58 protein-coding genes, 2 tRNA genes and 2 pseudogenes (2 of these 62 running past the window's edge) are annotated in these 56292 nt (G+C 56.3%); 29 read left to right on the forward strand and 33 right to left on the reverse strand.

Annotation, left to right across the window (positions count from 1 at the left end; genetic code table 11):
• From Poly51_RS18335 to Poly51_RS30545, 3 genes are all read left to right on the forward strand, one after another.
• Positions 1-246, forward strand: the final stretch of a protein-coding gene (locus tag Poly51_RS18335) for a ClpP family protease (RefSeq protein WP_146459259.1). It extends 393 nt beyond the left edge of the window; the window shows 246 of its 639 coding nt (coding positions 394-639); its start codon lies off the left edge, out of view; its stop codon occupies positions 244-246.
• 104 nt (positions 247-350) lie between these two features.
• On the forward strand, positions 351-941 hold the full coding sequence (gene clpP / locus Poly51_RS18340; RefSeq protein ID WP_146459260.1) for an ATP-dependent Clp endopeptidase proteolytic subunit ClpP: 591 nt from the start codon (positions 351-353) through the stop codon (positions 939-941).
• A gap of 104 nt (positions 942-1045) precedes the next feature.
• A tRNA-Glu gene (locus Poly51_RS30545) sits at positions 1046-1118 on the forward strand.
• Between the two features lie 90 nt (positions 1119-1208).
• Here Poly51_RS30545 and Poly51_RS18345 read toward each other — a convergent pair.
• Entirely contained in the window at positions 1209-1907 is a 699-nt protein-coding gene (locus Poly51_RS18345) for an RsmE family RNA methyltransferase (RefSeq protein WP_146459261.1), read from the reverse strand.
• A 114-nt stretch (positions 1908-2021) separates the two neighbouring features.
• On the opposite strand from Poly51_RS18345, the gene Poly51_RS18350 reads away from it, so the two are divergent.
• Positions 2022-2822 (forward strand): hypothetical protein, encoded by an 801-nt coding sequence (locus Poly51_RS18350; protein ID WP_146459262.1) that lies wholly within the window; start codon positions 2022-2024, stop codon positions 2820-2822.
• 20 nt (positions 2823-2842) lie between these two features.
• Here Poly51_RS18350 and Poly51_RS18355 read toward each other — a convergent pair whose 3' ends face one another.
• Entirely contained in the window at positions 2843-4192 is a 1350-nt protein-coding gene (locus Poly51_RS18355) for an outer membrane protein assembly factor BamB family protein (RefSeq protein WP_146459263.1), read from the reverse strand.
• Between the two features lie 244 nt (positions 4193-4436).
• Here Poly51_RS18355 and Poly51_RS18360 point away from each other — a divergent pair.
• The 4 genes from Poly51_RS18360 (at position 4437) to Poly51_RS18375 (ending at position 7407) form a co-directional block, all read left to right on the forward strand.
• Positions 4437-4510: transfer RNA gene (locus tag Poly51_RS18360), tRNA-Arg, on the forward strand.
• 415 nt (positions 4511-4925) lie between these two features.
• Complete coding sequence (locus Poly51_RS18365; RefSeq protein WP_146459264.1) at positions 4926-5357, forward strand: DUF7713 domain-containing protein; 432 nt, start codon at positions 4926-4928, stop codon at positions 5355-5357.
• Positions 5358-5490: 133 nt separating this feature from the next.
• Positions 5491-6630: a DUF6398 domain-containing protein gene (locus Poly51_RS31045; protein WP_222435893.1), complete on the forward strand. Its 1140-nt coding sequence runs from the start codon at positions 5491-5493 to the stop codon at positions 6628-6630.
• Positions 6631-7407, forward strand: coding sequence for a hypothetical protein (locus tag Poly51_RS18375; protein WP_146459265.1), 777 nt, complete (start codon positions 6631-6633; stop codon positions 7405-7407).
• 143 nt (positions 7408-7550) lie between these two features.
• On the opposite strand, the gene Poly51_RS30550 is transcribed toward Poly51_RS18375, so the two are convergent.
• On the reverse strand, positions 7551-7799 hold the full coding sequence (locus Poly51_RS30550) for an ATP-binding protein (RefSeq protein ID WP_186775650.1): 249 nt from the start codon (positions 7797-7799) through the stop codon (positions 7551-7553).
• Between the two features lie 131 nt (positions 7800-7930).
• On the opposite strand from Poly51_RS30550, the pseudogene Poly51_RS18390 reads away from it, so the two are divergent.
• Positions 7931-8158 (forward strand): annotated as a pseudogene (locus Poly51_RS18390) (transposase); the annotation flags it as partial.
• A 94-nt stretch (positions 8159-8252) separates the two neighbouring features.
• On the opposite strand, the gene Poly51_RS18395 reads toward Poly51_RS18390, so the two are convergent.
• Positions 8253-8744, reverse strand: a complete 492-nt coding sequence (locus Poly51_RS18395) for a putative PEP-binding protein (protein WP_146459268.1) — start codon at positions 8742-8744, stop codon at positions 8253-8255.
• A gap of 513 nt (positions 8745-9257) precedes the next feature.
• Between Poly51_RS18395 and Poly51_RS31845 the strand changes: the two genes are divergently transcribed.
• Positions 9258-9452 carry a hypothetical protein gene (locus Poly51_RS31845; RefSeq protein ID WP_390621796.1) on the forward strand — a complete coding sequence of 65 codons (195 nt, stop codon included), beginning with the start codon at positions 9258-9260 and terminating at the stop codon, positions 9450-9452.
• On the opposite strand, the gene Poly51_RS18400 is transcribed toward Poly51_RS31845, so the two are convergent.
• Positions 9392-9823: a hypothetical protein gene (locus Poly51_RS18400; protein WP_146459269.1), complete on the reverse strand. Its 432-nt coding sequence runs from the start codon at positions 9821-9823 to the stop codon at positions 9392-9394. The genes Poly51_RS31845 and Poly51_RS18400 overlap by 61 nt on opposite strands.
• Before the next feature lie 221 nt (positions 9824-10044).
• Between Poly51_RS18400 and Poly51_RS18405 the strand changes: the two genes are divergently transcribed.
• The 7 genes from Poly51_RS18405 to Poly51_RS18435 all read left to right on the forward strand — a co-directional run bounded on the left by Poly51_RS18405 (position 10045) and on the right by Poly51_RS18435 (position 19724).
• A complete protein-coding gene (locus tag Poly51_RS18405; RefSeq protein WP_146459270.1) occupies positions 10045-10533 on the forward strand; it encodes a Crp/Fnr family transcriptional regulator in 489 nt (162 codons plus the stop codon).
• A complete protein-coding gene (locus Poly51_RS18410) occupies positions 10530-11636 on the forward strand; it encodes a 4Fe-4S dicluster domain-containing protein (protein WP_146459271.1) in 1107 nt (368 codons plus the stop codon). Before Poly51_RS18405 ends, Poly51_RS18410 begins: the two co-directional genes overlap by 4 nt.
• Positions 11633-14359 (forward strand): cation-translocating P-type ATPase, encoded by a 2727-nt coding sequence (locus Poly51_RS18415; protein WP_146459272.1) that lies wholly within the window; start codon positions 11633-11635, stop codon positions 14357-14359. The genes Poly51_RS18410 and Poly51_RS18415 overlap by 4 nt, the downstream gene beginning before the upstream one ends.
• Positions 14360-14483: 124 nt before the next feature.
• Complete coding sequence (locus Poly51_RS18420) at positions 14484-15536, forward strand: class I fructose-bisphosphate aldolase (RefSeq protein WP_146459273.1); 1053 nt, start codon at positions 14484-14486, stop codon at positions 15534-15536.
• A gap of 92 nt (positions 15537-15628) precedes the next feature.
• The gene (locus tag Poly51_RS18425) at positions 15629-16078 is read left to right on the forward strand and encodes an endonuclease domain-containing protein (protein WP_146459274.1); all 450 of its coding nucleotides are present in this window, start codon (positions 15629-15631) and stop codon (positions 16076-16078) included.
• Positions 16068-18146, forward strand: coding sequence for a glycogen debranching protein (locus Poly51_RS18430; protein ID WP_186775652.1), 2079 nt, complete (start codon positions 16068-16070; stop codon positions 18144-18146). The genes Poly51_RS18425 and Poly51_RS18430 overlap by 11 nt, the downstream gene beginning before the upstream one ends.
• Before the next feature lie 180 nt (positions 18147-18326).
• Complete coding sequence (locus Poly51_RS18435) at positions 18327-19724, forward strand: MBL fold metallo-hydrolase (RefSeq protein WP_146459276.1); 1398 nt, start codon at positions 18327-18329, stop codon at positions 19722-19724.
• Between the two features lie 118 nt (positions 19725-19842).
• Here Poly51_RS18435 and Poly51_RS18440 read toward each other — a convergent pair whose 3' ends face one another.
• The 5 genes from Poly51_RS18440 to Poly51_RS18460 all read right to left on the reverse strand — a co-directional run bounded on the left by Poly51_RS18440 (position 19843) and on the right by Poly51_RS18460 (position 24904).
• The gene (locus Poly51_RS18440) at positions 19843-20892 is read right to left on the reverse strand and encodes a dihydroorotate dehydrogenase-like protein (protein ID WP_146459277.1); all 1050 of its coding nucleotides are present in this window, start codon (positions 20890-20892) and stop codon (positions 19843-19845) included.
• A gap of 34 nt (positions 20893-20926) precedes the next feature.
• Positions 20927-22450, reverse strand: a complete 1524-nt coding sequence (locus Poly51_RS18445) for a bifunctional aminoglycoside phosphotransferase/ATP-binding protein (RefSeq protein WP_146459278.1) — start codon at positions 22448-22450, stop codon at positions 20927-20929.
• 151 nt (positions 22451-22601) lie between these two features.
• Positions 22602-23012, reverse strand: coding sequence for a hypothetical protein (locus Poly51_RS18450; protein WP_146459279.1), 411 nt, complete (start codon positions 23010-23012; stop codon positions 22602-22604).
• A 3-nt stretch (positions 23013-23015) separates the two neighbouring features.
• Positions 23016-23990, reverse strand: coding sequence for a universal stress protein (locus Poly51_RS18455; RefSeq protein WP_146459280.1), 975 nt, complete (start codon positions 23988-23990; stop codon positions 23016-23018).
• A 14-nt stretch (positions 23991-24004) separates the two neighbouring features.
• The gene (locus Poly51_RS18460; protein WP_146459281.1) at positions 24005-24904 is read right to left on the reverse strand and encodes a universal stress protein; all 900 of its coding nucleotides are present in this window, start codon (positions 24902-24904) and stop codon (positions 24005-24007) included.
• Between the two features lie 241 nt (positions 24905-25145).
• Here Poly51_RS18460 and Poly51_RS18465 point away from each other — a divergent pair, with 241 nt between their 5' ends.
• Positions 25146-25727 carry a hypothetical protein gene (locus tag Poly51_RS18465; RefSeq protein WP_146459282.1) on the forward strand — a complete coding sequence of 194 codons (582 nt, stop codon included), beginning with the start codon at positions 25146-25148 and terminating at the stop codon, positions 25725-25727.
• Positions 25728-25845: 118 nt separating this feature from the next.
• Here Poly51_RS18465 and Poly51_RS18470 read toward each other — a convergent pair whose 3' ends face one another.
• Together Poly51_RS18470 and Poly51_RS18475 are read right to left on the reverse strand one after the other, a co-directional pair.
• The gene (locus Poly51_RS18470) at positions 25846-26838 is read right to left on the reverse strand and encodes a helix-hairpin-helix domain-containing protein (RefSeq protein ID WP_146459283.1); all 993 of its coding nucleotides are present in this window, start codon (positions 26836-26838) and stop codon (positions 25846-25848) included.
• A 12-nt stretch (positions 26839-26850) separates the two neighbouring features.
• Positions 26851-27894 carry a dihydroorotate dehydrogenase-like protein gene (locus Poly51_RS18475; RefSeq protein ID WP_146459284.1) on the reverse strand — a complete coding sequence of 348 codons (1044 nt, stop codon included), beginning with the start codon at positions 27892-27894 and terminating at the stop codon, positions 26851-26853.
• A gap of 296 nt (positions 27895-28190) precedes the next feature.
• Here Poly51_RS18475 and Poly51_RS18480 point away from each other — a divergent pair, with 296 nt between their 5' ends.
• A complete protein-coding gene (locus Poly51_RS18480) occupies positions 28191-28457 on the forward strand; it encodes a hypothetical protein (RefSeq protein WP_146459285.1) in 267 nt (88 codons plus the stop codon).
• Between the two features lie 153 nt (positions 28458-28610).
• Complete coding sequence (locus tag Poly51_RS18485) at positions 28611-28991, forward strand: GxxExxY protein (protein ID WP_146459286.1); 381 nt, start codon at positions 28611-28613, stop codon at positions 28989-28991.
• Between the two features lie 93 nt (positions 28992-29084).
• On the opposite strand, the gene Poly51_RS18490 is transcribed toward Poly51_RS18485, so the two are convergent.
• Positions 29085-30533 (reverse strand): sigma-54-dependent transcriptional regulator, encoded by a 1449-nt coding sequence (locus Poly51_RS18490; RefSeq protein WP_146459287.1) that lies wholly within the window; start codon positions 30531-30533, stop codon positions 29085-29087.
• A 126-nt stretch (positions 30534-30659) separates the two neighbouring features.
• Entirely contained in the window at positions 30660-31148 is a 489-nt protein-coding gene (locus Poly51_RS18495; protein ID WP_146459288.1) for a hemerythrin domain-containing protein, read from the reverse strand.
• Between the two features lie 106 nt (positions 31149-31254).
• Between Poly51_RS18495 and Poly51_RS18500 the strand changes: the two genes are divergently transcribed.
• Entirely contained in the window at positions 31255-32124 is an 870-nt protein-coding gene (locus Poly51_RS18500) for a class II glutamine amidotransferase (protein WP_186775653.1), read from the forward strand.
• The gene (locus Poly51_RS18505) at positions 32121-33623 is read left to right on the forward strand and encodes a hypothetical protein (protein WP_146459290.1); all 1503 of its coding nucleotides are present in this window, start codon (positions 32121-32123) and stop codon (positions 33621-33623) included. Before Poly51_RS18500 ends, Poly51_RS18505 begins: the two co-directional genes overlap by 4 nt.
• 24 nt (positions 33624-33647) lie before the next feature.
• On the opposite strand, the gene hypE is transcribed toward Poly51_RS18505, so the two are convergent.
• From hypE to Poly51_RS31615, 12 genes are all read right to left on the reverse strand, one after another.
• Positions 33648-34706 carry a hydrogenase expression/formation protein HypE gene (gene hypE / locus Poly51_RS18510; RefSeq protein WP_146459291.1) on the reverse strand — a complete coding sequence of 353 codons (1059 nt, stop codon included), beginning with the start codon at positions 34704-34706 and terminating at the stop codon, positions 33648-33650.
• Positions 34703-35806 carry a hydrogenase formation protein HypD gene (gene hypD, locus Poly51_RS18515; protein ID WP_146459292.1) on the reverse strand — a complete coding sequence of 368 codons (1104 nt, stop codon included), beginning with the start codon at positions 35804-35806 and terminating at the stop codon, positions 34703-34705. Before hypD ends, hypE begins: the two co-directional genes overlap by 4 nt.
• Positions 35790-36047, reverse strand: a complete 258-nt coding sequence (locus tag Poly51_RS18520; protein ID WP_146459293.1) for a HypC/HybG/HupF family hydrogenase formation chaperone — start codon at positions 36045-36047, stop codon at positions 35790-35792. The genes hypD and Poly51_RS18520 overlap by 17 nt, the downstream gene beginning before the upstream one ends.
• The gene (hypF, locus tag Poly51_RS18525) at positions 36038-38389 is read right to left on the reverse strand and encodes a carbamoyltransferase HypF (protein ID WP_146459294.1); all 2352 of its coding nucleotides are present in this window, start codon (positions 38387-38389) and stop codon (positions 36038-36040) included. The genes Poly51_RS18520 and hypF overlap by 10 nt, the downstream gene beginning before the upstream one ends.
• Positions 38386-39063, reverse strand: coding sequence for a hydrogenase nickel incorporation protein HypB (gene hypB, locus Poly51_RS18530; protein ID WP_146459295.1), 678 nt, complete (start codon positions 39061-39063; stop codon positions 38386-38388). Before hypB ends, hypF begins: the two co-directional genes overlap by 4 nt.
• Positions 39053-39460 carry a hydrogenase maturation nickel metallochaperone HypA/HybF gene (locus Poly51_RS18535; RefSeq protein ID WP_146459296.1) on the reverse strand — a complete coding sequence of 136 codons (408 nt, stop codon included), beginning with the start codon at positions 39458-39460 and terminating at the stop codon, positions 39053-39055. Before Poly51_RS18535 ends, hypB begins: the two co-directional genes overlap by 11 nt.
• The gene (locus Poly51_RS18540) at positions 39438-39962 is read right to left on the reverse strand and encodes a hypothetical protein (protein ID WP_146459297.1); all 525 of its coding nucleotides are present in this window, start codon (positions 39960-39962) and stop codon (positions 39438-39440) included. Before Poly51_RS18540 ends, Poly51_RS18535 begins: the two co-directional genes overlap by 23 nt.
• A complete protein-coding gene (locus Poly51_RS18545) occupies positions 39959-41254 on the reverse strand; it encodes a Ni/Fe hydrogenase subunit alpha (protein WP_146459298.1) in 1296 nt (431 codons plus the stop codon). The genes Poly51_RS18540 and Poly51_RS18545 overlap by 4 nt, the downstream gene beginning before the upstream one ends.
• Positions 41255-41310: 56 nt before the next feature.
• The gene (locus tag Poly51_RS18550) at positions 41311-42090 is read right to left on the reverse strand and encodes an NADH-quinone oxidoreductase subunit B family protein (RefSeq protein WP_146459299.1); all 780 of its coding nucleotides are present in this window, start codon (positions 42088-42090) and stop codon (positions 41311-41313) included.
• The gene (locus Poly51_RS18555; RefSeq protein WP_246114596.1) at positions 42087-42932 is read right to left on the reverse strand and encodes an FAD/NAD(P)-binding protein; all 846 of its coding nucleotides are present in this window, start codon (positions 42930-42932) and stop codon (positions 42087-42089) included. The genes Poly51_RS18550 and Poly51_RS18555 overlap by 4 nt, the downstream gene beginning before the upstream one ends.
• Entirely contained in the window at positions 42913-43833 is a 921-nt protein-coding gene (locus tag Poly51_RS18560; protein WP_146459300.1) for a universal stress protein, read from the reverse strand. The genes Poly51_RS18555 and Poly51_RS18560 overlap by 20 nt, the downstream gene beginning before the upstream one ends.
• Before the next feature lie 456 nt (positions 43834-44289).
• Positions 44290-44586 (reverse strand): ATP-binding cassette domain-containing protein, encoded by a 297-nt coding sequence (locus Poly51_RS31615; RefSeq protein WP_186775654.1) that lies wholly within the window; start codon positions 44584-44586, stop codon positions 44290-44292.
• Positions 44587-44923: 337 nt separating this feature from the next.
• Here Poly51_RS31615 and Poly51_RS18570 point away from each other — a divergent pair, with 337 nt between their 5' ends.
• Positions 44924-45181 (forward strand): DUF4404 family protein, encoded by a 258-nt coding sequence (locus tag Poly51_RS18570; protein WP_146459301.1) that lies wholly within the window; start codon positions 44924-44926, stop codon positions 45179-45181.
• Between the two features lie 31 nt (positions 45182-45212).
• The gene (locus Poly51_RS18575) at positions 45213-45899 is read left to right on the forward strand and encodes a dienelactone hydrolase family protein (protein ID WP_146459302.1); all 687 of its coding nucleotides are present in this window, start codon (positions 45213-45215) and stop codon (positions 45897-45899) included.
• A 74-nt stretch (positions 45900-45973) separates the two neighbouring features.
• On the opposite strand, the gene Poly51_RS18580 is transcribed toward Poly51_RS18575, so the two are convergent.
• Positions 45974-46333: a hypothetical protein gene (locus tag Poly51_RS18580; RefSeq protein WP_146459303.1), complete on the reverse strand. Its 360-nt coding sequence runs from the start codon at positions 46331-46333 to the stop codon at positions 45974-45976.
• Between the two features lie 105 nt (positions 46334-46438).
• On the opposite strand from Poly51_RS18580, the gene Poly51_RS18585 reads away from it, so the two are divergent.
• On the forward strand, positions 46439-47878 hold the full coding sequence (locus Poly51_RS18585; RefSeq protein ID WP_146459304.1) for a hybrid sensor histidine kinase/response regulator: 1440 nt from the start codon (positions 46439-46441) through the stop codon (positions 47876-47878).
• Here Poly51_RS18585 and Poly51_RS18590 read toward each other — a convergent pair.
• A complete protein-coding gene (locus Poly51_RS18590) occupies positions 47870-48499 on the reverse strand; it encodes a flavodoxin domain-containing protein (protein WP_146459305.1) in 630 nt (209 codons plus the stop codon). The genes Poly51_RS18585 and Poly51_RS18590 overlap by 9 nt on opposite strands.
• 29 nt (positions 48500-48528) lie before the next feature.
• Complete coding sequence (locus tag Poly51_RS18595; RefSeq protein ID WP_146459306.1) at positions 48529-48813, reverse strand: BON domain-containing protein; 285 nt, start codon at positions 48811-48813, stop codon at positions 48529-48531.
• Between the two features lie 180 nt (positions 48814-48993).
• Between Poly51_RS18595 and Poly51_RS18600 the strand changes: the two genes are divergently transcribed.
• Positions 48994-49599, forward strand: coding sequence for a PAS domain S-box protein (locus Poly51_RS18600; protein WP_146459307.1), 606 nt, complete (start codon positions 48994-48996; stop codon positions 49597-49599).
• Here the strand turns inward: Poly51_RS18600 and Poly51_RS31850 are convergent.
• The 3 genes and pseudogenes from Poly51_RS31850 to Poly51_RS18615 form a co-directional block, all read right to left on the reverse strand.
• Positions 49537-49839: pseudogene (locus Poly51_RS31850) on the reverse strand (ATPase, T2SS/T4P/T4SS family); the annotation flags it as partial. The gene Poly51_RS18600 and the pseudogene Poly51_RS31850 sit on opposite strands and share 63 nt — an antisense overlap.
• Before the next feature lie 45 nt (positions 49840-49884).
• On the reverse strand, positions 49885-50763 hold the full coding sequence (locus Poly51_RS18610; RefSeq protein WP_186775655.1) for an IS3 family transposase: 879 nt from the start codon (positions 50761-50763) through the stop codon (positions 49885-49887).
• Complete coding sequence (locus tag Poly51_RS18615; RefSeq protein WP_246114597.1) at positions 50760-51059, reverse strand: transposase; 300 nt, start codon at positions 51057-51059, stop codon at positions 50760-50762. The genes Poly51_RS18610 and Poly51_RS18615 overlap by 4 nt, the downstream gene beginning before the upstream one ends.
• A 100-nt stretch (positions 51060-51159) precedes the next feature.
• Here Poly51_RS18615 and Poly51_RS18620 point away from each other — a divergent pair, with 100 nt between their 5' ends.
• Together Poly51_RS18620 and Poly51_RS18625 are read left to right on the forward strand one after the other, a co-directional pair.
• Entirely contained in the window at positions 51160-52674 is a 1515-nt protein-coding gene (locus Poly51_RS18620) for a recombinase family protein (RefSeq protein WP_146459309.1), read from the forward strand.
• Complete coding sequence (locus tag Poly51_RS18625; RefSeq protein WP_146459310.1) at positions 52671-53108, forward strand: hypothetical protein; 438 nt, start codon at positions 52671-52673, stop codon at positions 53106-53108. The genes Poly51_RS18620 and Poly51_RS18625 overlap by 4 nt, the downstream gene beginning before the upstream one ends.
• On the opposite strand, the gene Poly51_RS18630 is transcribed toward Poly51_RS18625, so the two are convergent.
• Complete coding sequence (locus Poly51_RS18630; RefSeq protein ID WP_146459311.1) at positions 53078-55432, reverse strand: 2OG-Fe(II) oxygenase; 2355 nt, start codon at positions 55430-55432, stop codon at positions 53078-53080. The genes Poly51_RS18625 and Poly51_RS18630 overlap by 31 nt on opposite strands.
• Before the next feature lie 163 nt (positions 55433-55595).
• Here Poly51_RS18630 and Poly51_RS18635 point away from each other — a divergent pair, with 163 nt between their 5' ends.
• Positions 55596-56292, forward strand: the 5' portion of a protein-coding gene (locus Poly51_RS18635; protein ID WP_146459312.1) for a plasmid pRiA4b ORF-3 family protein. The gene runs 506 nt beyond the window's last position; the window shows 697 of its 1203 coding nt (coding positions 1-697); the start codon lies at positions 55596-55598; the stop codon falls past the right edge of the window.

The following is a 56292-nucleotide window of genomic DNA, read 5'->3' on the forward strand; positions in this document are numbered from 1 at the left end:
ATGCACCAACCCATGGGTGGCGTTGGTGGCCAAGTCAGTGACATCGAGATTCAAGCGGCCGAAATGTTCCGCTATCGCGACGTGCTAAACGAAATCATCAGCAAGCACAGCGGTAAGTCGGTCGACCAAATCGCGAAAGACACCGATCGCGACTTTTTCCTTGGTGCTCAAGAAGCCAAGGAATACGGCTTGGTCGACGACATTCTGACCAAGCCACCGGGCTCGGAAGAAGACGAAGACAAGTAATCTTTGACGGTTCGTCATTGGCCGACCGAACTTGATGCCGCAACCATCGTTGCGGCATTCCGACTTCATCACTGCACACCCACATTCAACCGAAATAACACAACATGCCTGTCATTCCCTACGTCGTCGAAAAGAGCGGTCGCGAAGAACGTGTCTACGACATTTACAGCCGATTGCTCAAAGACCGCATCATTTTTCTCGGCCAACAAGTCGACGATCAGATCTCCAATGCTCTGGTCGCTCAGATGTTGTTTCTGCAGTCGGACGACCCGAAAGCCGACATTCACTTGTACATCAACAGCCCCGGTGGATCGATCACTGCGGGCATGGCGATCTACGACACGATGCAATTCGTTTCCTGCGACGTCGCAACCTATTGCATCGGCCAAGCCGCTTCGATGGGCGCCGTGTTGTTGACCGCCGGCGCGAAGGGCAAACGGTTCTCGTTGCCCAATTCGCGAATCATGATCCACCAACCGCTCGCCGGGATGCAGGGCACCGCCCGTGAAGTCGAAATTCACGTGGGCGAACTGCGTCGCATCAAACAGCGAATGAACGAGATCATGATCGAGCACACCGGACATTCGCTCGAAAAGATCGAAAGCGATACCGACCGCGACCGCTTCATGTCGGCCGTCGAAGCTCAAGAATACGGTCTGATCGACAAGGTCGTCACGAAGATCGACGAAAAGTGAAGATCGACGAGAAGTAGAGAGTAGGTAACAGGCGACAGGTATCAGGCGACCGCGGTAAGCATTGATTGCTGTCACCTGTAGCCTGTTCGCTGTTACCTCTTCCCGCCCCCTTCGTCTAGTGGCCCAGGACACCGGGCTTTCCGCTCGGAAACGCTCGTTCGAATCGGGCAGGGGGTATCGCCGGTTTCGGGCCACCCAACGTGAACCCGCGACTCCGCTTGCGGGACGTGAACTGCAAAGCAGTTGAAAGAAATCCGGGCCAACCATTCAGCTAACCAGTGCTGCCGCCACCACCACGGCCGCGGTTTCGATCCGATAGATCCGTGGCCCCAAATCCACGCACTCGAATCCCGCCCCGATCGCAAGCTCCACCTCTTCATTGGACCATCCGCCTTCCGGTCCGATCGCAACCGTGACGCGAGACTGTCCAACGAAGCGAGAAACTTTTGCGGCACCGGTTTCCGGGTGAGCAATCAGGCTGACACCTCCATCGACCGAAGCAAAAAAATCGCTCGCAGACATCGTATCGCGAATCTCCATCAAGTGATTCCGACCGCTTTGCTTGCATGCTTCGACCACGCCACGACGCAATTTGTCGACGAACGCCCCTTTCGGCGGACGCTGCGACCGCTGACCCACGATCGGCGTGACCGCTGCCACTCCAAGCTCCGTCAAACGTTCGATCAGCTCCTTCGCGCGATCCGGCTTCGGCAGCGCGACACCAAAATGAATGCAACACTCAGGCTCACGATCGATCAGTTGAACGTCACCGACTTCGCACTGACACTCGTTGCGTCCGAGCGAAACGACGCGAGCATCGCATTGAAACCCGCGTCCGTCGAAAAGGGTGACCACGTCGTCCGGCTGAATTCGCATCACCCGGATCGCATGCTGGGCCTCTTCGGGCGGCAGAGCCACCAAACTTCCAGGTTGGCTCAAGTCGGGAACAAAATATCGTCGAGTCATTGGGGCTGGGGGTTTGTCGCTTGAGGCTAAAGAACGGTCACCGCGGACGCCGATCATATCGAAGTTGACCCGATTGCTGGGGGTCTGTACCTCATTCTTTGCGGACAAATCCCAATGGATTACCTCACCTATTGGGGACTCGCACGCCGGCCCTTCGCCCGTGACGTGCATCCGTTCTTCTTTTCCGGCAACTCCCAGCGCGAAGCCATCGCGGGTCTGGGCTACTTCGTCGCCGGATCATGGAATTCCGCCCTCTTGGTCGCCCCGCCCCGCAGCGGCACCACGTTCCTGCTCGAGCAATTGACGCAAGCCCGCGGATTTGGCGACTGCGCCGCCGAAGTCGTTTTGACTTCCGGAACCCATTGCCGAAGCGACAAGAACCGAGTCACTCGCGAATTGGCCAAAGCCGTCGGTGCTGAAATCGTAGACGGGTCCGACCCCGTTCACGCCATCAACCGGGCGATCGACGCTACATCCCGAGCGGGAATCCGAACCGTTTGGCTGGTCGACAAATGTGACGCCGCGACCGCGACGCTAGCACGCGATCTGGTCATGGCGGACGGCGACCTGTCCGTCGTCATGGCTACCGAGCCAGGATTCGTGGGCAATCTGTCCAGCGCCTTCGGACGATGCTGCATGCAGATCGAGGTCGAGCCCATCGATGTCGCTGAAACGTTCGACTACATCGCATCAGCGCTCGAGCACGCTGGGCTGACCGCGAAGCCTTCGCAACCGGGCACCTTCACCGACACGTCCGTCGTCCGAATGCACGAAATCGCCGAAGGCAGAATGGCCGCCCTCGCGCACGTCGCCGAGTTAGCGTTGCAGCATGCCGCAGCGATCCGATCCCATCGCATCACGACCGGAATCGTCGAGTCCGCGATCACCGAAATGCAATCTTCGGCCGCAGCCTAGCGAGCCCGCGAAAACGCCAATCACTTTTCTTCGATGCGGTACAGCGCCGCGTCAGTACGAACGATCAACGCGCCATCGATCACCGCGGGCGAAGCCATGATCTTTCCATCAAGCTCGTTCACCGCAACGATCTCGGGTTCGTCGCCAGGCTTCACGATCGTGACCTTGCCGTCGTGGGATCCAAAATAGATCAGCCCACCGATCAGCGTCGGCGATGCCGAATAGTCGCCACCGAGTCGCTCCTTCCAAAACTCTTCACCGTCGACGGCACTCTTACTACTGGCCACGCCATTGTCCGATACCATGTAAAGTCGGTTATCGTGCAACACCATCGACGGTCGCGCGGGAATCCCCTGAGCCGTCGTCCACTCGACGTGCGAATCGGTCACGTCCCCCGATCCGTCGACACGAACCGCCCAAAGTTCAGGTTTACCGAAACCAGTCGAAAAGAAAACAACGTCGTCCTGAAACAACGGACGAGGGACGACCGAAAAACCTTTGCCGTGACGCAGTCGCCAAATCTCGTTGCCCGTTTTCGCTTCGTAAGCAACGATCCACTGAGCTCCCATGCAAATCAGTTGCTCGCGGCCGGCCGAGTCCGTGATCACGATCGGGGTACAGTAAGACTTCGAAGTATCCGGCGTCGCGTTCTCGAACGGCGGCCGGTCAGCTTCCCAGATCGTTTCGCCCGTGCGTTTATTCAATCCCGTGACGTACTGACGATCCATACCGTCTTGGATCAGCACTAAGACGTCACCATGCACAAGCGGTGAACTGCCCGGACCGACACCATGCTCCAGAGGCAACCGTCGCTGCCAAACAACTTCGCCCGACTTCCGATCAACGCGAAACGTTCCGTAAGTACCGAAGTGGCAATACAGTGAATCGCCATCGATCACCGGCGTTGGCGACGCGTAGCTGTTGAGTGAATGGATGGCATCCGGCTTTTCGATGACCGCCAAATCGGTTGACGACACAACGCTGCCGCTTTCCAAGTCGACCGAGATCAGTTTCAGCTCGATCGCCTTGGCAATCGCCAACTGTTTCATCTTCTTCTCTTCGATACCCGACGCCCGCATCATTTCCAGCCGCTCTTCGTCGGTCGCCGCTCGCTCCACCGCCGTCGTGACCCAAATGGTCCCATCGGCAATCACCGGCGACGACCAAGCTCGGCCGGGCAGCCCCGTCTTCCAAGTAACATTTTGATCTTCGCCAAACGCCGTCGGCACCGACTGGCTAGCGACAATGCCGTCGCCCGACGCGCCACGAAACTGGGGCCAAGATCCATCCGCCAGAGCACAGGAGGTCCAACAAGCGAAACAGATCGAAGCAATCGCGGAAACACGCAAGGAAAAACCGAAAGACAACATCGCGGGGTAATCCCAATGTTAGGCGGACAGAAGATCTGGGGCGGGACGCAGGCAGGCAAGTTCAAGATTCTAACCCAATTGCTGCCTGCGAACGGGCAAAACGAATGTGAATGGACAGTCAAAATTGGCGTGATCCCCAATACTCAGCAAAAAAATCAAAACCGACGACCGTGAACCCCCATCACAGCCCTGGCGTCCGAAAGAAGATATTGCTAAATTCCGATCCCGCGAGCAAAACTCGCCCGCACCCCTAGCTCAATTGGATAGAGCATCGGTCTACGGAACCGAAGGTTACTGGTTCGAATCCAGTGGGGTGTACTCTTTTCAATCTGCGAACCAAGGCGACCACGCCGGTTCGTTCAGAGTGCCCAAGCTCGTGGCGTCACTTTCGCCGCGAAAAACGCACGTCTTTTGCAGTGCTTCCGCAATCGAAAGAGTCTCGGCTATCTCGATCTCGCCGGCACGGCTGAGCCCTCGAAACCCAAAATGGGCGAATCTCCGCCGAGACTATCGCGCTCTCTCGGTTTCGCCGCGCTCGAAGGTCATTCGCCGGATGCTTCCGACCCACCAAGTAAGACGCGAAACTCGGTGCCTGGGTTAACAGCTTTTCACTAACGCAACTGGGACGACGAGTCGCTCCCTTTGGCGAGTCGCAATTGCTACCATGCGGACGGAAGAGTGGATGCAGGATTGACCACATCCAGAGATTGTGAACATTGCCGAGGAGGGATAGATGTCCGATATCGAAAAAGCTCACGGCGAAAGTGATTTTCCCAAAGACGAGGTCTTCACAGACTTTGCTGGGCGGAAACGACGGTTCCTGCTCATGCAATACCCAACTCCGTTGGGGCATGCTGTACGTGCGTCCGAAGACATAGACGGCGAAGATGGCTATGTCTTTGACGCGTTCTCGACAACGGATCCGTATCAAGCACTCGGCGATCTTCGCAGAAAGATTCGAAAACTACTTTCGGTGCGTCATCTCATCGAGGAAGCCGGAACGTTATCGCTGACTCACGATCGACTGCGAGGGCGAGTTGAGAGCGATGGCGTCGTGGTTGACGGGCGTTTTCTATGCTTCGATCAGTTAGTCGAACTCATTCCGTCCTACGAAGGATTCCAATTTAACTTAAGGTTCATCGATCCATCGGATGAGATCGAGTAGTACCCGTTTTGCGTTCACAATCGACGAGAGGTAACAAGCTCATGGAACCAAGATGGTCGCAAAAGGGAGCGACGCTGGGCGATAGGTCCGCTCGGAAAGAATGCGGATTGACTCAGCGAAAGGATCAATTGAAATGAATCTGTCACTTGACGAAGGGAAGCTGTTCTACGACCTGTCTGCAGCCATACTATCGTTCGTGAACCGAAAGCTGAACGTGGCACCGGAGCAGTTCTCAAGCTCAGCTGAATACATGTCGGTTTCGCCCGAAGAAAGGCTCGCGATTCGAGACGCACTCTTTGACAAACGTGAATTGATCGACGAGTTCGTTGCCGAGAATCCGGCACAATTGTCGGCCGAGCAATTGAGGATCGTCAGCACGTGGAAAGACGCCTTGCTCGGTAAATTCTATGTCTTTCGCTATTTGAAGAAACACGCGGTCTTCCTGACCAGTGACAATTCGCCAACGAAAGCTTACGGGGTCGTCGGTCTAGCAGAACCAATGGAGTTTGTTGTCGGCCCCTCACTGCCCCGGTTGGTGACAACCGTCCTTTTGCCGTTCCAGGGAAAAATCATCTACGACGGATTGGTTTCGGGATACAACATCACCTTTGGTGGTGGAATCAAGCGAATGCTTAACGAGGAATACAATCGAGCCAAAGAATCCTCTGGCGTCATCACTTCGCTTGGGACTCAGTCTGGGACGCTAAAGACGAGTGGACTAAAGAAACGGTCAGCGAAAAGGAAAAAAACGTCTGCTGCTGCCGCTTCGCCTGCCAACGAGGCCAAGTCAGTTGCTGCAGAAATAACTGAATTGACGGATGGCTTTTGCGAGAAATTCCTCAACGAAGAGTACGCCAAGCTTTGCCGAGAACTAGCGTCGGCACTGGCCAGAAAGCGACCTTCGCCTCTTTTACGAGGTAAGCGAGAAACTTGGGCCTGTGGGATCGTAAGAACGATCGGCTGGGTGAACTACCTCGATAATCCAGCTCAGAAACCCCACATGAAACTTCCTGTGATCGACCGGGCTTTCGGCGTCGCGGAGAGCACAGGGCAGGGCAAATCAAAATCGATCCGCACCATGCTAAAGATCGGAAGCTTCGATCCACGCTGGACACTGCCCAGCAAGAAGGAAAGTAACCCGAGAACGTGGATCGTGCAGGTCAACGGGTTCGCGATCGACGCGCGGTACGCTCCAAGAGACATCCAGGAGGCGGCGTTCAAAAAAGGGCTCATTCCTTACATTCCGACAAATCAAACCACGGAGGAGACGTGAATGGGATGGCGACGAAGATGGCCCGAGCAGACACGAACGCGTCGGCCGGCTGTACGCAAACTGACCGAATCCGAAAAGACGCAGATTGTCGAGACACTCAACAAAGGCATCGCGAAATCTCCCGTGTTGACCGCGCTGGGCATCCAGGTGCGAGTTGCTCGTGGTCGTTTCTACCTGGAACGGCAAAGTCAGGAGGAAGGTTCCGAAACGAACACATCGGTTTGGGCGAGGATCACCCCCTTGGACGGCACCAAGCCCGAATTGCTGTTGGAGGTCGGCGATCGCCGAGCTAGCTGGTCGGAAATCGCCAGAGGCCAGGCCGCGAAACTGATCAAGATCGTAGCAAGTGACAGCCGGGGAACTTTCCATGGTCTAGGCAGGTTGGACGCGAGCCTCCGGCAATTGAAGAAAGGACAAGATCGGTTGCCGATGAAGATGGATCGCAATCGCGGTTTCAAATACGAGGACGCCGCCGAGAAGGCCAGCGTTCAAGAAGCACTGTTTCACTTCTTCGGGTTGCCAATTGACGTGATTGCCGAGCCCTCGGCTTGGTACTCGTATCAGCGGACGCCAATGATCGTCGAAGTAAGCGACGATCAAACGAGGGTCTTGGTACGATTTATTGCAACGAGCCTGTCCGGTGAGAGCTTTGGCGGTACGTGTTTATACATCCACAAAGATGACGGCTGGGCGGCTTGCACCGTCAAGCCCAGCGAAAGCGAAACCATCGCCACGGCTGTGGCTTGGTTGGTCAAGAGGAAGTGGCGGGCTTGGTGACATCAACCTGCGATTGTAGCTTCGTCCACATCTCGCGCTGCTCTCTCCAGTCGTGCGTCTTGGCGATCGGGCGAACATGTTTTTCCAGAATCACGTCTCGGCCTTGGACGGTTCGCGGCAGTTCGAGAATCGCTTCTTGGATGTCAGGGGCGAGGTGATCGAGCCACATGATTTGGGTCGATGCTTCGGTTGAACGAGAAGTCAAAGTCTTCCAGTCGGCGTACATCGCGAAAGCCTGCCCGACGGACACCGCGGTCGATCTTGCGATCGTTTCTAACCAGCGATTCATCGGCCAGCACCAGTTCCAAGAACTCCAGGTGAGTTAGCTTGCTTGCGATGGCTTCTTGAAGGCGAACCTCGAGGGTTTCGGCCATGCCGCCCATTGATTTCATTTAATTCCTTGGCGAGCTCCAATGCTCGAGCACGATTCTTGGGTGAAATGGCCATCCTAGCCTGGAATGCTCCCCAAAACCTGATCCAGGGGTTATGAAAGTCTAGAGCCAATTCCGGCGAAGGATTTTCCATGAGCAAGAAACGACGACGACATTCACCCGAACAGATCATCAAGAAGCTACGTGATGCGGATGCCATGCTGGCGGCCGGCAAGAGCGTTGGCGAAGTCCTCCAAACGCTCGAGGTCAGTGAAGCCACGCTGAGCCGCTGGCGGAGCCAGTACGGCGGCATGAAGAGCGAAGAGGCCAAGCGGCTCAAGGCACTCGAAGAAGAGAACAACCGACTCAAGAAGATCGTGGTTTTTGTTTTGCAACATCAGTGTGACGCGGGACGCCCTTGTTCTGAAACACCAATCCGAGGTTACGCAATGCCGCGAAACCGACGCACCTCAATCAACCGTCAAACTGCGCCCTGAAGAGACCACACCCATCATGCTTGGCCATTTCCTCCTGGACACGTTGGCCCTCTTCGATGGTTCGGCAGAACGGTATCATCAGTTTTAACTTTCGCAGGCCCATGTCCGGTCGCACTTTTTGGACGGCTTTGCACTCCAGTCCGAACGCTTCTTGAAAGCTGGGGTGATAGAAGCGTGACGCATCGCGGAAGCCGATCATTGGGTTTGCTTCGACCGGTTCGTAGGCTTCGCCACCGATCACGTTGGCGTATTCGTTCGTCTCGAACTCGCTGAGCCGAACGATGACGTCCTTGGGGTAAAACGCGGCACAGATCATTGCGATGCCTGCGGCCAATTTGTCGACGAAGTAGCTTGGTTCGTCGTCGTAGGTTTTGGTCACTGATTCGATGGCGGCTTGGGACGCATCATCCAGTTTGCCGAAGTCCAACAGCGCCTGCGGGTGGATTTTGACGTAGTTGCGTTGCCACACTCATCATCAATACTCCGGTGAAAGGTTGGTTGTCGTAGGAATGGGTTACCAAAGGCCAACGACGCTTTGCAGCATCGTGAAGAGGAACACTACCGCGAGAATGCAAGCGATGATCCAGAAGGCGGTTTCCGAGCGGGTTCGCGGCACGCGTTGATCGGACATGATTGGGCTCCGGTTTTGATGGTGATGTCGATGATAGATCCACCAAGCGATTGACGTACCGCGTGCCATTTCAACCCGATCAAGCTGATGAACGGTCGCACCGTGACGACACGGATCACTTCAGCGTGCAAATGGTCACGGTCGAGACAATTGGCAAGGACATTTGGCGCGGCATGCAGAATGCCATCCTCCGTCGTGGAAGATATCGCCCGAACCGAAAGCGCAACAATGATGCTGGTCCGTCAATAACTTTCCGACGAACACTCGGCTGATCTGATTCGCGATCGTTTGCAGATTGAAAACAAGCTGGACTACCTCGCCGATTTTGTCTGTGTCGCGATCGACGGCACCGTGACGACGTTCGCGGTCGCGTCAGTCTTGGCGGGTGCCGATTTGTCGTCGAGTATCGTGATCATTCGTGGAGCCGCCGCGTTGTTGGCGTTTTTGGTCGGCATGGCTTGGGGAAGTGTTGTCGGGCAGTCGATCTATTCTGCTTCACGCAGCGATTGGTGGCATCGCACGCAACTGACGGTCAACTGGTGGTAGGCCAGGGTAACGCCATCAATGTTCTCTTGTTTTGCTTGGCGAATCACTTCGTCCGTCACGCGTTCAAATGCGTGCACGTGTCCTCGATACTCCGGATTGCGATTTCGCACGAAGCCTTCGATCTTGTTGAGCATTCGCATTTGATTGGCATTGGTCTCAATCAAGTCAAAATCGCTGAATGCAAGGCCTCGCAGTATTGCGGTTGAATAGTCGAGCTTCTTTTGCATCCAAAAATCGAGCGGTTGCGTGCTCGTTTCGGATGGAACCACATCTTGGGTTGCGTCGGCAATCTTGGATTGCGTGGTGGGGTCTTGGGAGATCGCAAAGGGTGAGAACGCGAGTGCCAGTGTGATCATGGAAAGTAAACGCATCTTTCAAGCTCCTGTGGAATCGACATGAATTGAAACGTAGTTCGGTGAGCGTAGGCAACCCTCGTGCCGATGCCGAATTTCGTCGAATCGGTCCGCCATGCCCGTGCATCAACGCGCGGCGTGCACATTCGCACTGTTTCGTGGGCGAACCTGCGTCCCGAACGCGAGTTTTCCCGGTGGTCCAGCGATTGCGATGGATTGGGTCGGAGGACATTGCTTCGATGAAACCAGATGACACAGACCCATTGAATTCGATTGGCATCGGTGACGGCCTTTGCGGAACCGATCGAACCAGGCTACGTCGTTTGGCGGTTACGGTGGATTGCGATGCCGCCGATACTATCTTTCGCGAAGGAGAACGGCATCCGTTTGTCTATTGGGTCGTCGAGGGTCAGGTTTCCCTCGAAATGGCTACCAGCGGAACGAACATGCAACCACTGATCACGCTCGCCACCGGTGATCTGCTGGCTTGGTCGGCGTTGCTGACGAACCGACGCATGAGCGCGACGGCCAACACGACCGAGCCGACGCGGTTGCTGCGTTTCCAAACCGATGAACTGCTGGCGTTGTGTTCCGTCAACCATGAGATCGGATACCACGTGATGCAGCACATCGCCGCTCAGTTGGCCCAGCGACTGTTGGCGACTCGATTGCAAATGCTGGATCTATTTCGGCATCCGACCACTACCAGTGCGGAGCCAATCCAGTGAACGTGTCCGCTGTCCGCTTTCTCGCTCGTGACGACTTGCAGTCGTTGATCGAATGCTTAGTCGACAGCGGGTACGACGTCATTGGCCCCACCATCGCTCAACAGGCCATCGTCTATCGCAGTGTTCGCAATGTCACCGAACTGCCGCTTGGCTGGACGGACCATCAAGAACCGGCGGTCTACCGGTTGAACGAAGACCCTTCCGAGCGAATGTTTCGATTCAATTCGAGCCCTGATTCATGGAAGCGATTTTTCTTTCCGGCATCATCGGAGATCGGCACCGCAACTTTAACCGATGACGGTTGGCAATTTGAAACCCCCACGGCATCAACGCCGCGATACGCATTGCTTGGCGTACGGGCTTGCGATCTGGCGGCGATCGCGGTGCAAGATCGCATTTTTCGTGACAATGACTATGTCGACACGGCCTACCGCCGACGGCAAGAAGCCGCCTTCATCGTTGCGGTCAATTGCGGAACGGCCGCAAGCACTTGTTTCTGCACTTCGATGGGCACCGGCCCGCAGTGCAATGCTGGATACGACCTTTTAATGACCGAGATCAACGACGGCTTTTCGATCGAATCGGGCTCTGATCGCGGGGCGGAAGTTCTTGAAGGGCTCAACACGATTGAATTGAAGACATCGCAAGCCGAAGAAGCCGCTGCTGAAATCCAGAACGCTCGCGACAGCATCACCAAACGATTCGATACCGAGGGCGTCCATGATTTGTTGCTCAACAATTTGGAACATGCGAACTGGGCGGCGGTGGCCGAGCGTTGTTTATCGTGTGCGAATTGCACGATGGTTTGTCCGACGTGTTTTTGTTCGACCGTGGATGAAGTCGCGAACCTTTCGAACACGGAAGTCACCCGCGTTCGGCAATGGGACAGTTGTTTCAACATCGACTTCAGCCGCACCGCGGGCGGCGTCGTTCGCGACGACACACGTAGTCGATATCGACAATGGCTGACGCACAAGCTGGCGACCTGGAAAGACCAATTTGACGTCTCCGGGTGCGTGGGCTGCGGTCGCTGCATCACTTGGTGCCCGGTCGGAATTGATCTGACCGCTGAAGTTGCGGCATTGCGGGAATCCAAATCATGAGTGCAATAACGGATGCCCTATCGAAACCGAAAGCGGATGATCCAGCGGCCGCGCACGCTCAAACCGTTTCGTCGACGCTTGCGAAGTGGGAGACCTCAGCCGAGACCGGTTTAAGTAGCAACGAGGTCACGCGACGCCGCGAAACGCATGGTGTTAACACGATTCAAACCAGTGAGACCGTGCGTTGGCATCAGGTGCTGATGAGGCAGTTCGCCGACGTCTTGATCATCATCTTGGTGGTCGCCGGGTTGGTTTCCGCAGCCGTGGGTGAGGCGACCGATGCGATCGCGATCTTTGCGATCGTGGTCTTGAACGGGCTGTTGGGGTTTGCCCAGGAATGGAAGGCCGAACGATCGCTCGCTGCTCTGCGCCAAATGCTTGCACCGCGATGTCGTGTGATTCGTGAGGGCGACGAACGCGAGATCGACGCTGCGGACTTAGTACCCGGTGACCTTGTTCAGATTGAAACCGGCGATCGAGTTCCGGCAGACTTGCGAATCACGCGTTGCATGAATTTGAAGATGGACGAGTCCGCGTTGACGGGCGAATCAGTCTCGGCGGAAAAATCGAACGAGCCGGTCGACGAAGCAACGGACCTCGCCGAGCGAACCTGCATGGCTTGGACGGGCACCGCCGCGACGGCTGGCCGCGGGATGGGCGTTGTTATTGCGACGGCATCGAATACGGAGTTCGGCCGCATCGCCAAGCTGACCGAAACGATTGACCGCGATACCACGCCGCTGCAACAAAAGCTGAGCGTTCTCGGCAAGCAACTTGGCACCGCCGCCGTGGTCATTTCGATTCTCGTCGCGTTGACCGGTTGGTGGATGGGCAAGCCGCTCATGGAAATGTTCTTCACGGCGGTCTCGTTGGCGGTTGCCGTGGTGCCCGAAGGCTTACCGGCCGTGGTCACCTTGACGCTGGCATTAGGCGTTCGGGAGATGGTGCGACGCAAAGCACTTCTGCGTCGATTGCGAGCGGCGGAAGGCTTGGGCTCAGCAACAGTCATCTGCACCGACAAAACCGGAACATTGACGCAGAACCAAATGACGGTCCAGCGAATCTGGTTGGTCGCCGGCGAAGTGACGGTCACGGGCGTGGGTTGCGATCCCGCAGGCCATTTTGAAGTCGCGGGCGAAAAGATTGACTACCGCAAGCGTGAAGACCTGCTGGCGTTGCTGCGTTCGGGTTTGCAGTGCAATCATGCGCGACTGAAGAAGGATGCCGATGGCTGGCAACCGATCGGCGAGCCGACCGAATCGGCGATCGTCGTCGCGGCTCACAAAGCATGGATTGATCCAAGCGAGCAACCCCAACCGGACCACGAATTTTCGTTCACGTCGAATCGAAAACGGATGACCGTGATCGCCGATCAAGATGGCGCTTCGATCGCGCATACGAAGGGTGCCCCCGAGGTTCTGCTGCTACTATGCAACGACATCTTCGATGGCGACGTGGTGCGTCCGCTGACATCCGAAGATCGACAAAACGTCGCCACGGCGATCGAAGACATGGCTGGTCGAGGATTGCGAACGCTGGCGATCGCGCGTCGTGAAGTGTGTGTCGGCGAGGCCTGTGATGAGCAAAGCGTCGAATCGAGTCTGACATTGCTGGGCATCATCGGCATGATGGACCCGCCTCGCGTCGAAGTTCCCGAAGCTATCGCGTTGGCCAAGGCGGCGGGCATTCGCGTCTTCATGATCACGGGTGATTCACCAGTGACGGCCACCGCGATCGCTCGGCAGATCGGGCTGAAGGTGGATCAAGCTATCGTTGGCGCTCAACTTGAAGCGATGGATGACAAGACGCTGGAAGACGCACTGGACGGCGATGTTGTTTTCGCACGCACGACGCCCGAGCACAAACTGAGGATTGTCAAACTACTACAGTCTCAAGGTCACATCGTTGGCATGACCGGCGACGGCGTGAACGATGCACCGGCACTGAAAAAAGCCGACATTGGCATTGCGATGGGCAAACGCGGAACCGATGTCGCCAAAGGTGCCGCCGACATTGTGCTGACGGATGATAATTTCAGCTCGATCATTGGTGCGGTCGAAGAGGGTCGCCGGCAATACGACAACATTCAAAAATTCGTTCGCTATCTTTTGTCGTCCAACACCGGCGAAGTGGTGGCGATCTTCCTGAACATTTTGATGGGCGGACCGCTGCTGTTTTTGCCGGTGCAGATCCTGTGGATGAACTTGGTCACCGACGGATTGACCGCCGTCGCCCTCGGACTAGAACCTGCTGAAAAGAACACGATGCACCGACCACCTCGACGTCCCGACGAACCGGTGTTGACCAAGTCGGGCATGGCGGTGATTGCGGCACTGGGAACTTACGTGGGACTGGCCTCGTTGTGGTTGTTTCACCACTACCTTGACGACGCTGACCCTGGATCCATCGCGATCGCTCAAACGGTGGCGTTCACGGGAATCATTGTGGTCGAAAAGATCAATGTGTTGAACTTTCGTTCGCTCGCCGCACCCATTTGGACGATCGGATTTTGGTCCAATCCGTGGGTATTGTTGGCGATCGCTTCGACAATTTCATTGCAAGTCGCCGCTGTCTATGTGCCCGCGCTGCAGTCTGTCCTGCACACCGTTCCGCTATCGCTGACAGACTGGATGTTGATCGTCGCAGTCGCGCTTCCGGTCTTTGTTTTGGTGGAGATCATCAAGGCGATCGCGTGGATTCGACCGCGTCGTGAGACAGCCTGAACCATCCAATGGATTCGATCGTGCACCGGTGCACGGTGATGTCAGCATTTTGTTGCCTTGCAGAAGTGGATCGCAAGTTGCATGGAATGCTTGCTGACAACTATCGCCACCCAGGAATACCAGTATGTCTGCCTCCATCACAGAACTGCTCGGCAATGACGCCGACTATCTACTCAATCACCAAAGTCAAACCATCCCTCAAGATCGGCTGCACGTTCCCGGTGCAAATTACTTGGAACGTGTTGTCTGTGGAAGCGACCGCAATCAACGCGTCATCAACAGCCTGTCGAGAATCTTTGGCCATGGGCGATTAGCTGGCACCGGCTATGTTTCCATCCTGCCGGTTGACCAAGGCATCGAACACTCCGCGGGTGCATCGTTCGCTCCCAACCCCGACTACTTCGATCCAGAAGGCATTGTTCGGTTGGCTATCGAAGGCGGTTGCAACGCGGTTGCATCAACGATCGGAGTGCTGGGGGCGGTCTCACGGAAGTTCGCTCATCGAATCCCGTTCTTGGTAAAGATCAATCACAACGAACTGCTTAGCTATCCCAATTCGTACGACCAAGTGATGTTCACCAGCGTCGATCGGGCGTACGACCTGGGTGCCGTTGCGATTGGAGCGACCATCTACTTCGGATCCGAGGAATCACGGCGACAGATCGTCGAAGTTGCTGCGGCGTTTGAGCGTGCTCACGAGTTGGGCATGGCGACGGTGCTGTGGTGCTACCTTCGCAATCCCGCTTTCAAAAAAGATCAAGACTATCATACGTCCGCCGACTTGACCGGCCAAGCGAATCACCTGGGCGTCACGCTGCAAGCCGACATCATCAAGCAGAAACTGCCGACGAACAACGGCGGCTACAACGCGGTCCAGTTCGGCAAGACATCAACATTGGTTTACGACAGACTCACGACGGATCATCCGATCGACCTGTGTCGCTACCAAGTGGCGAACTGCTACATGGGTCGCGCGGGACTGATCAATTCCGGCGGCGCGTCGTCAGGTGCGTCGGATCTGGCCGAGGCCGTCAAGACAGCGGTCATCAACAAACGCGCCGGCGGCACCGGCTTGATCTCCGGTCGCAAGGCATTCCAACGTCCGGTGGCCGAGGGCATCGAACTGCTCAATCGAATCCAGGATGTTTATCTGGATGAGACGATCACGGTGGCCTAGCATCTGTGATCGAAATCCATGCTCGTCCTGGCTCCCCTCTCCCCTCTCCCCGCTTCGGGGAGAGGGGTGAGGGGCCGTCCTACGGAGACATCATGACAAACGAACACCCCCGGTCGAAACGCAATCCCGAACGCACGAAGTTCGCACGCGATCAGCGACAACAAGCGAATGAGTTTGCTCGAGACGTTTGGGAACTTGTCCGAGGTCGTCGTATCCAGAACGCCAAGTTCCGTCGGGAGCATCCGGTTGGTCCGTATACGCTCGACTTTGTCTGCTTGGAGTTGAAATTGAACCTGGAGATTGACGGCAAGGATCACTTTACCGAAGAGGGGCGCTCACGTGATGCGAAACGCGATGCGTACTTGAAGCGACTCGGGTTCGAGGTGCTACGGATTAACGGGTATCGCGTCACTCAGGATCGCGGTGCGGTGAGGAACGAGATCGAACAAGTAGTGCTGAGGTTGCGCTCGAGTGCCCCTCACCCCCAGCCCCTCTCCCCGAAACGGGGAGAGGGGAGCCAGGATGCTGAAAATGACCGCTGACTCGCCATCTTGGGCCTCCAAGGAAGGTTCGCCGTTCCCGCTGGGCGTATCGTTTGTCGAGTCGCAAGGGGCATTGAACTTTGCGATCTATTCCAAACATGCACACCGGGTCACGTTGCTGCTGTTTCGCGAGTCAAACCAGGACGAACCGTCGCTGTGTGTTGAACTCGACTACCTGACCAACAAATCGGGTGCAATTTGGCATTGCCGGGTGGAGGCGGATCGTCTCGCAGACGCTTGCTACTACGGCTATCAGATCGACGGGCCTCCGCCGGGGGCGGCGTTTGCATTTCACTGCTTTGATCATGAGAAGTTGCTTCTCGATCCTTACGCCCATTCAGTGCACTTTCCCGATCGCTTCACCCGTGACGCAGCGCGGCAACCGGGATCCAACATTGGCCGTGCCCCCGTCGGTGTGCTACCACGTACTGAGTGTCAATTCGATTGGGGAGAAGATGTTCGGCCGCGTTATGATTCGGATCTGGTGATCTATGAATTGCATGTCCGTGGATTCACCCGGCACGAAAGTTCGGCAGTCGGTCCCATGCGTCGGGGAACGTTCTTGGGGGTTTGCGACAAGATCCCGTACCTGCAACGCCTGGGCGTGACGGCGGTCGAGCTAATGCCGGTCTTTCAGTTTGATCCGGACGACGGCAACTACTGGGGATACATGCCGCTTGCTTTATTCGCACCGCATCATGACTACGCCAGCGACAAGCATGGCTGCAAGCAGCGTGACGAATTTCGTACGATGGTCCGGCAACTGCACGCCGCTGGCATCGAAGTGTTGTTGGATGTGGTTTACAACCATACGTGCGAAGGAGACCACGCCGGCCCGGTCTACAGCTTCAAAGGCATTGACAACAGCACGTACTATGTCGCGTCACAAGATTCGCAACGGCCGTATGCCAACTTCAGCGGCACCGGCAACACGTTGCACACTGCCAACCGATCCGTCCGGCGATTGATCGTCGACAGCATGCGGTACTGGGTGCAAGAGATGCACGTCGACGGATTTCGATTTGACCTCGCCTCGATCTTCACGCGTGGATCCGATGGTGCGATCAACACAGACGATCCTCCAATCGTCGGGCAAATCGGGGCTGAAGACGATCTGGCGGACATCCGCCTGATTGCCGAACCATGGGACGCGTCGGGAGCGTTCCAACTCGGGCGAGGTTTTCCTGGCATGAGGTGGATGCAGTGGAACGCAAGTTTTCGTGATTGCGTTCAGTGTTTCGTGCGTGGCGACGCCGGCATGATTGGCGAGCTGATGACGCGACTGTATGGCAGCTGTGATCTGTTTCCCGACGAGAGGTTCTACGCCTATCGGCCGTTTCAAAGCGTCAACTACGTCTCGTCGCACGATGGGCTGACGATGGCGGATCTGATGTCGTTTACCGGCAAGAATAACTGGGCCAACGGGCACGACAACACCGACGGTCCTTCGGATGCGAGTTGCAACTGCGGATGGGAAGGCATCGAAGAGGTGCCGGCCGAGGTAATTCAGCGGCGTAAGCAACGTGTGAAAAACTTCTTCGCGCTGCTGATGCTCGCGGCGGGGACGCCGATGTTTCGGATGGGCGACGAATTCATGAACACCCAATCCGGCAACAGCAATCCGTACAACCAAGACAACGAAACCAGTTGGCTGGATTGGTCCCAGGCGAAAACGAACGCCGATGTGTTGCGGTTTGTGAGGATGATGATCGCGTTTCGCCAGCAGCATCCTTCGATCGGTCGCTCGCGTTTCTGGCGAGACGACGTTGTTTGGTATGGCACCGACCATTTGGTGGATCTGTCGCCCACTTCGACACGTTTGGCCTATTGCCTGCACGGCGTATCGCAGGGAGACCAAGACCTCTACGTGATGATCAACAACGCAAATGCGCCGGCAAGGTTTGGAATTCAAGAGGGCACGATCGGCGACTGGACACGCATCGTCGATACGTCGCAGCAGAGTCCAAATGACATTCTCGATGAATCGTCGGGTCACTTGGTTCCCGATGTGTTTTACGAAGTCGCCGCGTCCAGTATTGTCGTCCTGATTCGCAATTTAAAGTCATAAATGGCATCCGATGTGCATGTAATTCAATGGTGAGAAAACGTGACGCAGAGGCGGGGAGACGCAGGGCCGCAGAGAAGACAACGACGACGAAAATAAACACACGCACATCCTCTCTGCGGCCCCGCGTCTCCCGCGACTCTGCGTCAAATTCCCTCGCTCCCAACTCAAAGGAACTCGCCCATGTTTATCCAACGTTACTACCTCGAATGTCTTTCGCATGCGTCCTATATGGTCGCCGACGAAACTACTCAGCAAGCGGTGATCATCGACCCGCAACGAGACATTGATCACTACGTCCAAGATGCTCAGGATAAAGGCTACACCATCAAGTACGTCATCTTGACTCATTTTCACGCCGACTTCGTTGCCGGCCACATCGAACTGCGAGATCGCGTTGGTGCCGAGATTGTGATGGGGCGACGTGCCGAAGCCGAGTTTGCTCACAAGGCGATGCGTGATGGTGATGCCATCGAACTAGGACGCGTGCGTTTGCAAGCGATGGAGACACCAGGACACACACCAGAAGGGATCACCATCCTCGCGTTCGATCTTGACGAAAGCGATTGCGAACCCAAGGCGGCATTCACCGGCGACACGTTGTTCATCGGCGATGTCGGGCGGCCTGACCTGCTGGCGTCTATTGGCGTGACGGCGGATGAACTTGCGGTGATGCTCTATGACTCAACGCATCACAAACTGATGAACTTGCCCGACGAAACGCTGGTCTATCCCGCTCATGGTGCGGGCAGCATGTGCGGAAAAGCACTCAGCGACGAAGCCGTTTCGACGATCGGGGAACAGAAAAAATACAACTACGCCCTGCAGCCGATGTCGCAGTCGGAGTTCGTCAAGCTGGTGGAAGTGGATCAACCCGAAGCCCCCGGCTACTTCGTTCATGACGCGGTTTTGAACCGCAAGGAACGGGAGAGTCTGGACCAAACGATGGCGGGGAACTTGACGGCACTGCCGCTGGCGAAGGTATTGGAGATGCAGTCCAGCGGTGCCCAGGTTGTCGACACCCGCGACTCGATCGACTTTGCCGGTGCCCACTTGAGCGGCGCGATCAACGTTGGCATCGACGGCAAGTACGCGACTTGGGCCGGCACCGTGCTGAAACAGGATTCGCCAATCATTGTCATCGCCAAAGATGATCGTTTGGCAGAGTCCGTCATGCGTCTCGGCCGGATCGGATTCGATCATGTCGCCGGATATCTCGATGGGGGAATGACATCGCTCGCCGAGTACCCCGAACATCTCGCTACCGTTCATCGGATCACCGCCCCGGCCGTTTATGCACTCTACGCTTCACCCACGGTGTTAGATGTTCGCAGTGAAAAGGAATTCGCAACTGGTCACATCCCCCGCAGCGTCAACATTCCGCTGAATCAACTGCAAGATCGAATTGACGAGGTGCCTACTCAAGGCCCTTTGGTCGTTCATTGCCAGGGCGGATACCGATCGTCGATCGCGTGCAGTTTATTGCTACGTCATGGTGCGGAAGACGTCCGAGATTTGGTCGGCGGCTACAAGGCGTGGGTGCAATCCAAGTTGCCGGTTGTTGAGCCAGCTCAGATTTAAAAAGAAGTTGACGCAGAGGCGTAGAGACGCAGGGTCGCAGAGACTCGCGATTTATCTGAATCTCTACTCTGCGTCTCCCCGTCTCCCGCGACTCTGTGTCACCTTCTTCTTGCATCGTTCAATCCACCGGATGGCCCCAGCGGTCGGCGTGGAGGGTGGGGGTAGTGACTCGGGTTTCGGTGGCGTCCAGATGAGCGGTGAGGGCCGTGATGTAGGCGGCTCGTTCTTCATCACTGTTGAACTGTAGCGGCCGGCGAGTTTGCAAGTCGGCGATGGATTGCATGTGATGCGACTCCATGAATCGGGTCAGCCCGTCCAGCAAGTTACGAATCACGTCCGGGCCTTCGCGGTAGATCGCCGAGGTGACCATCGCGACGTCCGCGCCCACCATCAGGGCTTTGATCAAGTGGTCAGCATGGCCGATTCCGCCACTGGCCGCCAACGGCATCGCGGGACAGTAGCCGTGAACCTGCATCAGCATGTCCAACGAATCAGGCTCTTCATCGGCTCGCGTCAATCGCCAACGACTGGCCAGCTTCAATGTGTCCAAGCAAAGGTCAACGCTGGGGGCGCGGCTGTGCAGCACCATGCCCGACGCACCGGACAATAACTGCCGGGCGACGTGAGGGATGCTTGTGAAGTTGCGTCCGAGTTTAACGAACAATGGGATCTGGATCGCCGCGTTGATGTCGCGTACCGCATCCAAGATCGTGGTTTCGATCTCGGCGGAGCTTTCGAAATCGGTTGCTCTGCCTTGATGAGCGTTCAATTCGATCGCCGCCGCACCAGCCTCTTGCAATTCACCGGCGAAATCCATCCAGCCTCCGGCGGTAAACCCGTTCAGGCTGGCGATGATCGGAATGCCCTGCAACGTGCTCGACCGATTGACCAGTGCAAGATACGACTCGGCGGTTGGGCACGCCCAGTTGTGTTTGGTTCGTTGCGACTGAGCCAGGATAGATCGTTCACGGCCAGTGATCGGCCTGCCAGTCTTCAGGCTCCGCTCGATCACTTGTTCTTCAAACAACGATGGCAGCACAATTGCTCCGGCGCCCGCATTTTGCATCGCCGATCGCGTGTGCTCGTTCATTGACATCGGGCACGCGCCCACGATGACGGGCGAGGCCAGACGAAGGCCTCCGAAATTCGTGACCAATTGAAAAGACATGACCAGGTTCCTCGATCGTATAGAGAAGGGGTGACTAGAGGTGCTCGGCGATTTGAACCGTGTCGGGAACGTCAACGACGTGCTCGCGTTCGGCATCCGACAACGGGTCTTGGTGTGCGAGTTGGTGTTGCAGCACCGCCAGGTCCGCGTCCGATGCGTCGTCGCCATGGGCATCCCGATCGGCAACGCGTTGACGCAGCGTTTGTGGGTCGCTGTGGCAATCCAGGATCGCAAACGAAACGCCGTGGTCCTTAGCGAGTTCATGAAATTGCTGCCGATCGGATCGTTTCAGAAACGTCGCGTCGATGATCACGCTGTAACCGGCTCGCAGAATACCGGCCGCCAGATCACTCAATCTCCGGTATGTCTTTTCATTGGCATCGTCGCAGTACATCGACGCCACCAGGTCCGCATCCGGCCGGTCGGTGGGCGACAAACCGAACAGACGCTTGCGTTCGACGTCGCTGCGAAGTCGGATCGCTTCGTGCCGCTGAACAACGGCTTCGCTGAGCGTGGTCTTGCCGCTGCCACTGACACCATGGGTGATCCAAAGCTGCGGTGTTTCTCGCAGCGTGAACCGATAGGCCAAATCAACGTGCGCACGCACGTCGTTCTCGTCCGATCGCATCGACGCCGTCAGTGCCCGCACCAACGCCCGATAGAACAAAAACAACCGCAGCAAATCCATCGAATCATAATCGCCGGTGTGTTGCAAATATAGGTTCATGAACGAACGAGACAAATCGAGATGCCCGCGTGCGGCCAGATCCATTGCCAAGAACGCGGCGTCGCTGAGCACGTCGATCCAACGCAAATGATCGTTGAACTCGATGCCATCGAACGGCACCAGCTTGTCGCCCCAATGCACAACATTCGCCAGATGCAGGTCACCATGACATTCCCGCACATAGCCCGCGTCGATTCGGCGGGTGAGTGTATCTAGATGCTGACCAAAGAAGTCGCTCGACCAGACGCGCAGGACTTTCAACGTCACCGCCACGTTCGGCGATGTCGATTGCTGCAGCGTTTCGATGATCTGATGAACGTTGCTGACCAAAAAACCGGGCCACTGGCGGGCAATCTCATCGTTACCCCTCGTGGCCGATTGATGAAACATCGCGACCGTTTTAGCCAGCAAGAACACTTCGTCGGACGTCAACTTTCCTGCGTCGACACGTTCGCTTAAAAGCGTTCCGGCTGGAAACCGCCGCATCTTGACGGCGTACTCAATCGGTTCGCCGTCGCCTTGAATTGCGACGTTTGCACCCGAAAGCGTGACCGGTACGACGTCGAGATAGAGATCGTCCGCGTATCGACGATCCAGACGCAGTTCTTCGTGGCAGCAATACTCGCGAAGTCCAAGCGTGCTGTAGTCGAGGAAATCAGTTTTGATCGGCTTCTTGACTTTGTAGGCATACTCACCGGCCAGGAAAACCAGCGAGATATGCGTTTGGTGAACGACCACGGGTTTGTTGACAGGGTGCGGGTAAGCATCGCGACGTTGAAGACCGGCAATCAGTGTTTCGGTGCAGACGCTTTCGTCGGTGGGTGTGGCCATCGTTCATTCAACGCAAAGAGAAAATGACGCCAGCGGACACGATCGAAATCAAAGGGGCACTTAGATTTCATCGACCGGCCCGCTGGCGTCGGGGCACGGGTTCCGCAAACCGCTACTCGGCCTGCGATTTCATTAACGCGTTCCGGCGCTTTCACATGTACGAATGGCATTCCACGCATCGAACCGTCAACGCCACGTAGCCCATCGTGGCTCGATGAATGTCTTTCGCCTCGGCGGCTTCGGCGATCAGGTCGGCTGCACGCTGAAAGTCACGACTCTGCGATGCATATTCCGCCGTCTGGATTGCGTTCCATCCCGACTCGGTGCTCAACAACCGCAACGACCGAGCGTCTGCGGCGATCTTGCCAAACTCCTCCAGCGTCAAGCCCTCCAAGATCGCTCTCGACTTGTCCAATTTCATCCGCATAAGCGGGGTCAATTTGGTGGGCGGGTTTTCGACGATCGGCTGTGCGGGAGTCTGGGCAAACGCAGTAAACGAGACGGCTGCAATGCCGATCGCGGCGAGTAAGATCACGGCGGCAAGGAATTTTTTCCATGGCATTCATCAAATCAAGGGAAGCGGCTGGTCGTCTTCGATCAAAACCGTGCGTGACATCTCGACGGGCGAAACGAAGCCGTCTGGCTTCAACGCTAACAGCGAACACGTCACGTCGGGGATCACCGTTTCGGCTGTGTTGCCGATCAAGAAACCCGCGACGCCGGTGCGGCACACGGTTCCCATCACCATCAAGTCGGCTTCGACTTCATCGGCGACGCTGCGAATGACCGCGGCGGGTGAACCCTGACGCAGATGCAAGTGAACGTCCGTCGCATCGGCGTAAGGTGCTTGCAACAGCTCGTCGAGAGTCCTGTGGACCTTGGCGTGATGATCTTGCCGGATCGAATCCACCGCATCATCACCGGCGTGGCGTCGCATCGAATCTTCCATCCACACTTGCCATGCGGCGACGACATGAAGTTGAGCCTTGTCGCGTTGGGCGATCGAATAGGCCAGTTCAAGAATCTTTCGGTTTAAATCAGCGTGCTTTTTGTCGTCCGACTCGACATCAATCGCGGCGACGACTTGATCGAATTTGCCGTGGATCTCCGGTTTGAGCAACCACACCGGGCATGGGCAAAGACGCAGCAACGACTTCGCGACGCTGCCAAACAATCGTCCGGCGGCAGAGAAACCGTCGGCCGTCTTGACGACCAAATCATGCTGATCGTTGACCACTTGCCGCGTGATCTCGGTCGCCGGATCACCGATCGCGACCACCACATCCAGCGGCACGCCGGTGTCGGACAAGTCGCCGGCGATGTCCAGCAATCGACGCCGGCGATCAGCGGCCACAAGCCGTTCGAGTTCCTCGGGTTTGGCCACATCAGTCATCATACCCAAGGCTTTCGGGATGGGCTTAACGACATCCATCAGTGTCAATTGAGCATGGTTTTCCATCGCCAATTCAGTCGCCCGAGCCACCGCGAATTCGGGATGCTGCGTTCCCGCGTAAACGAGAATGTGTTTGAACTTTTTCATAATGTTTTCTTTCGCTAAGAAGTGGCCGTTTGAGTTTGCGAGACGCTCTTATCGACACCGTGAATCATTCGATTGCGAGTGATCCAAACGCTGCAACGAGCGTGACGCAAGACAAATCGCGTCATGCTGCCCATCAAGACACGGCCCAGTCGGGTGCGAGGTGTTTCGCCGACGACAATCAGGTCGATGTCATTGGACTTGATGTAGCGAATCAGCCCCTCGCCGATGTGATCGCTGTGAATCAGTTCGCCGGTCGCACGTGGAGCCGACGATTGCAATTGCTCGACGGCCGTTTCAATGAACTCCGATGACGGTCCTTCGTAGGGCAAGTCACAGAAATCGGGTTGGCACGTCACCGAGACGACTCGCACGTCGGTTTGCCCCGCCCAACCGAACTCGGCAAACTCTTCCAATGCGGCTTGGGCTGGACCGCTTTCTTCGTATCCGATCGCCACTCGCAACGAGTGCGATTGTTGCAAAGCCTCGGTGGGACGAACGACCAGGACACTGCAAGGTGCGTGCGTGGCAACGTAGTCGCTGGTGCTGCCCAGTAGGACTCGAGCGACAGCTGAATGCCCCGTGGCCCCGACGACCAGCAGTTCGGGTTGCAATTCGCGAGCGATCGCGACGATTGTTTCACTGGGATGGCCTTCGCGAATGACATGCTTCAGCGAAACGTTGGCCCCCTCAAACAGCCTTTGAATGTTGGCGAAGGATTTGTCGGCGGCCTTTCGTTCCTGAGCCATGCAGGTCTCGATCCAGTCGCCGGCGAGGTACGTCTGATCAGTCCCGGGAACGTACAATACCGAAACGATGGTCAGTTCAATGATTTCGTCATGAGGCAGATGAGCGAGAAAGCGAGCGGCGTCTTCGGCCACGGTCGAACCGTCGGTGGCGAGTAGAATCTTTTTCATGTTTGGTCTCCCGGGTTGGTCTCCTTGCGTGGACCAACAACCAACGCAGCTACGATGCCAAGACGAAAACACCATCAAATCGTCTGACACGTCGCCAACAACCGTGCTTCCATGCACAGGTGCGCGATCAGGATCGCTTTGGATGGTTGTCGGCGATCACGGTGTCGCGAAATGTCAGCCGGTACATCCTTTGCGAAACTCGGTGGCAAACATCCGCACCCGTTCTTGAAGACCCACCGCGATGAACACTACGAAAAAAGGATCCCCATTGGATCGTAAAGCTCAAACCGACAAATTCTTCCAAGACTTGGAAGAACAGATCCTGCAACGATTGCGAAGCGAAGCCAGCAGCCCGACCGGACGCGAAGAGCTGTTACGTGAGACAGGCATCCGCGATGCACATTTGCTTGACGAACTGGGCAAGCTAGGCATCACCGCCGATGGCTTGATGGCACTGCGGTTGTTCCCGCTGGTGTTGGTCGCTTGGGCGGAAGAGAACGCCGACGCCCGCGAACGAGATGCGGTCATGACGCAGGCGGTGCGATTGGCGATTCGCGAGGACACGACCGCGTGGGTGTTGTTGGATCAATGGCTGACTCGGCGGCCGCCGGGATTGGGCGTCGATGCGTGGAAACGATACATCCATGAATTGTTTTCGAAGACGTCCGACGTCGCTCAAAAGCGATTGATTGAGTTGACGGAAAAACAGATGACCGAAGTCGCGAAGGCGTCAGGGGGTCATTTGGGTTTCGGCAAGGTCTCCAAAAAAGAACAAGCGATGATCCATCAAGTGGTCACGTCAATGCGGAATCAGGCCGAATGAATTTGACACAGAGGCGGGGAGCCGCAGTGACGCAGAGAAGTCAGTCTGTACAAGAAAAAGCAACGATTTCTTTCCTCTGCGGCTCCCCGCCTCTCGCGGCTCTGCGTGACTTCAATTCTCACCCATGCACGCCACGTCGTCCTTCATCCTCATCCCACGAGGATGGAAGTTCCGGATGCGGTGCGTGTCCGGCTTCGCGAACACGCACCGCATTGTGTTGTCGATAATAGCTCTGGCATTCGTCTTCCCGACTGCGGACGATGCGGAGTCCTTTGAGTTTGCCGAACTGTGAGGTGATGATCGTCCAACGTCCGTGCGCATTGGCATCATCGCGGAAAACGATCACCCAATCATGCGTCGCGTGTTGCTCTTGAGCGTGGACGGTCGTTGAAAACATCGCCGTATAATGACGTCCCTGACGATCGGTGTGCATGACGGGCAGCCAATCCGTTTGGCTGGCACTGCCTTGCGATGGCTTGATCTTTTCCAGGTCACCTGCCTCCGCACGTCGTCGATACTCACGGTCGATGTCCAATAATTCGTCGACGGAGATCGCTTCCGTCGTCACGCGATTTTGGCTGTCATCGTGCGGCGAGACACCGTGTCGTTCCAAACAGCCTTGAATGGCTTCGATTCGCCGGCGTCCCAGGCCCGGAACTTGTAACAACCGACCGTCGCTGGCGGCCTGCTTCAATTCCGCCATCGTTTCGATGTGAAGCTGTTCGTAGATCCGATGCGATAATTGCGGCCCGATGCCCGGCAAGGTGGCAAAGTAATGCTCGGCGTTGGATTGGCCACGCAAGCGATCCAACAACGGTATCCGCCCAACACGAATGGCCGATTCCAACAAACTTGCGATCGAATGTCCGATCTTCGGGAGTCGGATCAAACCATCCGCTCCCTCGCGATCGAAGACGTCGCGGACGGGCACCGATAGATGGTCCAGCGTCTCGGCCGCCGAACGATAAGCACGAACGCGAAATTCATTCGCTTTCTGTTCTTCGAGCAGGTCAGCGATCGCACGCAATTGCATTGCAAAGGCTTTGTTTTCATGCACCCCTTCGATCTGCTCGCTGGCATGAATCGGATCGGATGATTGGATGACTACCATGCTCGTCTCCTGTTAGTTGCGGTGCCCGAAGGCATCACCGGTTTGTGGACTGACTGTCGGCGTCGGGTCAAAGTACGTGTCGCCGCGAGTCAGCGGATCGACGTGTTCCAGACGCAGCAAGCGTTCTTCATCAAAATGCTCCTTCGGGCACGCCGCTCGGAACTGTTTCAACGTGGGATAGTGCGTCCGTCCCAGATGCCGCTCGATGCCGTCGACTATGTTGCGAATGGCGTCGGGGCCTTCGCGGTACACCGCCGACGTGACCATGACCACATCCGCCCCGGCGATCATCGCTTTGATCGCATCTTCCGCGGTGGATACGCCGCCGCTGGCCGCGATGGACAATCCTTGATCGGCGGACGATGCACGGACAACGCCTTCCAAAATGCCACCGAGTGATCCAACCGGTGACAGTTCCCAATGAATCATCCAGTGCATCCGGTCGGTGCTGACGTCCCAGGCCGGCACATGCGTGAACACTACCAAGCCAGCGGCACCGGCCTCGTGAAGCTGCCGAGCCATTGACGACACATTGGTGTAACGCTGGCTGATTTTGGCCGCGACGGGAATGCTTAGTCTCGCTTGGACGTCATGAACTAATTGGCAAAGCCTCGCCTCGACATCATTGGAGGTTTCCCGGGTATCGAAGATGGCTTGCTGCAAGTTGATTTCCAGGGCGTCCGCGCCGGCCGATTCAATCTCCATCGCATAGGCCAGCCATGGCCCCGTCGATGAACCACTCAGCGACGCGATGACGGGCACCGGACAGGTTTTCTTCAGCGTCGCGATCGTTTTCAAATACGCTTCCGTGCCTCCGTTGTACTTGTCTTGCTGAGGTTGGTAGCCACTCTTTTCGATCGCCCCGAGTGGATCATGGGGTTTCATCAATCGATGAACGATCTGTTCTTGCATCATGGACGGCAACACCACCGCCCCGACGCCCGCACCCACGAACTGTCGCACGGTTTCCGGTTCCAAGGTCAGCGGACACGCACCCACAATGACGGGCGATACCAACTCGATCCCTAGATATTTCGTGGCAAGTTCACCGGACATGGTGTGGATCCAAAAAGAGAAGACAAGAAACGTTCCACATGACCAACATGGCAAACGCTGTTCCCCAATGATTTGTCGAGCGAAATGGCCCTGATCGCGCGCCGGTGTGACAATCAGGACCAACCGGGTGCGCCAATGGTGATGCGTCCAACCCAAGTTCGCGGCAAACGGTCACCGGTACGCGGCTTGCCATGTTGCTTTGCGGTGCGACGAGAAAAAACGTTTCACGGTATGACCACAGCGTCTCGCCATCACCTTGCTGTTCGTCTCAAAGTTTTTGTTCAAGGAACCCCACCATGCCTGCTTCCGCAAGTCGACTGATCTCCAACTTGATCGACGATCTCAAAGAGGAACGTGACGAACTGACGCTGCAAATGCATCTCGGAAAGCAGGAAGCCAAGAGCGAACTAAAGCGACTTGGGAAGAAACTCGACGAACTGAATACACGCTATAAACCGCTGAAACACGCGATGGAAGAAACCGGCGAAGACGTTTGGGATGCGTTGCAACTTGTCGGTGACGAGATCAAAGACGGATTCCATCGGATTCGGAAATCGCTGTGAAGATTGGAAAGTGGTTGAGCGTGGATAATCGACTCGCCATGAATTGAAGTTGACGCAGAGGCGGGGAGACGCAGGGACGCAGAGTTGTGGGTTAGGCTTGGGCCCGTTGTTTTGGCCCTAGAGTCCGCAAACGTGTTAAAGTGAGGATCTCCCATGCATGAGAACGATGTCAGTAAAGTTGTCTTGAACGCTTCGATTGAAGTGCATCGAACATTGGGTGGTCCGGGACTACTTGAGAGCGTCTATGAAGAGGCACTCGCTTGGGAACTGAAAGAAGCGGGCTTGAACGTCCAGCGGCAGAAAATTGTTCCGATACGATACAAAAACATCGAGCTATCGAGTCCGTTGAAGTTGGACCAACTTGTTGCCGATTTGGTGATCGTCGAATGCAAAGCAACATCGAAGTACAACGACATCTTTGCCGCACAGGTGCTGACCTATTTACGGTTGATGAATCTCAAATTGGGTCTGGTCATCAATTTCGGTGAACGGATGGTCAAGGACGGTTTTCATCGCGTCGTCAATGGCTTGTGAAAATTTGGACGCAGAGGTGGGGAGACGGAGAGTCGCAGAGATTTCGCCTCTTCAACTCTGCGTCCCCGCGTCTCCCCGACTCTGCGTCACCTTTCAAAGCACCGATTCGCAGGCCGATTCGTCGTCGCTGGATTCCGTGTCGGCCTTTCCGTTGAAACGATCGAGCAACCGGTACAGTTTGCGACGATGGATTCCCAGCTTGCGAGCCGCACCGGCTTTGTTGCCTTTTTCTTTTTCGAGCACTTCCAAAACATGAACGCGGGCGATGTCGTCTAGCTTGTACTGAGTATCCCCAAGCATGTCTCGCGGATGCGATGGCTCAGGAACCACAACGGGCGTACCAACCGGGAGGGCCTCACTTGTCGTCTTGGACGGCACCTGTCCGTAGTCCACGATCTCGGCCGGTAAATCGTCCGGCGTGATGTCGAACTCATCCGCCAAGATCGTGGCCCGCTCAATCACGTTGATCAGTTGACGAATGTTGCCCGGCCACGGGTACGCGTTCAACGCTTCTCGAGCGGCATCGTCGATGTGATAAGACCGGGGCAGGAAGTGATCAATCAACCGGTCAATGTCGCCTTCTCGTTCGCGAAGCGGTGGCAGGGTAATCGACAGGACGTTGATCCGATAAAATAAATCCTCGCGGAAGTTGCCGTTGTCGACTTCGGTTTGCAGGTCACGATTGGTCGCCGCAATGATTCGGACTTTGACCTTCCGTTGCCGGTGACAACCGACGCGGCGAAGCGAGCCGTCTTCTAAAACACGCAACAACTTCGGCTGCAGGGAAGGCGGCAGCTCGCCGATTTCATCAATGAACAGGGTTCCGCCGTCGGCGATCTCGAATAGTCCTGGCTTTTCCGCCGTTGCCCCCGTGAAGGATCCTTTCTGGTGCCCGAACAATTCGCTTTCGACAAGGTTCTCGGGCAGTGCGGCGCAGTTGACCGTCACAAACGGTTTGTCGGCGACCCGACTGGCTTGTTGGATCGCTTGAGCGACGACCTCTTTGCCGGTACCGCTCTCGCCCTGAATCAGAACGGGTTTCGTCGTCGGCGCGACCTTGCGAATCAGGTTGGAAACATCAAGAAGCGATTGCGATTCACCGATCAATTTCGCGGCCGGTCGCACGCGGGAGATAACCGCTTTGAGTTGTTTGTTTTCTTTCTTCAGCTCGTGTCGTTCGCGAGCACGAAAGCAATGATGCTCCAAATCGCCGAGCGCACACGGCTTGCTCAGGAAATCGCACGCCCCCATCTTCATTGCCGAGACGGCCGTTTCGACGGTGCCCTGTCCGGTCAGCATGATGACTTCGATGTCGATCTTGTCTTGATGAATGCGTTGCAGCAGTTCCAGACCCGACATGCCTGGCATGTTCATGTCAAAAATACCGACATCGAACGATTCACGCTCCAGCAAACTCAACGCGTCGGCGGCATTGGAAACGTCGGTCACGTCATGTCCCTTGCGAGTCATCCATTTGGCTGACGATCGCCGGGAATCCTCTTCGTCGTCAACGAGCAGAAGTTTGATGGGCGTTTCCGTCATGGTGAGTTCTCAGATACTATAAATGTTTTGAGGTTTCCATCACACAACCGATGCGAATGACATACCCCGCCGAACCGATGCGATTGCGTGTGCACATCCGCCCACACGTGCGATAATTCACTCATTTTAGTGCATTTTGTACCCGTCCAATTGTGACCAGGCGGTGCCGCGCATGCGAAAATCTAAAAGTTGATGCAAAGCCTGATCCTGCTGATCCGGCGGCAAGGCTTTCAAATGGCTCAACAGCGTACCGCACGTGGCGGCGTGATCCAGGCCGTGTTGCAAGCGTTGCTTCAGGCTCTGCGCCGCCTCGTTACTCAAGTCCGAATCGGCGTCGAGCCCTCGTAACTCAATCAGGGCATCAAGGATTTGGGCGTGCTCGGCGTAGAGTTTTCCCGTGTAGTCTTCGCCCCGTGACTCGCCGACCTTGGGGTACAAGAACGCTTCTTCAAACGCGATGTGCGGGCCAGCCAATTCATCGAGCCGTCGAGCTTCTACGGCCGCCTTGGCAAATTCACCCTCGTCGAGCAAACGGAGCAAACGCAGGTAGCCCTGCGTGAGTGTGCGATGATCTTCAACGAAAGCTCGCTGCAGTTGTTTCCAAGCATGGGTCATGGAATGTCTCCTGAGTTCAATCCGATTGTTGCAAAGATTGTTCCCCTTTCATTTCGACAAGAGGTTTTCATGTTATTGGAACATGACGTGCATTCTCGCCTCTATCATGTGCCGACTATATGGATTTCGATCGAACGAAGCGACCAAGGTGGAATGCACTCTCGTCCACGCTCAGAATGCGTTGCTGATCCAAAGCCAGTCGGACGAAATCGGCCGATCGCATTCCGACGGTTGGGGAATTGGATACTACGAAGGGCAAAAGCCACATGTGGAACGCAGCGCCGCGGCAGCCCATCACGGTTTGCACTTCAGCAACACGGCCGAACGCGTCTATTCGCAAACCGTCATCTCGCATGTTCGGTTAGCGACGGTCGGGACTCCGGCAATCGAAAACTGCCATCCGTTTCACTGGGGAGGCTGGGTGTTCGCACACAACGGGACCGTTCAGGGCATCGACACGCTGCGACCGGAAATGACGAATGAATTATCCGTCACTCATCAAAAGTCCATCGCCGGCAGCACCGACAGTGAACTGCTGTTTCATTGGTTGATGCAACGTTTAGCGAATGAACAAGTCGTCAGCGAATCGCATTGCAACTCGCTGTCCGATGCAATCGCCGTGGTCGGAAACAGTCTTGCAGAGCTCGACTCCAGGTGTCGCCGAGCAATGCCTGAAAAACTCGCCAAGCTGAACATCGTTCTGACCGACGGTCGCATGATGATCGCGACACGCTTGCGAAATTCGCTTCATTGGACGCACCGCGACGGCATCCGAGATTGCGAAATTTGTGGCATCCCCCACGTCGAACATCAGCCCGGATTTCAATACCGGGCGGTTGTGATCGCCTCGGAACCGGTGTCGCATGAGACCTGGGATGCGATCCCCGACGCAACGGTCATTGCGATCGACGAAAACATCCAGACACGGTCGACTCCCATCCCCGGCATCGAACCAGCGAGCTTGGAGCTGACATGAACGACTGGTTCCCGATTGTCGATCACGCTTGTTGTCACCTGACTAAGGATCAAATCGACTTCGCCGACCGGGTCGCGTCGGAGTTGCTCGCCCGTCACCCGGAGCTATTTCTAAGTTCACTGTTGTCGCCGTTCAAAGCAACTGAACTGGCTTCCTCTCCGTCGTTGCACTTGGACGATCTCAGCCAGATTCGACGAATCAACGATGCCGATCAATCGTTCTTTCAAGAACGTGCCCGCGTCCGTGCGGTCGACGGTGATTTCCTGGCCACGTCGTGGTACGCCGATGAAGCCTACGAAAAATACTGTCGCGACCGATTGGGGCTTGGCGACGTGCATCGGATCGCCCCGCGACCCAACGAGGAATTGAAACACAGTAACGGCGTTCATCTTGCCGAAGCATTGTGGAAAGACCGCCAAACGAGGCGTGAATTGGTGCAAGCGATCAGGCAAAACGACTTACGATACTTGCACCCACACATGGGTTCGCACTCGGTGTGGCATTTGGCATTGTTGCTACATCAAACCAGCCATCGTCCGCTGCAAGTGATCGGTGCCCCGCCGGAAGTCACCCACTTTGCCAATGACAAGGGCGAATTCATGCGTTTGGTGCAACGCATGTTTGGCCCATTGGCTACGCCGCCCGGTCATGTCGTGTGGAACACCGCGAATGCGGCGCGTCGGCTTCAAGAACTTAAGGGTGTGGCTTGTTGCGTGGCGGTGAAACTGCCCAACGCGGCCGGCGGCGAAGGCAACTTGGTGTTTGCGATGCAGCAGATTCGCGACCAATCGTTGACGGAAGTCGATCGGATGTTGCGACAACAACTACCACAATTGCGATACGAGGATGGCGATGAATTGCTGGTCACGACGTGGCAGACCGACGTTATCGCTGCTCCGTCGGCGCAGCTTTGGTTGCCACCTGGTTCCGACCAATTGCCGATTTTGGAAGGCATCTTTGTGCAACGGATGGAAGGCGACCAAGGACGGTTCGCCGGGTTCGGTGCCGCCGATCTTCCTCACGACCTGCGTGCTCGAATCACTCGACAATGCCTGCAACTGGCTCGCGTCTATCAACGTCTCGGTTATGTCGGGCGTTGCTCGTTCGACATGGTCCTGATCGGCGACGATTTCGATTCAGCACAGATGCAGTTCATCGAATGCAACGGTCGTTGGGGTGGCACGTCGCTGCCAATGACATTGATGAACCGCATCTTTGGCGATTGGAAGACGCAACCCTTCGCGACTCGGATGCTGAACGTCCCCGGATCCAATCGACTGTCGTTTCAAGAGGTCTTAGGCGTGATCGGTGACGACGCATACGACCACCGCCGCAAGACGGGTGATGTGATTTTGATGAATCCTCGCCGCATGACGCTTCGTGATGAAGTCTCCATCGTCGTGTTGAAATCCAATTGGGCTGACTGCACCGACGGACGATTCACCGAGCTCACCGATCGCATTGCGAACCTCGCGGTAAAAGATTGTCGCAGCGAATGATGCCGGATTGTCCTCTTAAGCTATTCAACAAATCCTTGGCAACATCGCGGCAATGGGTTCGTCGAGGGGTTGATCGGCGCCAAGCCCCCGTGCCACCAAGACCGGCGACAGTTTTCGACGCCGGGCTTGTCCGATAACCGATGGTTCTCCCACGGCTGCGTGCGATCGCAACACGGTGAGTGCATCATCAACTCGATCGGGGGCGACGGCGACGACGAAGGTGCCTTCGTTGGCGACAAATAGCGGATCAAGTCCCAGCAACTCGCAAACGCCGCGACTCTCGGGCAGCAACGGCAAGGTGCTTTCGTCGACCCACATCGCGTGCTCCGATTCCTCGGCCCACTCGTGCAAAACCGCTGCCACACCGCCTCGCGTGGCGTCACGCATGGTTCGAAGATCGTCGCCGAGCGTTTGCAATAGTTCCGTGGCGACACGATGCAGCGGAGCCGAATCGGAACGCGGCGGCGGAGACAAAGCGATGGATTCACGTGCGGCCAACACGGCCAAGCCATGTCGAGCAAGCGGGCCGGACACAATCAAACAGTCGTTGGGTTGAATCTGGCACGCCGACATTCGCCGCGTGTGTTGATGCACACCGATGCCGGTCGTATTGATGAAGATTTGATCGGCGGCTCCCTTGGGCACAACTTTCGTATCGCCGGCAACGATCTTCACGTCGCATTGGCGTGCGGCGCTGGCAATGCTGTCGATGATACTGTCCAGCGTTTCCACTGACAGACCCTCTTCCAAAATCAATGCCAGCGTCAAGAACAGTGGCCGCGCCCCAGCCATCGCCAAATCGTTCACGGTGCCATGCACGGCCAGCGAACCGATGTCGCCACCGGGGAAGAACAACGGTGAAACGACGTAGCTGTCAGTCGTCATCGCGACCTCGCCGACGAGGTTTCCTAGGCAAGCCGCGTCGCTATGAAGCTGTACATTGCCATCGCCAAACTTCGCGCCGATACGATCGCGAATCAATCGCCGCATCACTCGACCACCCTCACCATGCGACAACGTGATCGTATCGGTGGGGGCAACCGGCATTGGGCAGATCATGTTAGGTACGGTTGATTGGTTCATGGGGTCTCGATTGAAACGGGATCAAATCGGTGGTATGCCGCGCAGGCTCCTTCGCTGGAAACCATCGGTGCGCCCAGCGGCGACTCGGGCGTGCAGGTCGTTCCAAACGCGGGACACTGCTTCGGTTTGATCCTGCCCGACATCACATCGGCTCCGCGACAGGTTGTTTCCGTCGCTTGCTCGCGTGGAAAGACGTCCGCAAACTTTTCGCAAGCGTCGAATCGAACGAACGGCGATCGCAACCGATACCCACCGCCGGAAATCGTGCCGAAGCCACGCCAATCGCGATCGTCGATTTCGTAAACACGGTCGATCAACGATTGAGCGGACACGTTTCCGTTTCGCTGCACACCGCGACCGTAGCAGTTCTCGACCACGGCCTGCGACGTTTCCAGCAACGTCAGGCTCCGCAGGATGCCTTCGAGCAAATCCATTGGCTCGAACCCCGTGACGACCACGGGCACCTGATGCTTGGACACAAATGGTTCGTAAACGTCGAACCCGGTGATGCTGCAAACATGCCCGGCGGCCAAGAACCCTTCCACGCGATTGTCGGGCATCGCCATGATGGCCTCCATCGCCGGCAGCACTCGCACATGAGCGGGTACGATCGTGAAATTGGATAGATTCAACTCGACCGCTTGGATGACCGCCAATGCCGTTGCCGGTGCGGTGGTTTCAAAACCGACGGCAAAGAACACGACTTCGTGATCAGGATGCGTCTTGGCGAATTCGATCGCGTCGACGGGCGAATAAACCATCTGCAGATCCCCGCCACGGCTGCGTGCCTGCATCAAGGAGCCGCCAGCACCGGGGACGCGAATCATGTCACCGAAACTGGCGACGATCGTCTGCGGCCGCAGTGAAAGAGCAACGGCGAAATCAATCAGTTGCGTGGATGTGACGCAAACCGGGCAACCGGGTCCGTGAATCAACTCGACCGAGCCGATCAGTTCCTGTTCGATGCCGGAGCGGACCAGGCTATGCGTTTGACCGCCGCAAACATCCATCAAGACCCATGGCCGCGTTGCTGCTTGGCGAATCCTCTGGATCAACGATCGCGCGGCTTGGATGTCGCGGAACTCATCGAGGTACTTCATCACCATTCTCCTCGAAGTGCTTCATCCGTTCGTACTCCGCCAACGTCTTGGCCGCTTCCGCTTCGTCAACGATGCAAATCGCGATGCCGGCGTGAACGATCACGTACTGCCCTTCATTCGCTTCGGGGACGCAAGCCATGTGGACTTCGCGAAGGACGCCACCGAACTCGACCTCCGCTTTCGCGAACGTCGGATCGCGGTCGATCCAACGTATGACTTGTCCGGGGATGCCTAAACACATGATGGGTCTCCTTCGGCAATCAACAATTGACCGATTGCCAATCCGCCATCGTTGACGGGAATTCGTCCGGGTAGGCGGATGTCCAGCGATCGTTGGCTGGCCGATTTTTGAATCATTTCCAACAGCACCCGATTCTGAAACACGCCCCCGGACAGCACACAGGGAATGCGGTCGTGGCGAGACGCCAGCTCGCAGATGAGTTTTGCGACGGCGCGGTGGAATTTGGTCGCGATCCGGTTCGGGGAAAGATGGTGGAGGTCGTCTTGGATGGCGGTCAGGACGGGTCGCCAGTCCAGCAAGAGAGTGGGCTGTGCAATCACTTCACCCTCCCCCTGGGAGGGTCGCGAGGAATGAGCGGGGAGGGCGAGTGCTGAAGGTACTGCGCGTTGCCCTCCCCTCGCTTCGCTCGACCCTCCCGGAGGGAGGGTGGACGTGTGGATCACGAACTCGTACGAGGTGGACTCCTTCAAATCACACACCGCTTCCAATCGCATCGCTGCTTCTCCTTCGTCGTCGACCGATTCAATGCCCAAAACCATCGCGGCAACGCCATCGAACAAACGCCCCATACTGGACGTGATCGGGCCATGATCCATCGCGTAGCGAAACGCATCGTCAATTGATTCGTCACTTGATTGGCCGAGTTGGAACCGCAGTGACTTTGCGATTCGCCAAGGTTGCTTGATCGCGGCCTCGCCACCGGGCAAACGAAACGGTCGCAGATGGCCGACCCGTTGGAAATCCGACTGCGTCGCCAGCAACGCTTCGCCGCCCCACACGGTTCCGTCATTGCAATAGCCAGTCCCATCGAATGCGATGCCCAGCACGGCTTGATCGAGTAGGTCATGTTCCAACATCGCGCCCACAACATGAGCATGATGGTGCTGGACCGACGTTGTTTCGCATTCGTTCCGCGAAGCCCATGCCGTCGTGAAGTAGTCGGGATGCCAATCGTGAACGACTGCCGATGACTCAACTTGCAACAACACTTGCAGCCTGTCCACGTTAGCGGTCAATCGCAAACGCGACGATTCAGATTCCATGTCGCCAATGTGAGGCCCGAGGACGATCGAGTCATTGGTTTGCAGGGCCACCGCAACCTTTTGATGACCACCCGCTGCGAGCCGAGTGATGTTGGATGCGTGATTGACCGTGATCGGTGCGATCCCTCGAGCGGCACGGATCGTCATCGGTGAATCGCAAATGCATTGCACAACGCTGTCGTCGACGGGGTGCGTGATGTCCCGGTCATGATGCAGGAAAACACCGGCGATGGTTGCGAGTTCAGTTTGGGCCATTTCGTTTTGAAAGATGATCGGCGAACCGTGAGTGTTTCCGCTGGTGACAACCAAAGGACGGCCAACCCGGTCCGCCAAAATCATGTGCAACGCGGACGTCGGCAGCATCAAACCGATCGTGCCCAGATGCGGAGAAATCAAATCGGATAAACCCGTGTTCAATCTCGATCGCAGTAAAACGATCGGACCAGCCGGACTTTGCAACTCGCACGCCTCCGCGTCACTGACCAAGGCCAGTTGTCTCGCCGACGCTAGGTCGCCAACCATCACGGGAAGTGGTTTGTTGGGGCGGTGTTTGCGGTTTCGCAGTCGCTGCACCGTTTGGTGGTTCGTTGCGTCGCAGATCAATTGATAGCCACCGATCGCTTTCACCGCCACGATGTCCCCTTCGTCAATACGCTCGGCGATGAATCGCATCGCATCGGTCGAATCAGCAAGCCGTTTGCCAGCTGCATCGGTTACCCAGCATTGCGGTCCGCATGTCGGGCAGCAGACGGTCTGGGCGTGAAAACGTCGATCCGACGGATCGCGATATTCCGCCTTACATCGCGGGCACATGGGAAACGCATCCATTGTCGTCGAATTTCGATCAAACGGCATGCTGCGTAGAATCGAGTAGCGTGGTCCGCAAATGGCACACGTGATGAACGGGTAATCGCTACGCCAATCGGTCGCCGATCGGACTTCGGCTGCGCAGTCTCCGCAGATGACTCGATCGAGCGGCACGACGGTCCGCATCGAATCGCCGATCTCGCTGGGTACGATCTCAAACTTTTCTAGTTTCGATTCGGACAACGTTGTTGAAGACTCCACGGCGAAAGCCGCGTTTGGAAATCTGGTTCGCAGTTTGGTTTCAAAAGCCAACAAATCACTGGGTTTTGCAGCCGCATGAATTTCAACGCCGCGAGACGAATTGCAAACCGAACCGACAATATGATGCTCGGCCGCAAGCCGCGTGATGGTCGGCCGGACACCCTGGCCTTGCACCAAACCCTTCATTAGGAAACGAGTCGAAGTGGCCGGCGGGATGGCAGTGATGGTCATCGTTGCACCGCTTCGAACAACATAGCTTCGCGGCGTTTTTTCAATAGATCGCACCAACCAGCGATGCCCTCATCACGGATCGAGCTAACTTCGATCACGTTCATGTCTTCGCGAATTTGGTGGGCATCGCTGACAGCTTGATCGACACGGAATGGTACGTGTGGCAACAAGTCGGTCTTGGTGATCACCATGACGTCGCTGGTGCGAAACATCTTCGGGTACTTGCCCGGTTTGTCGTCGCCTTCGGTGGTGCTGAGCAGCACGACGCGTAGGTGTTCGGCGAGATCATGCGAAGCCGGACAAACGAGATTGCCGATGTTCTCGATGAATAGGAAATCCAGTGGCGTCGGCGGAAGTTTGGCGAGTCCGCTTTCGACCAATGACAGCTCCAGATGGCAAGCGCCGCCGGTCGTCAGTTGTTCGACCGGCACGTACGGCCGTAACCGTTCGGCGTCACGATCGGTGGCCAAATCACCCACAAGCACCGCCACGCAGAAGCGATCACCCCAATGGCGGCAGGTTGCTTCCAACAGACTCGTTTTCCCGGAACCGGGCGAAGACACCAGGTTGATCACGAAAGTGCCCTGCCGCGTGAACCGTCGTCGAAGGGTTTCGGCAGCCGCCTTTTTGTCAGCTTGAATGTCTTGATTGATGGGAACGATTCTAGTCGGCATGGGGAACTCCTTCGGCTAGGGTCACCGAAAGCAACCGAAACTGGTCGCCAGCGATGACTTTCACCCGGCCTGAACCGCACTGGTGACAACGAAAGATGAAGGTGTTCAATTCACTTTCTTGATGACATCGCAAACACTCAATCGCGAGTGCACTTTCGATGATCACGAGACGCATTTGGGGTGTCGTGGATCTTGTTAAAGATCCGTCCTTGGAAGGATTTTGAACAAGATCCACTACGGAAATGAGTTCATCAAACGCGATTCGTACGAGGTCGATCTCGATTCCCGAGAGTGGACCGATCTCGACGGTTACCTCGCTCACCTCTGTCGCACCGTTTTCGGCAGCGATCTGTTCGACTTGTCGTAGCAAACTCTTAACCAGCGATCGTTCGTGCATCGCAGACCTCCCGGAAAATCTCGGCGGCACAGCATTTCGCAATCGCGATCAAAGCGGGCGACATGGGATCGAGCCGCTCGATGTTTCTCGCATTGCCGACCCAAAGTTCGACATGATCGGTTCGTTTGCCGAGGGATTCTGCCATCCGCAGCGTTTGTTCCAATCCGATGTCATGCGTTCCGTGCGAACGAATCTGACCGATGGTCGTGCGATCCTTGGCGTTTGCGAAGCCGAGCATTTGAAAATCAACGTCGCCGGGAAGTCCAACCGCCGCGTCGATGACGATCACGCGGTCGCTTTCATCGAGCCAGCCGATCAGATCAATCGGGTTGCTGATTTTGCGTCCAACCAATCCATGCGTGTTCTCCAGTTCTTCCGCGACCACCCAGCCAAACTGGTCGTCGCCGTGTGGACTGCCCACGCCGATGATTGTCGTGGGATAGGCTTCCAGCCTGTCAGGTTGGGCTCGACAGGCTGGAAGCCTATCCCACGTTTTATTCATGTTCGCTCCATCGTCAGCGTCAGGAAGTGCGTCGAACAACTGATGCAGGGATCGTAGTTACGGATCAGCTTCTCGCACTCCGCTGCAACGATTTCGTCAGGCTCGCCAAGCAATTTTGGTAGATACTCACGAAGGTCCGATTCAATCTGCAGTTGATTCTGCGACGTCGGTGGGACGATCTTCGACGAGGCAACCGTGCCGTCTTCTTTGATTTGGTAATGATGATAAATCATGCCACGAGGAGCCTCCGTCGCCGCGCAGCCGTCACTCGCCTTGGGTTGGTACGAAATGAATGGTTGCGGTGGCGGCTCGTAGCTTTCGATGATGTCAATCGCTTCCTCCAATGCATGCACCACCTCGATGCTGCGAGCGATAATTGAGTGGAAACGGTTTCGCATCGGCAACGGTGGGCAGACGTCTTTGAAGAGCCGCTGAGCATTCGGAAACAGCCGTGCGTGGTTCAATTCCAAACGTGCCAGCGGTCCCAAAAAGTACGGCGTCTGATGATCACGGCGGACGGACTGCAAAGCCGTGCTGTGCGCCGCATGTTGCTCGCTGAAGTGGTGCTCGTAATCGTCGACCGAGATTGACGGATAACGCGTCGACGCGATCACGCCTTCGTTCATCGGATACTCGTCGTCGTGTTGCAAAGCGACCAATTCGCAGTCGATGTTGAACTCGGGAAAATCGAACGTGGCCACCCAACGGGTCATCTCGATTGCCGCTTGCAATGCCCATTTCAAATCAGGAAGGCAAACCGTTAGTTCATCGCGAGTGGGCAGCTTGTAAAACCCGCCGACACGAACATTGACCGGATGGATGGCTCGACCGCCCAGAACCTCCAACAACTGGTTTCCGGTCTTTTTGATGCGTAAACCATCGTTGATACGATCGGGAAATCGCTCGGCCAGTTCGATGCCGCTGTGGCAATCAAAAAAATCGGGTGCGTTGAGCATAATGATGTGCAGCACATGACTTTCGATCCATTCGCCACAGTACAACAACCGCCGTAGCGTGCGGATGCCGGGCGATATTTCGATGCCAAGTGCTTTCTCGATCGCGTGAACGGAGGTCATTTGGTAGGCGACCGGGCAAATGCCGCAGATCCGAGCGGTGATGTCGGGGACTTCCTCGATCGCTCGACCCCGCAAAAACGATTCAAAGAAGCGTGGCGATTCATAGATCGACAGCTTCACGCTTTCGACAGCATTGCCGCGAACACGAATATGAAGTGCCCCCTCGCCTTCGACTCGCGTCAACGCATTGACCGTGATTTTTCGTTCGTTGGTCATGATCAATGTGGGATAGGCTTCCAGCCTGTCGTTGCGATGAATGACAGGCTGGAAGCCTATCCCACGTTTCCCTCCAGTCGATCGCTTTCGATTTGAAACACGTTCGCCGCCGCGTTCATGTTACGCAGTGCGTGAATCATCTGGGTCGCGGTTGTTTCGCCGCTCAAATGATGCTGTGATAACGCGGGGCAGTTCGCTTGGGCCGCCGGGCCGAAACATCCGTAACACGGCCGATCGTAGGCAGGGCATATCGCACCGCATCCCGCTTGGGTGATCGGGCCGAGGCACGGTAAACCCCGAGTGACGACCAAACACACTGTTCCGCGGCGTTTGCATTCCAAACAAACGCTGTGTCGCGGTGTTCGTGGATGGCAATCGGCGATCAGGGCCGCCAGAATTTCAAGCAATTGATGCCGGTCGATCGGGCATCCTCGCAATTCAAAATCAACCGCGACGTGGTCCGCGATCGCGGTGCTGGTGGCAAGCGTTTCAATGTACTCGGGATGTGCATAGACCGAAGCGATGAACTCTTCGTGATCGGCCCAGTTCCGCAGCGCCTGGATACCACCCGCCGTCGCGCACGCTCCGATCGTGATCAGCGTTTTCGATTGACTGCGGATGTCACGAATGCGTTTCGCATCTGCAGCCGTGGTGATGGAACCTTCGATCAAAGCGACATCGAACGGTCCCGGACCGACATGGCTGCTGGCTTCCAAAAAGTGAGCGATTTCAATCTTTCCGGCCAGTTCGATCAGCTCGTCCTCGCATGACAACAATGACAACTGGCAACCGTCGCAGGAAGCAAATTTGAAGACGCCGAGCCGTTTCTTGGTCATAGCGAATCCACCCGCATCAAACGATTGACTTGGTCATAGCGCAGCACCGGTCCGTCTTTGCAAATGAAGTACGGTCCCAATTGGCAATGACCACAGTGACCGATCGCACAATTCATGTTGCGTTCAAGGGATAGCCAAAGGTTGTCACGCGGAATACCACGTTCGCGTACCGCACGGATCGCGTACGTCATCATGACATCGGGGCCGCAGCAAAACAGCACCGTACGACTGGGTTGCTCAATGCTCAAACGATTCAACAGCAATGTGACGACGCCGACGTGGCCGTTCCAGTTCTTTAACGCTCGATCCACCGTCGTTTGCACGTTGATTCCGCAGCTTGACCACGCGTCGTACTGGTCAGCGTACAGCAAGTCCGCGGGCGTTCGAGCACCGATCAGCAGGCTCACTCGTCCAAACTCGTCCCGATGTTCGGTGACGTGTTCAATGACGGGGCGCAGCGGTGCGAGGCCGATTCCGCCGGCAACCAGAACCAAATCGTTTCCACGAGCGTCCTCGATCGGCCAATGCGAACCGAACGGACCGCGGATTCCGATCGAATCCCCCGGCGTGAGCCTGGCCAGTGACTGCGTCACGTTCCCGACGGCTCGCACTGTGTGAACCAACGGATCTCCCGGAGACGCCAGGCGACTGAGCGAGATCGCGGACTCGCCGACGCCCGGCAAATACAACATGTTGAATTGCCCGGGTAGCGACGAGTACGCTTCTCTAGCATCGCTAGCCGAAAGCTCCATGTAATACGTCGTCACGCCCGGCGTTTCATCGTGCATCTCGACAATCTTCGCCGAAGCGATCGTCCACGGGTCAACTTGCGGCGACAGCATCAGACACCTCTTCCGCTTCCACGTCCGATGTCCAGTGATGACGCGAAATCCAAACACTGCATGGGGCATGACGCAGCACATACTTCGACGTGCTTCCCAACATCAACTGGCCCAGCAGACTGTGTCCGGTGTCACCGACGACAATCAATCCCGCGTCGTCGTCCTCAGCGGCTTGCACGATCGCTTCGCCCACGTGAGCGGCCACGGGCGTCTTGGCGTTTGTATGCGGAAAGTGCTCTGCGATCTGACTGGCCATTCGTTCGGCGGCTTCGTCCAACCGATCGACTTGTTTCGGATCAACGGTGATGGGAACACCAATGTAGCCTTCGTCCGCGTAGTCATAGGGCTGCGGCACCACACTGATGACGTCGATTTGGCGATCACGCGGCAGGTTCCACTGCGTGAGTTCAGCCACCGCTTCGCGTGATGCAATGGATTGATCGAATCCAAGGACGATGCGTTGGATACCACTGCCGGATTCCGGTTTGGATCGAACCACAACGACGGAACACGTCGCGCTGGTGGCGATGCTGTCGGACACGCTGCCCAGCAAAACACGTCGCACGGCGGAGTGCCCCTTCGCACCCAGAACGATCAAGTCCGGCTTCAGCGACATGGCTTTGTCCAGGATGCAGGGCACCGTTGCGCCGGAGCCGTGGACGAGCGTGACAGATTTGCAAACGTCTTTGAGTGACGTTTCGGCAGCCTCCAGGATCGCTTTGGTTCGGAGGTTCTCTTGTTCGGTCCATTCGGTAACCCAGGGCTGCATCGAATAATGAGCCGGGTCATACGAAACCGTCAACACAACAACGTCGATGTCGCGGTTTTGTGCGAGTGTTTTGACAAGGTCGACGGCATCACTGGCGGGCTGCGAGCCATCGGTGGGGAGCAGGATTTTCATGGTTAGATTTCCCAAATCGGCATCACGCGAAACGTTTGTCTTGGTAGGTGAGAATCGCAGTCGGTGTGCCAAGTGAGAAATGATGAAAAGGCGACGGGCAATCGTGCGTGTGTGCACAGGTTGTGACGGAGGCGTGCGTCGGTGCGCGAGTGAGAGAGCAAAGAACCTTCACCGAAACACACTGGCTCCCTTTCTTCCCTCGCTTTGCGGGAAAAAAAAGGGAGCTAGTATGAAGTTTGGGACCAATCGCTACTCCGACACCACCTTCACACCTGACTGAATCGACTCGGTCGGATGCAGCACCAATAAATCGTTGGCATCCAAACCACTGGTGACATCCGTTTCCAATCCGTTGGACCGGCCGATTTTACCGTTGGTGGTCGCGGCGATCGTAAAGCCCGACCAACCGCAATGTTTCGGCCGGGTCCAGCGAATCCTTGGCGATGTCAGCGACTTTTAGAACTGAAACACGAACCCGTCATGCTCGCGGCGATACTCGGTCAACGCGTCTTCGTCGGCATCGGACAACGATTGATCACGAAACGAAACTTCACACGCACTCGGCCCATCCAACCCGCCAAGGATGTTCAACAGCGTCGACTTGCCGCTACCCGATGCGCCCAAGATGACCACAAAATCCCCGGCGAACATCTCAACATCAACGGCTCGCAACGCATGAACATCGACTTCGCCCATGCGATAGACCTTGGTCACGCCGCGGGTGGTGAAGGCGGTGGTTTGGATGGTGGACATGGAGAGGTTTGACGCAGAGTCGGGGAGGCGACGAGACGCGGAGCTTTGGTGGGACGGTGGCAACGCAGAACAAGATCAGAAACCTTGAATCTTTGCGTCCCCGCGTCTCCCCGCCTCTGCGTCGAGTTCTCCCCCAACGATGCACCGCCGTTACCGCCACGATTCCACGTCAAACCAAAACTCAAACCAACCAAACCGTGCGTCCTTGCACGCACCCGTGCTTTCAGGACCACATCAAGCAAAAACAACGCATTCCGATGCATCATCTCGCGACTGGAATACGACGTGCGACGTTCCAGGATCAGTCACCCCCGTTCCCCGCTTTGAGTCCACCATCATGCAAGAGTCGCTGCAAACTACACTGCGGAAGCTTCACGACCAGCTCGCCGAACTCGACGGCCTGGATTCCGCCGAGCGTGAACAACTTGAAATCGCGATCCATGAAATCCAAGACAGCCTGGACCGTTTTGACATCAGGTCATCCGATCTCGCCAAACGGTTCTACCAGTCGACCGAAAAATTCTCCGAGAACCACCCGCACCTGACCCAAACCGCCGGCCAATTCGCTGACGTGTTATCGCAAATGGGCATTTGATTTCGCCGCTATTTTGAAACGGAGTCTTTCGATGAATCATCTCGCTTCCTCAAAACTCACCAGCCACCGGATTGGACCAAGACGACTCAAAGCGGTGTTGACGGTTCCCGAGCATTCCGCCGAATCGCTTGTCACCGGCCTGGTTGTGTTCGCTCATGGAAGTGACAGTAGCTGTGTCAGCCCACGGAACGAACACATTGCCAATCGACTGAGACAATCCGGCATGGCAACGCTGTTGTTTGATTTCTTGACCGAGTCGGAATCTTCCGAACGCGACAATTCTTTCAAGCCCTCGTTGTTGGCCGAACGATTGGGCGAAGCGATCACGTGGGCACAACAACAACCCGAACTGCAAGCGTTACCGCTGGGGTTGTTTGGTTCCGGAACCGGCATGTCGGCGGTCATCGTTTACGCAGCGGATCATCCCACCACAGTGCAAACCATCGTCGGACGAGGCGGGCGAACCGATCTGGCGTCGCCATGGCTGACGCACGTGACGGCACCGGCGTTATTCATCGTCGGCGATTCGGACAGGTCGGTGCTGTCCGCAAATCAAGCCGCCTGCCGATCCGTTGCTGGTACAAGCCGACTCGAAGTGATTGCCGGTGCGTCTCATTTGTTTTCCGAAACGGGCAAGCTCGATGAAGTCGCCGAACTGGCCGCCGATTGGTTTGCCAAACGTCTCACACAAGCCGCGACCGAACCGGCAACCGACTGACCCTCATCGCAACGCAGCTTGCTTCGTGCTTCCCACATCCAAAACACGAGCAGCCAACAACTGCACAAAGACCGTCAACAGCATACCGATCGGAACAGATGTCCGGTCGTGACGTTGTAATTCACTACGATCGTTTCCCAGGGAACACCCACCGCGTAGTGAAAGAACCCAAATTCAAATGCGACGGTGTTGACCACCCAAAGGCATCCGGCCCCCACCAACGGTATCGAGCCAGTTGGGAACCATCCGCGTTGGAGGAACTGGCAAGCGAGGATCACCCCGGTTGCCAACACCATCGTGATGCCAATCGGCTGAGCAACCATCGCCGATAGATGTCGTTCCAATACGAACCACCGAAAGATGCCTTCGAAGATCGCGAAGCCAAACAAAACTAACCAAGACAGAAACGATTGCGAGAACGGGCGGATGCTCATGGGATGATCCAATAGCGTGTTCCCTGTCGCGGGGAAGCGAGGTCGGTATGATGGGTAAAAGCACACCCAGTACCATCCACGCACCCATTTCGCCGGGGATCAAAAATGAGAGACGAGCTAAACATCTTGCTCGTCGAAGACGATCCCGACGGGCAAGCTAACCTGGTCGACGTTTTGGAATTGGACGGACACCAAGTGCGGGTCGTCAGCAGCCTGGGCGAAATCCGTGATGCTGGCGTTCGAGATGATGTCGAGCTGGTGATTTTGGATCGCTTGCTGCCGGATGGGAACGTCGAAGACGCGCTCCCCGAACTCACCGAATGGCTTCCCCAAGCCGAGTTCATTGTTGTGACCGGCTTCGCCGATGTGGAAAGCACGATCAAGGCGTTTCGGTTGGGTGTGACCGATTACATGCTCAAACCGGTCCATCCGGATGTGATCCGTCAGAGCGTCGCGCGGATCGCCCGCCAAAAACGCATTGAGATGGAGCTTCATCAACAGCAACAATTTGCCAACCAGATTTTGGATACGGCTGAAGGCTTCATCGTCGTGCTCGACCTGCAAGGACGCGTGGTGCGAGTCAATCAACACTTCACCAAGGTCACCGGTTGGCAACAGGAGCAATTGGTGGGCAAAGAATACATCGAGCACTGCATCCCCGAAGTTGAACGCGTTCGTCTTCGCGAAGTCTTTCATACCGCTGTGGATGGCAACCAATGTTCGGGGGTTTGCAACGGAGTCCTGACGACCACCGGCCGCGTTCGGCAGATCCGCTGGTCCAATTCCACTTTGAAAAATAGAGACGGCACCATCACCGCCGTGCTGGGGATCGGAGTCGACGTCACCGATGTCATCGAAGCACAAGAAGCCGCCGCGAGGGATCATCGCTTGGCCGCGATCGGTCAAACGGTCGCCGGTCTGGCTCACGAAAGTCGCAACGCACTGCATCGCATCCAAACCGCCGTCGAAATCCTGCGACTCGATATTCCAATCGAATCCGAGTGCCGCGAAGAAGTCGATTCGGTCGCCCGCGCCGCGACGGAACTGAACAATACTTTGGAGGAGGTCAGGCAGTTTGCCGCTCCGATTCACTTGCACCGAGAATCCGTCCTACTGCACGAAGTCTGGCAACGCGTTTGGGGTTACCTGTCCAAAGTTCGCGGCAACCGCGACGCACAACTCGTCGACGCCGATTGTGGGTGTCCGGTGAAGGTGGACGTGTTGCGAATGGAACAAGTGTTTCGCAATCTGTTTGAAAATTCCTTGGCCGCTTGCGAAGATCCGGTTTGCATTCACGTTCGCTGCAAGTGCGACGGACCCGAAATGATCTTGGTGGAAATGGAAGACAACGGTCCCGGCTTGGACGCGGAGCAACGCGAGAAACTCTTCGAGCCCTTCTACACCACGAAGGCCCGCGGCACCGGACTTGGAATGTCCATCGCTCAGCGGGTCGTGGAAGCACACGGTGGCGACATCCAAGTCGGTGATGCTCCTGAACAAGGTGCCAAGTTTCTGATCCGGTTGCGAAAAGAATTCTCACGGTGACGCATTCGCGTGGACGCTGTATTCGCGTTGCGGCTTGCGTGTGAAGGCGAATCGAGGTTGTGGCGTTGGCTCTCGCCGACAACTGTGAATGAACTTAGCGAACTCGCTTGCAAAGTCGTCAACGTTATCCCAATTGGTGAATTCGTAGTCGCGATTCAGTTCGGTGGGACGCCATGACTTCTCGGCGATCCAGTGCATCAGCCGTTTCTTCAGCCATCCGTATCGAGAGTAGCGAAGGGCTCCGGCGAAACAGGCTCGACGCGATGGGGTGAAGTTTTCTTCCTGCAAAAACTCGTCGGCAAGCCGTCTGGCCTCGGCACGATCCTTGAATCTCTTGCTGACGATTCCAAGGCTCACCGAAAAGAACGCGGCCGGGATATCGGCGAGCAAATCACGGTGTTGACGAATGCACCAAGCGATTCGCGGATCGTGCTGGGCGTAGTGCAACGACGATCCCAAGACGACCGCCTCGTACGATTCCACCGCCAACTCGGTGATGTCATGCCGAGTCACGTCAAACGTGTCGGTCGGCACACCGCCGGCGGTCATGCCTTTGGCGATTCGCTGTGCGATCTGTTCGGTTTGCCCTTCGCAAGTGGCGTAGATGACGATGGCGCGCATGGGTTGGATCTCCTGTGGACTTGTTGGATTCAAAGCTCAACGCGGACGTTGTTTCGGATTTGCAGACCGATCGCAGGCGACCGCACGGCTTCCTGGGCGAGTTGCTTGAGGTAGTACGACTTCACACGACCCGACGAAACGATCTCGCCATCTCGCAGCATCACTTCAATACGATCCAACCCGCGGTGGCCCGCTCGTCGAATCGCCTGTTCAAACGCAAGTGTCTTTTCATCCGACGCATCTTCAGGCGGTCGCGTGCTCACCTTTGCATGAAAACGAGTCACGACGTGCTCGACCGATTGGACCAATGACATAAGCTAGCATTGACGAGAAGAATGCAAGAGTCGGAACCATCGCGATTCGCAAAATCAATCCAAAGCGAACCCCATGCCGAAAGATGATTCAGTCTTCGGAACCTAAACCCTGTTAGCGGCATTGGGTATGCACAAACGTATTCCCCGCAACGAAGCGTTCACGATTGCGAGACCCACAGCATGCCGACCCCACCCCATCCCCTGCGTCACAATCGCCTCGCCAGTTTGCTGCTGGAGGCGGCCAACAGTGCGATACTCCTGGGCAATTCCAAGGGATTGATCGAGGCGGTCAACCCGATCGCCGAACGGACGTTCGGCTACTCCGAAGCGGAATTGCTTGGCCGGTCGGTCGCCATTGTTTTTCCACAAGCCGCCAACGGTGCGAATGAGTCACACCCCGCGTGCATCCTGGCACAACTGAGCGAACCGACCAGCGGTCCGCCGATACACGTAAAAGGTCGCCGCAAAGACGGATCGACGTTCTCCGCCGAAGTCACCATCCACCGCCTCACCGCTTTGGAACATGAAATACGGGACCATGACAAAGCAGACGGCGACACACGACTGGTCAACGTGATCGAGTTGGCAACCTCCGTCTCGCCGCAGCAAAGACGCATCGAAAGCGAACGCATTGCGGCGGTCCTGCAAATGGTCGAAGCAAAGCGACACCTCGACGGCGTCGGCGAGATCCAGATCGCTCGTGCCGGAACCAATCCGGAGCTGAGTCATCTCACTGGATTCACGCTCTACGGGATCTTCGAGTGTAATTACGATTGTGGCGGATGAGCTTAGTTCTTCAGCCATGCCATACATGAGCGTCGACTTTCCGCTACCCGTCGGCCCAACCACGACGACCATCCCGTTCGGGCTGTCTAACCACTTCTGAATCTCCGATAGATCCTCTTCGCGTGTGACCAACGCTGAAAGTTTCGGCTTTGGGATTTCTCCGCTTCGCCCGGCACTCACAGAGTACCAAATCCGACTTCGGACATCGCAGCGATGCCTAGAAAACCTCTTCGGACGCACGCGCGTGAGCTGAGGTGGTGACCTGATCCCGGGCGCGCCCAGGGCTTATTCTCGACCTGGGTGAGTGGATTCAAACTGGTTGGGTGTTTGGTAGCCAAGACTCGAGTGCTTTCGATCTTGGTTGTAATAGCTGAAGTAACTTCCGAGTTCACGCTCTCCTTCAGATACAGTCTCGTATTCGGTCGTCTCGAGTTCAGTCTTGATTGTTCCAAAGCAACTTTCCATGAATGCGTTGTCATAACAGTCGCCAGCGCGACTCATGCTCTGTCGAATTGATGAACGCTTAAGGATCTGGCGAAAGCGATTGCCAGCGTACTGGCCACCGCGATCGCTGTGATGGATCAAGTCACCCTCGGGCTGTCGAATCATAATCGCATCTTTCAGACTTCCAACGACAAGTTGCTCGGTCATCGTTACATCGAGTTTCCATCCGATGAGTCGTCGCGAGAAGCGGTCCATGGTCATGGACAAATAAGCGAAGCGACGACCTGCTATGGGGATGTAAGTGATGTCGGCGACCCACAATCTGTTGACTGCGTTGAGTTCAAAGCGATCCAGAAGTAAGTTTGGACTGTACCCCAGTCGGTGCCGACTGTCGGTAGTCTTTGGTTGAAACGACTTGGGCTGAATCGCTTTTAAACCCTGCAATTTCATTGATTCCGCAACGGTTCTTCGGCAAGCGACAATGCCGCGATCAGACAATTCACTGCTGATTCGTCGGGCTCCATAGCGTCGCCGATGCTTCCAAAAGATGTCGATGATCATTGGGGAAAGCTCCTCTGCCCGCGTTGACTCATCTCGTTCAGTCGCCTCTTGGAATCCATAGAACGAGCTTCGCGAGAGTGAAAGAACCTGACAGACCTCGGTGGCCGATGCTTTCGTCGAATCAATGACTTCTGCCGCCGCGACGAATCGATCACTCAATCGCTTCGGCTGAAAATAGATAATGCTTTTTTCAAAATGTCACGCTCTCGCTCGACTCTCTTCAGCTCGGCTTCCAATTCTTTGACCCGGCTGTCGAGCGACGAAGCAACGGGGCCACTTTGTCGCAACTGTTCTCGTTTCCATCGGTACAGCAAGTTTGTACCTGTAAGGCCGAGCCGGTCAACGATTGAACTCGCGGTATGGCCGTCGAGCAGCATCTGAACTGCATCGCTCTTAAATTGATCGGTAAACTGACGCCGTGATTTGCTGGTGTCTTTGAGGGGCTTCTTGCTCATTCTGGCAATCTCCTTGAGCGGCCATCCTAAGCCCTGGGCGCGCCCGGGATCAGGTCACCACCTCAAGCCACTCAATTCCGAGAAGAACCCAAAGAAGACCGTGCGATGCGCGATCTACACCCGAAAGAGCACCGAAGAGGGACTCGAGCAAGAATACAGTACGCTCGATGCTCAGCGTGACGCCGCCGAGGCTTACGTCGCTTCGCAAAAGCACGAGGGTTGGGAAGTCATCCCCAAGTCCTACGACGACGGCGGATTCACGGGCAGCAACATGGAACGGCCGGCGTTACAGCGATTGCTGGCAGACATCGCGGCCGGCGAGATCGACTGCGTGATCGTTTACAAGGTCGACCGCCTTAGCCGATCGCTGCTCGACTTCACCAAGATCGTCGAAACGTTCGACCAACACGGCGTCTCGTTCGTCAGCGTCACACAGCAGTTCAACACATCAACGTCGATGGGCCGGCTAGTGCTCAATGTGCTGTTGTCGTTTGCTCAATTCGAGCGAGAAATGATCAGCGAACGGATTCGTGACAAGGTGGCCGCCTCGCGCCGCCGCGGCAAATGGTCCGGCGGAATGCCGCTGCTTGGCTACACAGTGAAGAACACAAAATTGCTAGTCGACGAAACCGAAGCCGATCGCGTTCGCCAGATATTCAATCTGTATATCGAGTATCGCTCACTGTTGCCCGTCGTCAAAGAGCTGAGACAGCGTGGTTGGACAACCAAACAATGGATCACCAAAAAAGGCGATCATCGCGGCGGTCGCACGTTCACAAAAAACGCGGTCTATAAACTGCTGACCAACGTCACCTACATCGGCAAGATTCGCTACAAAGACGAAACGCACGAAGGCGAACACGACGGAATCGTGCCCACCGATCTCTTCCAGCGAGTCCAAACACAACTGAAGGCCAACGGAAATTCCGGCGGCACCGGTGTTCGCAACAAGCATAACGCGTTGCTAAAGGGCCTGATCTGGTGCAAAGCTTGCGGCCGACCCATGACGCACTCGTACAGCTGCAAAGGCAACAAGAGGTACCGCTACTACGTTTGTGGCACCGCGATGCAAAAGGGTTGGTCGGAATGTCCGGCACCGTCCGTGCCCGCCGGTGAGATCGAACGCTTTGTCATTGAGCAAATTCAAACCATCGGCACCGACGAAGACCTGCTCAATCAAACTATCGGGCAAATCGAATCACGATCCGCATCACTCCACGACAACCTCGAAGCCGAACGCAAATCGCTGCAACGGCAACTCAGAAACGATCACGAGAAATTGCGGGCGATCGCCGCCAACGTCTCCAACAACGGCCGAGTCGCTGGGCTACCCGAACTTCAAAAACGGATCGACACAGCCGAAGACCGGCTCAAAGCCATTGGCACCGAACTCCAATCGCTCAAATCCCAAGCCATCGACACCGCCGACGTCCGGCAACTGCTCGCCGGCTTTGAGGAACTGTGGCAAACGATTCAGCCCCGCGAACAGGTCCGTCTCACGTCGCTGCTTGTTGACCGAGTCGACTTCGACGGCGTCGAGGGCAACGTCGGCATCACGTTCCACGAAACCGGCATGCAAAGCCTGACCGCCGAAAGCATGGAGGTGCCCGCATGAACGCCAAACTCACAATCAACCGGTCCTTCCACGTTCAAACTCGCCGCAACGGCAGTAAGTCGCTCGCCAACGGCAAGGCCCCTGACAAGCCGCTCGGCCGAGTCCCACGGATCACGCGGTTGCTCGCCCTTGCCCATCGCTGCCGCGATCTCGTCCGCGACGGCGTCATCATCAACCAAAGTGAACTAGCCCACTACGGCCAGATCTCAACGACTCGCATGTCCCAAATCATGTGGCTCGACAATCTGGCCCCCGACATCCAAGAACAGATCCTCGCCTTGCCACGAACCGTGCAAGGTCGCGACCAGATCCTAGAACGCGAAGTCCGCCCGATCGCCAAAACCCATGACTGGCGCGAACAACGAAAAATGTGGACAGATCTGACGCAGCGGATCAACGATGATCAGCCTTCGATTTTCGGTAGCGACGCGTGAAGCTTGAGATCGTTGTGATATTGCTTGAGTGCTCGATCAAACGAACCGCTGGTCTTTCTAAGAACGAGCTTGTGGGGACTGGATGTTTTCTCAACGGCGGTAGTGACGTCAAGTTTCTTGCTCCGGATCACGTCAACGAGGTGGTGACGTCGATCTTCGCGGGCCGCGATCCGGGTCGTTTCTTGGGTGGGCGACACCAAGAAAGTTTGCATCTCCAAACAGAATCGGCAATCGCAGTCTGTTTGATTGGGTCGCGAAAAGTCTTGGGGAGGTGTGGGCTCGCAGTTGGTGGCGGCTGTAAGAAATTCGTTGAGTTCATGAATCCAACCTCGCAGCGTCGCTGAAATTTCGCCACCAAGCTTATTGCTAAAGCAGTCGATCTCGTTGGCTGCGGCCACTTGGAAAGTTCGTATAGGAAAGCATGTCGGCGCGCGCCGCAATAAGTCGAAAAGCTTTGCGAGGGTGTCGTCGTCACGGATCACGATGGCGGCTTGAAACAGTCGCTTCCAAGGTGCCTGTACATCTTCAAACGAACGGTGATACGAACCATGTTCCAGTTTCTCGACGTAAGCAATCAGCCTCGCTGTCGCGATCTCGATCAGTCCGGCCAAGTCGGCAGTCGCCAACCCGGCATGCTTTTTGTCCGTGGCTAGTTTTTGGATCCAACTGGCATCGCGATCTGCAAGCCCTTCGGCCGCGATTCGTCCATACTGATTCGTTGGCGGTGGAGATGACAGACACGACTGCAAGATCGGTAGCATTACGTCGGCACCCATCCTGCAACACGACTGGACCACCAACTTGTCCAAGTTAAATGTCCAATCCCGACCAGCAAGCGATTGCAAAAAGCGGCCGATCAAATCGGGATCGTCGAACGAGGGCAGCTCATCGGCAAACTTCTTCAGTTCCTTTTGATCTTCTTTCTCGCCTCGAGCGTGTCGCCACAACCGCTCGGGCCACTTGTCGATGATCGCTTCGGCGAGCGACTGGCATTCGTCGCATGCGGATTCCAAATCGTCGTCCGGCACCGATTGCAATTCACCACGCTTCGAAAGCAATTGCTCGATCGCATACTCAATACCCATTTGAACGACGATCTGAGCATGGTGTTCGTTTGACCAAATCACGACCGCAGACTGGTGATACCAGCGATCAAGCGTATTGCCGGCGTTCCCCGTGTAGCCCTCGTAGTCCTGCCGGGTCGGTTTCCATTGTTCGACCGGCGTGGTGCAAGCCAACATGGTCTCGTCACACGGTAACTCCGCGAGCGAAACGTTCTTTCCCGAGGCATCTTTCCAGCCGTCGATGACGATTTCATCGTTGTAAGACTCGCCAATGTTCAAGTTGTCGTAGTCGACCGGACCACTCCGATAGCCTCTTCGCTCATACCCAAAACTCCCATCGTCCGCATACTGGCACAGGTGCCGCGAGACTTGACCGAAGTACAGTCGGCATCCGAGTTGTTCCGATGCCAAGCGGACTTGCTCGGCAATTTCTCGGTCGGCACCCTTCAACAAGTTCGGCTTCAAACCTGCCGCTGTGTAGTGATGATCGAGCGGGAAGACGATCGGTTTTTGCGGGTGAGCCGCCAGACGATCCGAAAGTGCATCCACAACAACCGGATCAGCCGCATCGCTGGGCTTGCGTTTGCGTTTTCCGGACGGCTTAACAATCAAGTTGAATGCCAGACAAACGCGGACACCGCTTTCGACTCGCTCGACTTCGTGCTCGCAATCGGCGTAGAACGCGACGTACTCGGCGGTTTGCTCCAGCCGCGCTTGGCCAAAATCGAACCGCCGCGGTCGGTCCTTTTCCCAAACAAGCAGTGAGCCTCGTTTGAATTTGGACGGCAACACCACGATCAGGGATCCGACCATACCTTTGCGCTTTTCGCTGTCACGATGCTTCCTGAATCGACCGCCGGTGGGATAGATCAGCAACTTGTAAAGTTCCGCTTTTAGCCGTCCCGGGGGCAAGCCGAGGCCACGTTCAATGACTGGCAATTGGTCGTCGATCGCACGTTGCAACGCTGCCGACAGTTGAACCTTCGCGGAGTCGATTTCTAGTGAATTGCGGACGGCCGCGTCAACGATGGTCTCCGTCCGCTTGCCGTAGGGGGCTGGTTTCGCGATGTCACCAAGCTCACGAACATGCTTCGCTCGCATTGGCAGTGGAAGCAGGCCCGCATCCGCAATGGTGATCTCGAAGTCATCCGCCTCGATCATGCCCGAGCAACAGGCTGCCGACTTACCACACGCACCGATCGCGGCGGCAAGTTTTTCAAGCGTTGATTGGCTGGAAGTCGCCTTTTTCTTGCGAGCCATGTTGATTCGCTTCCGCTACGATCGTGGGTTGGGTTTTCAGGCTGCCGACCGACCTGCAAGTCGGCCGGCCCTTGTGAAGAGTGTTCACAGGAATTCTATTGTCTCGCTTGATCGAGTCCAATGAGCAGTCACGACGGAACACTTCTCACCAATCAAAATTCCCATGAATGATATCCGGAATCTATTTGGTGCCGAGTTCTCCCCCGAACACCAAGCCGTGCTTCAGCAAACGAAAATCGACGAACGGTTGCCGGGTCCACTGCTGACGAATATTGAAACGTTGATCAACGTGATTGGAACGGGAATTCAGACGACGAGCGCCTACTTTGCGTTGCCACAGCGAGTGCTTGCGGAACTGAACGAGACCATGGTCGAACCAATGCCGCATGATTTGAAGCGTCCACAACTGCGTTCATTCCCGACGCTGATGGGCTTGTTCATGTTGCTACGCGGTGCCAGATTGGCGGTGGGCGAGACCAAACCCAAACGCATCGTCTTGATTGATCCAGCCATGCTGGAGCAGTGGCAGTCGCTCAATTCCACCGAACGTTTTTTCAATCTGATGGCGTGCTGCTTGTACGATGCATCATGGGATTGCGTCGGCATGCGAAGCCGTGGGGACAGTGGCTTGGTGAACGAGATCCGAAACGTCTACCTTCGTTTGCAGGAGAAAGTCACCGTGGTGGACGACGATCGCTTCGGAATCCTCTACGGCGTTGAAAATTCAGTCGCCCTTTGTTTGTTGCACCAATTCGGATGGCTGCGACTGGAATGCGACGCGAAGCCGAAACCCGGAAAGGCTGCGAACGTGCGTCGGATCGAGCGTACGGGCTTCGGCGATGCAATGTTTGTTGTGACTT

Origin of the sequence: Rubripirellula tenax (genome assembly GCF_007860125.1) — a bacterium.
Taxonomy (GTDB): domain Bacteria; phylum Planctomycetota; class Planctomycetia; order Pirellulales; family Pirellulaceae; genus Rubripirellula; species Rubripirellula tenax.

What these genes read in the sequence shown, in the direction of transcription:
- clpP (WP_146459260.1), top strand. Translation starts at nt 351, where the DNA reads ATGCCTGTCATTCCCTACGTCGTCGAAAAGAGCGGTCGCGAAGAACGT.
- Poly51_RS18345 (WP_146459261.1), bottom strand. Translation starts at nt 1,907, where the DNA reads ATGACTCGACGATATTTTGTTCCCGACTTGAGCCAACCTGGAAGTTTG.
- Poly51_RS18350 (WP_146459262.1), top strand. Translation starts at nt 2,022, where the DNA reads ATGGATTACCTCACCTATTGGGGACTCGCACGCCGGCCCTTCGCCCGT.
- Poly51_RS18355 (WP_146459263.1), bottom strand. Translation starts at nt 4,192, where the DNA reads ATGTTGTCTTTCGGTTTTTCCTTGCGTGTTTCCGCGATTGCTTCGATC.
- Poly51_RS18365 (WP_146459264.1), top strand. Translation starts at nt 4,926, where the DNA reads ATGTCCGATATCGAAAAAGCTCACGGCGAAAGTGATTTTCCCAAAGAC.
- Poly51_RS31045 (WP_222435893.1), top strand. Translation starts at nt 5,491, where the DNA reads ATGAATCTGTCACTTGACGAAGGGAAGCTGTTCTACGACCTGTCTGCA.
- Poly51_RS18375 (WP_146459265.1), top strand. Translation starts at nt 6,631, where the DNA reads ATGGGATGGCGACGAAGATGGCCCGAGCAGACACGAACGCGTCGGCCG.
- Poly51_RS30550 (WP_186775650.1), bottom strand. Translation starts at nt 7,799, where the DNA reads ATGAAATCAATGGGCGGCATGGCCGAAACCCTCGAGGTTCGCCTTCAA.
- Poly51_RS18400 (WP_146459269.1), bottom strand. Translation starts at nt 9,823, where the DNA reads ATGCGTTTACTTTCCATGATCACACTGGCACTCGCGTTCTCACCCTTT.
- Poly51_RS18405 (WP_146459270.1), top strand. Translation starts at nt 10,045, where the DNA reads ATGAAACCAGATGACACAGACCCATTGAATTCGATTGGCATCGGTGAC.
- Poly51_RS18415 (WP_146459272.1), top strand. Translation starts at nt 11,633, where the DNA reads ATGAGTGCAATAACGGATGCCCTATCGAAACCGAAAGCGGATGATCCA.
- Poly51_RS18420 (WP_146459273.1), top strand. Translation starts at nt 14,484, where the DNA reads ATGTCTGCCTCCATCACAGAACTGCTCGGCAATGACGCCGACTATCTA.
- Poly51_RS18425 (WP_146459274.1), top strand. Translation starts at nt 15,629, where the DNA reads ATGACAAACGAACACCCCCGGTCGAAACGCAATCCCGAACGCACGAAG.
- Poly51_RS18430 (WP_186775652.1), top strand. Translation starts at nt 16,068, where the DNA reads ATGACCGCTGACTCGCCATCTTGGGCCTCCAAGGAAGGTTCGCCGTTC.
- Poly51_RS18435 (WP_146459276.1), top strand. Translation starts at nt 18,327, where the DNA reads ATGTTTATCCAACGTTACTACCTCGAATGTCTTTCGCATGCGTCCTAT.
- Poly51_RS18440 (WP_146459277.1), bottom strand. Translation starts at nt 20,892, where the DNA reads ATGTCTTTTCAATTGGTCACGAATTTCGGAGGCCTTCGTCTGGCCTCG.
- Poly51_RS18445 (WP_146459278.1), bottom strand. Translation starts at nt 22,450, where the DNA reads ATGGCCACACCCACCGACGAAAGCGTCTGCACCGAAACACTGATTGCC.
- Poly51_RS18450 (WP_146459279.1), bottom strand. Translation starts at nt 23,012, where the DNA reads ATGCCATGGAAAAAATTCCTTGCCGCCGTGATCTTACTCGCCGCGATC.
- Poly51_RS18455 (WP_146459280.1), bottom strand. Translation starts at nt 23,990, where the DNA reads ATGAAAAAGTTCAAACACATTCTCGTTTACGCGGGAACGCAGCATCCC.
- Poly51_RS18460 (WP_146459281.1), bottom strand. Translation starts at nt 24,904, where the DNA reads ATGAAAAAGATTCTACTCGCCACCGACGGTTCGACCGTGGCCGAAGAC.
- Poly51_RS18465 (WP_146459282.1), top strand. Translation starts at nt 25,146, where the DNA reads ATGAACACTACGAAAAAAGGATCCCCATTGGATCGTAAAGCTCAAACC.
- Poly51_RS18470 (WP_146459283.1), bottom strand. Translation starts at nt 26,838, where the DNA reads ATGGTAGTCATCCAATCATCCGATCCGATTCATGCCAGCGAGCAGATC.
- Poly51_RS18475 (WP_146459284.1), bottom strand. Translation starts at nt 27,894, where the DNA reads ATGTCCGGTGAACTTGCCACGAAATATCTAGGGATCGAGTTGGTATCG.
- Poly51_RS18480 (WP_146459285.1), top strand. Translation starts at nt 28,191, where the DNA reads ATGCCTGCTTCCGCAAGTCGACTGATCTCCAACTTGATCGACGATCTC.
- Poly51_RS18485 (WP_146459286.1), top strand. Translation starts at nt 28,611, where the DNA reads ATGCATGAGAACGATGTCAGTAAAGTTGTCTTGAACGCTTCGATTGAA.
- Poly51_RS18490 (WP_146459287.1), bottom strand. Translation starts at nt 30,533, where the DNA reads ATGACGGAAACGCCCATCAAACTTCTGCTCGTTGACGACGAAGAGGAT.
- Poly51_RS18495 (WP_146459288.1), bottom strand. Translation starts at nt 31,148, where the DNA reads ATGACCCATGCTTGGAAACAACTGCAGCGAGCTTTCGTTGAAGATCAT.
- Poly51_RS18500 (WP_186775653.1), top strand. Translation starts at nt 31,255, where the DNA reads ATGTGCCGACTATATGGATTTCGATCGAACGAAGCGACCAAGGTGGAA.
- Poly51_RS18505 (WP_146459290.1), top strand. Translation starts at nt 32,121, where the DNA reads ATGAACGACTGGTTCCCGATTGTCGATCACGCTTGTTGTCACCTGACT.
- hypE (WP_146459291.1), bottom strand. Translation starts at nt 34,706, where the DNA reads ATGAACCAATCAACCGTACCTAACATGATCTGCCCAATGCCGGTTGCC.
- hypD (WP_146459292.1), bottom strand. Translation starts at nt 35,806, where the DNA reads ATGAAGTACCTCGATGAGTTCCGCGACATCCAAGCCGCGCGATCGTTG.
- Poly51_RS18520 (WP_146459293.1), bottom strand. Translation starts at nt 36,047, where the DNA reads ATGTGTTTAGGCATCCCCGGACAAGTCATACGTTGGATCGACCGCGAT.
- hypF (WP_146459294.1), bottom strand. Translation starts at nt 38,389, where the DNA reads ATGACCATCACTGCCATCCCGCCGGCCACTTCGACTCGTTTCCTAATG.
- hypB (WP_146459295.1), bottom strand. Translation starts at nt 39,063, where the DNA reads ATGCCGACTAGAATCGTTCCCATCAATCAAGACATTCAAGCTGACAAA.
- Poly51_RS18535 (WP_146459296.1), bottom strand. Translation starts at nt 39,460, where the DNA reads ATGCACGAACGATCGCTGGTTAAGAGTTTGCTACGACAAGTCGAACAG.
- Poly51_RS18540 (WP_146459297.1), bottom strand. Translation starts at nt 39,962, where the DNA reads ATGAATAAAACGTGGGATAGGCTTCCAGCCTGTCGAGCCCAACCTGAC.
- Poly51_RS18545 (WP_146459298.1), bottom strand. Translation starts at nt 41,254, where the DNA reads ATGACCAACGAACGAAAAATCACGGTCAATGCGTTGACGCGAGTCGAA.
- Poly51_RS18550 (WP_146459299.1), bottom strand. Translation starts at nt 42,090, where the DNA reads ATGACCAAGAAACGGCTCGGCGTCTTCAAATTTGCTTCCTGCGACGGT.
- Poly51_RS18555 (WP_246114596.1), bottom strand. Translation starts at nt 42,932, where the DNA reads ATGCTGTCGCCGCAAGTTGACCCGTGGACGATCGCTTCGGCGAAGATT.
- Poly51_RS18560 (WP_146459300.1), bottom strand. Translation starts at nt 43,833, where the DNA reads ATGAAAATCCTGCTCCCCACCGATGGCTCGCAGCCCGCCAGTGATGCC.
- Poly51_RS31615 (WP_186775654.1), bottom strand. Translation starts at nt 44,586, where the DNA reads ATGTCCACCATCCAAACCACCGCCTTCACCACCCGCGGCGTGACCAAG.
- Poly51_RS18570 (WP_146459301.1), top strand. Translation starts at nt 44,924, where the DNA reads ATGCAAGAGTCGCTGCAAACTACACTGCGGAAGCTTCACGACCAGCTC.
- Poly51_RS18575 (WP_146459302.1), top strand. Translation starts at nt 45,213, where the DNA reads ATGAATCATCTCGCTTCCTCAAAACTCACCAGCCACCGGATTGGACCA.
- Poly51_RS18580 (WP_146459303.1), bottom strand. Translation starts at nt 46,333, where the DNA reads ATGAGCATCCGCCCGTTCTCGCAATCGTTTCTGTCTTGGTTAGTTTTG.
- Poly51_RS18585 (WP_146459304.1), top strand. Translation starts at nt 46,439, where the DNA reads ATGAGAGACGAGCTAAACATCTTGCTCGTCGAAGACGATCCCGACGGG.
- Poly51_RS18590 (WP_146459305.1), bottom strand. Translation starts at nt 48,499, where the DNA reads ATGCGCGCCATCGTCATCTACGCCACTTGCGAAGGGCAAACCGAACAG.
- Poly51_RS18595 (WP_146459306.1), bottom strand. Translation starts at nt 48,813, where the DNA reads ATGTCATTGGTCCAATCGGTCGAGCACGTCGTGACTCGTTTTCATGCA.
- Poly51_RS18600 (WP_146459307.1), top strand. Translation starts at nt 48,994, where the DNA reads ATGCCGACCCCACCCCATCCCCTGCGTCACAATCGCCTCGCCAGTTTG.
- Poly51_RS18615 (WP_246114597.1), bottom strand. Translation starts at nt 51,059, where the DNA reads ATGAGCAAGAAGCCCCTCAAAGACACCAGCAAATCACGGCGTCAGTTT.
- Poly51_RS18625 (WP_146459310.1), top strand. Translation starts at nt 52,671, where the DNA reads ATGAACGCCAAACTCACAATCAACCGGTCCTTCCACGTTCAAACTCGC.
- Poly51_RS18630 (WP_146459311.1), bottom strand. Translation starts at nt 55,432, where the DNA reads ATGGCTCGCAAGAAAAAGGCGACTTCCAGCCAATCAACGCTTGAAAAA.